The organism is Achromobacter deleyi (genome assembly GCF_902859705.1).
Classification (GTDB): Bacteria; Pseudomonadota; Gammaproteobacteria; order Burkholderiales; family Burkholderiaceae_B; genus Achromobacter; species Achromobacter deleyi.
Genome location: NZ_CADIJO010000002.1, coordinates 55616 through 113286 on the forward strand (window position 1 = coordinate 55616; position 57671 = coordinate 113286).

Genomic DNA, 57671 nt, shown 5'->3' on the forward strand with positions numbered 1-57671 from the left:
CGCAGAAGGTGCCGGTGGTGGGCGCGGTCATCGTCACCACGCCGCAAGACGTGGCGCTGCTCGATGCGCGCAAGGGCCTGCGCATGTTCCAGAAGGTCGACGTGCCGATCCTGGGCGTGGTCGAGAACATGGCGATCCACATCTGCTCGCAGTGCGGCCACGCCGAACACATCTTCGGCGAAGGCGGCGGACGCCGCATGGCCGAACAGTACGACACCCCCTGGCTGGGCAGCCTGCCCCTGACGCTGGCGATCCGCGAGCAGACCGACGCGGGCACGCCCACGGTGGTGGCCGACCCCGCCAGCGAAGCCGCGGCCCTGTACCGCGGCATCGCCCGGAAACTCGCGGCGGGCGTCGCGGCGCTTCCCCGCGACATGGCCGGGAAATTCCCGTCCATCGTCGTGCAGCAGCCGACCTGACGCATGCGGTGGGCGGCCCGGGCCTTTCTGGCTGGACTTTGCATGGTGGGGGGCGAGGCCGCGGCCAAGCGTCCCGAGATCATCGTGGACCCCGGTGGCGTGCCGCCGGCCGCGTTGCAGTCGATCACCGAGGCCGTGGATGCCATCGCGCGCCTGGCCGAAGACCAGGACGGCGGTGAAATCAACCGCCTGCGGCGGCGCGCGCGCGACGCGACGCTGGCCGCGCTGGCCACGCAGGGCTACTTCAGCCCCACCGTCACGCTCGAAGCCGGCACCGACATCGGCGGCGAAACCTGGGACATCGGCATCGTTCCGGGCAAGCGCACCATGGTGTCGTCGGTCGACCTGACCTTCACCGGCCGCATCACCCGCCCGGAATACGCCGCCCGCGTGCAGAAGCTGCGCGACGACTGGCTGCTCAAGGTCGGCCAGCCGTTCATCAACAGCGACTGGAACAAGGCCAAGTCGGCGCTGCTGGACGAGGTCTCGGTGCGCGACTTCATGTTGGCGCGCATGACCACGTCCGAAGCCGAAGTGCAGGCCGACACCGCGTCGGCCGCGCTGCGCGTCACCATCGACAGTGGCCCGCAAGTGCGCATGGGCGAACTCAGCACCGAAGGGCTCGAGCGCGTGCCGGACAAGCTCATCACGCGCTACGTGCGGTATTCGCCGGGGTCGCCCTACGACCAGAACCGGCTGGATGAATGGCAGCAGGACCTGCAATCCACGGCGTTTTTCCGCGGCGCCTTCGTGGCCTTGCGCCAGCCCGGCGGCGCCCAGAAGCCCGCCGAACCCGCGTCGGACCGGGCCCGTGCGCCGGGCGCGGCCAACGCGGCCGAATCCGCGCCGGCCGGCGATCCCGTGGTGTCCGGCGCGATGCCACCGCCGCCCGCCACCTACGATTCCAATGGCGAAGTGACCCTGCCCGTGCAGGTGCGGGTGGTCGAGGCGCCGCCCAAGCGCTTTTCCGTTTCGCTGGGGGTGGACGACGAGGCCGGCGTGCGGCTGGAATCGCTGTACCGCCAGAACGTGGTGTTCGGCCAGCCCGTCACGATGGAATCGGGCTTCAGCGTCGACCGGCTGCAGCAACGCGTCTACACCGACATCTACCTGCCGCCCACCGAGCGCGGCTACAAGGATTCGATCGGCGTGCTGGCGCAGCATTCCGACATCCAGGGCCTGGACGTGACCCGCTACGCCCTGGGCGCCACCCGCAGCCAGGAACGCAAGGGCGCCGGCGACAGCCGCGTTACCTACGAAACCCGCTGGGGCCTCTTGCTGGCGCAAGACCACGTCAAGATCGACGGCGGCGACGAATACACCTTGCCCACCCTGACCGCCACCGGCGAGTGGCTGCGGCGCGACGTCGACAACAAATACGACCCGCGCGAAGGCAACCTGATCGCGCTGGGCGGTGGCGTGGGCGTCACGCTGGATACCGGTGAACCCTATACCCGCGCCCGCTTCCGCGCCCAGAAGTGGTGGCCCATCGGCAAGCTGGACGTGCTGACCATCCGCGGCGAAGTCGGCCGTGTCTGGGCCAATGGCAACGTGCAGGTGCCGGATGACTTCGGTTTTCGCACGGGCGGCGCGCGCTCCATCCGCGGCTACAAGTACCAGAGCATCGGCTTGAAGCGCGACAACGCCACGGTGGGCGCGCCGTCGCTGGTGGTCGGCAGCATCGAATACGACCACTACTTCAATGAGCGTTGGGGCATGGGCGTGTTCGTCGATGCCGGCGACGCGGCCCAGTCCTTCAGCGACATGTCGATGTCGGTGGGCTACGGCGTGGGCGCTCGCGTGCGCACGCCGGCCGGCCCGCTGTTCCTGGATGTGGCCTACGGCCAGCGCGAGCGCGACCTGCGCCTGCACTTCTCGCTGGGGATCGCGTTTTGACGGCGCTGCGCAGATTCCTGCGCCATGTGCTGGTCTGGTGGTTGCCGGGCCTGGCCATGCTGGCCGTGCTGGCTTGCAGTTTCGTGTTCTGGCTGCTGGCCTCGCAGACGGGGTCGCGGCTGCTGCTCACCACCGCGGCGCAGCAGCTGGACGGCCAGGCGCTGGAGGTGCGTGGTTCGATCCTGCGCGGCCTGGACGTCGGCCGGCTGGATCTGGAATTTGGCGGCACCCGCATCGGCATCAGCGATCTGCGCCTGGATGTGCATTGGCGTGCGCTGGGCGACCGGCTGCTGCACGTGCGCGAGATCTCGGCGCGCACGGTCGACGTGGCGCTGACGTCCAGCGCCGACGCGCCCGCCGAACCGCCGTCCGATGAACCCTTCACCCTGCCATCGCTGCCGGTGACCATTGCGGTGGACCGCCTGGCGCTTGGCGAATTCCAGCTGCTGCAAGACGGCCAGCCGCTGCCGGTGACGCTGGGCGACCTGACCGCCACCTTCGCGGCCGGCCCCAACGGCGCGCAACTGCGCATCGCCAACCTGCGGGTCGGACACGAGGTCGGACAGGCCCAGGTCAGCGGCCAGGCTGAATTGCTGGGGCTGGCGGACCCGTGGCCCTTCGCCGCGCGCCTGGACGTGGCGGCGCGAGGCACGGGGCCGGATTCGCCGTTGTGCCAGGCCGATCAACTGAGCGGCAAGTTCGTGCCGGTCGGTAAAGCGCCCGCGGCCAAGGCTTCGGCGGATGCGCCCAAGGCGCAAGGCGCCGCCAAACCCGCGTCGGGCGCCGCGAAGAAAGCACAGGGCGGCGCTGCCAAGGCCCAGGCTGACGGCGCGGGCAAGGATAAAAACGAAGGCAAGGCCGCCGCCATCGAATTGGCCGGCCCGCCTGCGCCGGCCTGCCAGGTGGTGCTGCGCGCCGATGCCGCGGGGTCGCTCGACAGCATTCAGGCCAAGCTCGATGGCACCGGCGCCGGCCTGGCGCTGGATGTGGTGGCCGACCTGGCGCCGCGCACGCCCCTGGTGCTGCGCAGCGCTCGGGCCGACGCGCAGCTGCCGGACAAGTCGTCCCTGTCGGCGCGCCTGGACCTGCAAGCGGTGCCTGACCGCCCCGGCCGTGACCGCATTGCCGGTACGCTGGGCGCGCGGGGCCTGGACCTGTCGCACTGGCTGGGCGACGCGATTCCGCCGGCCGTGGTCAGCGCCAACGCGCAACTGAGCGCCGAACTTGAAAACCTGAGCCAGCTGCGCCAGGCCGCCATCGACCTGCGCTTCGAAGACGGCGCACGCTGGAACAAGCAGCCGTTGACCGGCACGGTGAAGGCGCAGGTGGACATCGCCGCACCGCCGGGCCAATCCGCCGCAACCCCCGCGGCGGCAGCGAACGCCGCCGCGCAACCCGCCGCCAATCCGGCTGCGCCAGCCACGGACGCCGCCAACTCCGCTGCCGCAGCCAACCCCGCCACGCCCGTCGACGACCTGCTCGCCGGCCTGCGCATTCACGGCCTGGACATCGACCTCAAGCTCGGCGCCAACCGCATCCGGGCGCAGGGCGAAGTCGGCGCCGCCGACGGCGCCCTGACGCTGGACGCCCAGGCGCCGCAGCTGGACGCCTTCTGGCCCGGCTTGCCGGGCGGGGCCGACCTGAAGGGCAAGCTGACCGGCACGGCGGCCGCGCACAAGGGCGAATTCACTGCGGGCTACAACCCGCCCAAGCCGCGCCCCGGCGTGCTGGGGCAGTCGCGGGCCCAGGCGGCCATCACGTTTGCGGGGGGCTGGGGCAAGGGGCCGGCGGGCGATGCCGACGCCGCCCTGACCGGCTGGCGCGGTACGTTCTCGCGTCTGTCGGCCGACACTGCCGGGTTCACGGTCGCCACCGAGCGCCCCGTGACGTTGTCATACCTGCCGTCGGCGGTGGCGCCGCAATGGCAGTGGCAGGTGGGCCAGACCGCGCTGGCCCTGTCGCTGCCCGGCAAGGAAAAACTGGTCATCGCCCACAAGGGTTCGCGCGGCGACGCCAAGCGCTGGGAAACCGCCGGGCAGTCCGACAACCTCATCATCACGGCCGCCATGGCGCGCCAGGTCATCGCCGCGGTCGATCCCGAGGCGGCGGCCAAGTTGAACAAGGGCCCCAAGCGCGTCAACGCGATGGTGGCCGAGGGCCAGCGCCGCATTGCGCTGGACGTGCTGTGGGACCTGAAGTTCGACGGCCGGCTGGCCGGCCGCGCCCGCATCGCGCGGCGCGATGGCGACCTGCTGATCCCGGGCGACCCGCCCATTCCGCTGGGCGTGAAGGCGCTGGTGCTGGACCTGACCGCCACGCCCACCGCGGCCAACGCCAGCCGCCTGGACGCCAAGCTGGATCTGGCCACCGAAAAAATGGGCAAGATATCCGGCAACGGCAACGCGGTGCTGCTGGTCAACGCCCAGGGCGGCATGGCGCTGGACCCGCGCCAGCCCATCCGCGCCAAGCTGGATGCCGACATCACCGACCTGGCCTGGGTGGGCCTTTTCATCGGCGACTCGATGGAAATCGGCGGCCAGGTCAAGGCCAACCTCGAGGCCCAGGGCACGCTGGCCGGCAAATGGAGCGCCACGGGCGCGATCCGGGGCGACAAGCTGCGCGTGGTGCGGATCGACGACGGCGTGCGCCTGATCGAAGGCAAGCTGTCGGCGCGCCTGGACGGCGACAAGCTGGTGCTGGACAGCCTGCGCTTTCCGGCGTCGCTGCGGGTCATGCCGGCTGAATGGCGCACCAAGGAATGGATCACCACCAACCCCGAGGCCAAGGATGGCTATGCCGAAGCCCGGGGCCAATGGAACCTGATTGACGGCGGCGGCAACGTGCGCCTGACCCTGTACCGTTTCCCGGCGCTGCAGCGGTCCGACCGCTACGCCATGGTGTCCGGCACGGTGGACCTGACTGCGCAGATGCCGCGCATCGACATCGTCGGCGACCTGAAGGCGGATGCCGGCTGGTTCAGCCTGGAAATCCTGCAGGGCGTGCCGTCGCTGGATGACGACGTCAAGGTGCGGCGCGCGGGCGACGACCCGGGCACCGTTTCCACGCCGCTACAGACCAGCATGAACCTGAAGTTCGACATGGGGCCGCGTTTCTACATCACCGGCATGGGGCTGGACGCCGGCTTGCTCGGGTCGATCCAGATTCTTCTCAACGACGGCCGCCTGACCGGCGTGGGCGCGCTGCGCACCCGCGGCGGCGGCATCGAGGCCTATGGCCAGAAGCTGCGGCTGCGCCGCGGCACGCTGACCTTCCAGGGTAGGCTGGACAATCCGCTGCTCGATATCGAGGCCCTGCGCACGGGCGAGCAGGTCGAGGCCGGCGTGAAGGTCGTGGGCACCGCCCAGCGTCCGCGTATCGACCTGGTGTCCTACCCGGACGTCAGCGACGTCGAAAAGCTCTCGTGGCTGCTGCTGGGCCGCGGTCCGGACGAAAGCGGCAGCGACGCCGCGCTGCTGCTGTCGGTGGGCACGGCCCTGTTGGGCGGCGGCCAGCCGTTCTACAAGCAGTTCGGACTGGACGACGTCAGCGTGCGTACCGGCAACCTGGGCAGCTCCGGCAGCATCCTGCCCGACCGCACCGTGGCGGGCGACGTCAACCGCGACAGCGACAGCCAGCTGGCAACCCAATTTCTGGTGGCCAGCAAGTCGTTCGCCAACGGCATCACCCTGAGCGTCGAGCAGGCGCTGGCCGGCAGCGACACCGTCGGACGGGCCAGTTATCGGCTGGCGCGGGGCCTGTCGCTGGACCTGAAGGGCGGCTCGGTCAACGGCATTGCGCTGGTCTACCGCACCTTCTTTGGCGATTGACGGGGCGCCGCCCCGGCCCTTTGGGGGACGGGGCGGCGCGCTCGGGATAAAATGAGGCCCATTCAATCCCAAGCACTCTGCCACCATGAGCATCAAAAGCGACCGCTGGATCCGCCGCCAGGCCGAAGCCGGCATGATCGAACCCTTTGAAGCGGGTCAGGTCCGCACGGCCAATGGCGGGCGCATCGTCAGCTACGGCACCAGCAGCTACGGCTACGACGTGCGCTGCGCCGACGAATTCAAGATCTTCACCAACATCAACTCCACCATCGTCGATCCGAAGAATTTCGACGAAGGCTCGTTCGTGGATTTCAAGGGCGACGTCTGCATCATTCCGCCCAACTCGTTCGCATTGGCCCGCACGGTGGAATACTTCCGCATTCCGCGCAGCGTCCTGACCATCTGCCTGGGCAAGAGCACCTACGCGCGCTGCGGCATCATCGTCAACGTGACCCCGCTGGAACCCGAATGGGAAGGCCACGTGACGCTGGAATTCTCCAACACCACGCCGCTGCCGGCCAAGATCTACGCCGGTGAAGGCTGCGCCCAGATGCTGTTCCTGGAAAGCGACGAAGTCTGCGAGACCTCGTACCGCGACCGCGGCGGCAAATACCAGGGCCAGACCGGCGTCACCCTGCCGCGCACCTGATCGGCGCGCTCCGCCGCCACCCGGGGCCTTGCCGGCCCCGGTCGCGGGCGGTGCATCAGGCCCCGCGCCCCGGCGCAGGGCGCAGATAATCGATATCCCACTCGCTTTCTTGCACCTGCACGAAGCCGTGCCGGCGGTAGAAGCGATTCGAGTCGCTGCCGCGCAGCGCACCCACGCGCACCGGCAGGCCCCGGCTGTCGGCATCGCGCAGCAAGCGGTCCAGCACCTGGCCGCCCACCCCCAACCCTTGCACGGCCGGCACCACATACAGGTGGTCCAGACGCAGCCCGTCGCCGTCCGGGCGCAGGGCATAGAAGCCCACGCGTGCGCCGTCCCGCTCGATGATCCAGGTATGTTCAGGCCGGAACGTGCTGCGCAGCCGCGCCCGCGCCCGCTCGGGATCGAAGCGGCCCAGCCGTTCCAGGCTGTCCCGCATGGCTTCGATGCGGATGGCCAGCAGGGCTTCGAAATCGGCCTCGGTGACCGGCAGGTCGCGCAGCGCGGCGGGCGCGAGCGCGTCGTAGCCGCGGCCCAGGAACTGCAGGATGCAGATGCCGTGGCCGAACGGATCGCCCAGGTGCGCAATGCGGCCCCACGCGTGCGACACGGCGGCATCTTCCAGCCGCGCGCCCGCCGTCACCGCCCGCTGCACCGCGCCATCGACATCGTCGACCACCACGTCCAGGTGCACCGGCGTCCAGTGGCGGGCGTAGTTGCGCGGCTGGCGCACGCTGCCCGCGGCCGGGGTGCCGGTGGCCTTTTCCAGCAGGTAGACGGGGGCCGTGGCGCCCAGCATTTCGGCAGCCTGGGGGCCCAGGCGTCGGTGCAGGACCAGCCCGAAGGCGTCCTGGTAGAAGGCAATGGCTTGCTCGAGATCGGGAACGTCGATATTGACCAGGATACGCATGGGGTTTTCCGGGAAAGCGCGTCGCGAAAACATAGCATGGCGCCGGCCCCGCGCGGCAGGCCTCGCGCGAGATCGTTGCTGCGCTAAAGAACCCCGGGCCGCGACCGTAAAAAGGGATATGTGTTTGCCGATTTGGCGACGTCATCTCAGCAAGCGTGAGCAAGGCCCTATCCGTGCGTTACCCCCATATTCCCTGGCTGCCCCTGTTGTTCTATCCTGCGCTGCCGGTATTCGCGGCGGCCGGGCTGTTGCTATGGCAGCAGTGGCCCCCGGCCCTGACGCAGATCGTGCCGTTCGTGCCCTGGGTCATGGCGCTGGTGGGCGGGGCCATCTGCCTGATGTACCAGCGGTCGCAGACCTTGGCGCTGATGCTCAGCGTGCTGGGGGCGGTGGCCGTCTGGCCCGCCCTGGCCAGCCAGGCGCCCTGGGCGCTGGGGCCGGCGCTGGTGTGGTGGTCGCTGGCCTACAGCATCAATGCGCTCTGGGCCGAGCGGTCCAGCCTGCTGCTGGACATGGCTGCCCGCATCGGCCTGATGGCCGTGGGCGCGGCCGTCATCGCGCTGGCGGGCAAGGACGGCGTGGCAGAGTGGTTCGGTGCGCTGGCGGTGCAGGGCATGCTGGCCCGGCTGGGCCTGCCCGTGCAGGCCTTGGCCGCGCTGCTCGTGACCGGCCTGACGCTGACCTTGCTGCTGCTGCGCTATGGCCGCCCGCAACAGGCCGGCCAATGGCTGGGCTTTGTCTGCATGGCGTGGGCGTTGCCGCGCGGCGGCCAGCATCCGCTGGAGCTGGCCGTGATGGCGTCGGCCGCGCTGACCGCATTGTCGATTTCGCTGGCGCACGAAGGCTTCCACATGGCCTTTCGCGACGAACTGACCGGCCTGCCCGGACGCCGCGCGCTCAACGAGCGGCTGCAACGCATGGGCCGCGTCTACACGCTGGCGATGGCCGACGTGGACCACTTCAAGGCCTTCAACGACACCCACGGCCACGACGTGGGCGACCAGGTGCTGCGCATGGTCGCCTCGCAATTGCGCCGGGTGGCGGGCGGCGGCTATGCCTACCGCTACGGCGGCGAGGAATTCACGCTGGTGTTTCCGGGCAAGACGGCGGCCGAGGCCATGCCGCATCTGGAAACCGTGCGCCGCGCGATCGAGGCCTACCAGATGCGCCTGCGCGACAAGCCGGCGCGGCCCAAGGCGGACCAGGTCGGCCAGCGCCGCCGCGGCGCGCGCGGCGGCCGCAATTCGCGTCCGCTGCGGGTCACGGTCAGCATCGGGGTGGCCGAACGCGGCGACGCGCTGCGCGCGCCGGACGCCGTCATCAAGGCGGCCGACCAGGCGCTGTACAAGGCCAAGGACGGCGGCCGCAACCAGGTCTGGGCCTACGGCGCCAGGCGCCGCTCGGGCTGAACGGCCGGGGGCGCTACTTGCCGGCCAGCGGCAGCGCCATCAGCAGCTCGTCGTAGAGCTCGCCGTTGACGCACAGGGCCTCGCATTCGTGGCCGTATTCCTCGAACCCCAGCGTGGCATACAGGTTATAGGCGGCCGCATTGTTGGCGGTGACGCTCAATTGCACCTGGCGCACGCCGCGCATGCCGGCGGCATGGTCGATCGCCGCGCGCATCAGCAGCCGGCCCAGGCCCTGGCCGCGGAAGGCGGGCGCCACGTACATGCTCCAGATATGCGCCTTGTGCCGCATCTTCAGCTTGCGCTGGCGTGCCACGCCCACCATGCCGGCCAGCGCGTCATGCACGAACACGCCGAACATGGCGCTGTCGTCCGCGGGGGCGATCCAGCCGCGGATGTCTTCCAGTGTCAGCGTGTGTTCCTCTTCGTAACTTGATCCGAATGCTTCCGGGGTTTCCTGCAAAGCATCCAGGCGCAACTGCCGCAGGGACAGGGCGTCTGCGGGGGTAAGACGTCGGACAAGTGGGGCGCTGGAAGGCATGCGGGCAAGTGTTGGGAATAGGGAACGGTTCGGGGGTTACTGGCCAGTATAGGCGGGTGGGCTGCCTATAATGGGACTAACGCCGCTTGCAGTTTTCACAAAGGAGCCAATGATGTTCGGTTTCCTCAAGATAAACCAGGACGCCAAGCGCGACGAAGTCCAGGAAGAGTTCGTGGCGCGCGTGGCCAATGCCGCGAAAGACTTCGTCCAGGCCGCCGGGTCCGCCGGGGCCACGCTCGACTACTCCCCCTCCAGCATCCACGCGCTCGACGCGGCGCTCGAAGCCGCGCACGTCGGCACCTTGCCCCTGACCCCCATGCAGACCGTCGGCGCCGCCGCCTACTTGTACGAAGTGGCGCGCCGCGCCCACGGCGGCCTGTACGAGGTCTGCGACGACGAAGACCCGGTCGTGCTGGTCTGCGGCGAGCCCGACGCCGAGGTCTGCTTCGGCGCCATCGCCAAGGTCGAACGGCGCATCCGCTACGGCGACGCCGAGGCCATCCCGCCGTACTTCGACGCCTTCACCGCCGCGCTACGGGCCGGCGAAGCGCGCACCATCCGCTAGCTGCCGCCGCCCTGGGCGGGCCCGGGAACGGGCCTGCCGCGGGCCCCATCGGGGCCCGTGTGCGGCCATCTTCGGGAAAACCATAGGGCTTGAGGAAAATCCGCCCTACAATTCCGCCATTCCCGCCACCCTGGCGGGGCCTCCGCGCCGCCTGTCATCAGACGGTTTTTCACTAGAAGTACACTCGCGTCCGCCATAACGGTCCGATTCGCTTGCCCCAGGAGCGCCTGCATGAAATTTCGCTTCCCTATTTTCATCATCGACGAGGACTACCGTTCCGAGAACGCGTCCGGTTTGGGTATTCGTGCCTTGTCTGAAGCGATCGAGGCCGAGGGCGTCGAGGTGATCGGGGTGACCAGTTATGGCGACTTGAGTTCGTTCGCCCAGCAGCAAAGCCGCGCCAGCGCCTTCATCCTGTCGATCGACGATGAAGAGTTCGACGTGGATTCGCCCGAGGACGTGGCCAGCGCGATCAAGAACCTGCGCATGTTCATCGGCGAACTGCGTTTCCGCAACGCCGACATTCCCATCTACCTGTACGGCGAAACGCGTACCTCGGAACACATTCCGAACGACATCCTGCGCGAACTGCACGGCTTCATCCACATGTTCGAGGACACGCCCGAATTCGTGGCGCGCCACATCATCCGTGAAGCCCGCAGCTACGTGGACAGCTTGCCGCCGCCGTTCTTTCGCGAACTGGTCAAGTACGCGCAGGACGGTTCCTATTCCTGGCACTGCCCCGGCCACTCCGGCGGCGTGGCGTTCCTGAAGAGCCCGGTGGGCCGGATGTTCCACCAGTTCTTCGGTGAGAACATGCTGCGCGCCGACGTCTGCAACGCCGTGGACGAACTGGGCCAGCTGCTGGACCACACCGGCCCGGTCGCCGAATCGGAACTGAACGCCGCGCGCATCTTCCACGCCGACCACTGCTATTTCGTGACCAACGGCACGTCCACCTCGAACAAGGTGGTGTGGCATGCCAACGTGGCCGCGGGTGACGTGGTCGTGGTGGACCGCAACTGCCACAAGTCGATCCTGCACGCCATCACGATGACGGGCGCGATCCCGGTGTTCCTGCGCCCCACGCGCAACCACCTGGGCATCATCGGCCCGATCCCGCTGGAAGAATTCCACCCGGACAACATCCGCAAGAAGATCGAGGCCAACCCCTTCGCGCGCGAAGCGGTGAACAAGAACCCGCGCATCCTGACGCTGACGCAAAGCACGTACGACGGCGTCATCTACAACGTGGAAATGATCAAAGAGCAGCTCGGCAGCTACGTCGACACGCTGCACTTCGATGAAGCCTGGCTGCCGCACGCCGCGTTCCACGAGTTCTACAAGGACATGCACGCCATCGGCCAGGACCGCCCGCGCAGCCAGGATGCGATGGTGTTCGCCACCCACTCCACGCACAAGCTGCTGGCCGGCATTTCGCAGGCCTCGCAGATCATCGTGCAGGAATCCGAGACCCGCAAACTGGACCGCAACGTCTTCAACGAGGCGTACCTGATGCACACGTCGACCTCGCCGCAGTACGCGATCATCGCGTCGTGCGACGTGGCCGCCGCCATGATGGAACCCCCGGGAGGCACCGCGCTGGTCGAGGAAAGCATCCGCGAAGCGCTGGACTTCCGCCGCGCCATGCGCAAGGTGGAATCCGAGTTCGGCAAGAACGATTGGTGGTTCAAGGTCTGGGGCCCGAACCGCCTGGTGTCCGAAGGCATCGGCAACCGCGACGAGTGGGTGCTGGAAGCCAACGACCACTGGCACGGCTTCGGTGAAATGGCCGAAGGCTTCAACATGCTGGACCCGATCAAGGCCACGGTCATCACCCCGGGGCTGGACATGTCGGGCAGCTTCGGCGAAACCGGCATCCCCGCCGCGCTGGTGTCCAAGTACCTGACCGAGCACGGCGTGGTGGTCGAAAAGACCGGCCTGTACTCGTTCTTCATCCTGTTCACCATCGGCATCACCAAGGGCCGCTGGAACACGCTCTTGACCGCCTTGCAGCAGTTCAAGGACGACTACGACCGCAACCAGCCGCTGTGGCGCATCCTGCCGGATTTCTGCAAGGTGCATCGCCGCTACGAGCGCATGGGCCTGCGCGATCTGTGCCAGCAGATCCACGAAGCCTACCGCGAGCGTGACGTGGCCCGCCTGACCACCGAGATGTACCTGAGCGACATGGTGCCGGCGTTGAAGCCGTCCGACGCCTTTGCCCGCATGGCGCACCGCGAGGTCGAGCGCGTCGATATCGACCAGCTCGAAGGCCGCGTCACGGGCGTGCTGCTGACGCCTTACCCCCCGGGCATTCCGCTGCTGATTCCGGGCGAACGCTTCAACCGCACCATCGTCCAGTACCTGCAGTTCGCGCGCGAGTTCAACGAGCGCTTCCCGGGCTTCGAAACCTACATCCACGGCCTGGCCGACGAAGTGGGTCCGGACGGCGAGAAGCGTTATTACGTCGACTGCCTGATCGAAGACTGATAAGGGCCGACTGTTCCGATGTTCGATGTTGCCGTTCTCGGCGCCGGCGCCGCTGGCATGATGTGTGCAGCGGTCGCCGGCCAGCGTGGCTTGCGCGTGGTGCTGGTCGACCATGCCGAGCGCCTGGCCGAGAAGATCCGCATTTCCGGCGGCGGCCGCTGCAACTTCACCAACATCGGGGCAGGCCCGGCCAACTTTCTGTCCGACAATCCGCATTTCTGCCGGTCGGCCCTGTCGGGCTATACGCCGCAGGACTTCCTGGCGCTGCTCAAGCGCCACCACATCGCCTGGCACGAGAAGCATCGCGGCCAGCTGTTCTGTGATGATTCCAGCGAATCCATCATCGAGATGCTGCGCGCCGAATGCGACGCGGGCGGCGTGAAGTGGCGCATGGGCTGCCAGGTGGCCGAAGTGGCCCATGGCGAAACCGGCTTTGAACTACGCACCAGTCAAGGCCCTATCCGGGCCGCCAAGCTGGTGGTGGCCACCGGCGGCATGGCGATCCCGCAACTGGGCGCCACCGACTTCGGCCTGAAGCTGGCGCGCCAGTTCGGCCTGAAGGTGGTCGAGCCGCGCCCCGCGCTGGTGCCGCTGACTTTCGACGCGGCCCAGTGGCAGCCCCTGGCGGAACTGTCCGGCGTGGCGCTGGAAGTCAATCTGCACACGGGGCAGGGCAAGGGCCGCGGCGAATTCCTCGAAGACCTGCTGTTCACGCACCGCGGCCTGTCGGGCCCGGCGATCCTGCAGATCTCCAGTTTCTGGAAACCGGGCGAACCCATCGTCATCGACCTGGCGCCGGGGCGCGACCTGGCCGACGAATTGCTGACGTCCAAGTCCGGCAACCGCCAGCAATTGCAGACGGTGCTGGCCGGCCTGTGGCCCAAGCGCCTGGCCGATCGCTGGCTGCACCTGGCCGAGCAGGGCGGCAAGCCCGGCCTGGCGGCACTGCGCCTGGCCGATGCGCCCGACAAGACCCTGCGCGCCCTGGCGCAGGACATCCACCAGTGGACGCTGGTGCCCAGCGGCACCGCCGGCTACAAGAAGGCCGAAGTCATGCGCGGCGGCGTCGACACCCGCGGACTGGACCAGAAGTCCATGCAGGCCAAGACCACTCCCGGGCTGTACTTCGTGGGCGAAGCCGTGGACGTCACCGGCTGGCTGGGTGGCTACAACTTCCAGTGGGCCTGGGCCTCGGGCGTGGCCTGCGGCAAGGCGCTGTAGGGCCGGCGCCCGCGTCGGCGGGCCGCCATGTCTCTTTCATTCTCGGACGATTTCCCGATGGCCATGCGCCAGGCGGCGCCTAGGCGCGGCCGCGCCGTGCGGCCGGCGGCGCCGCATAGCCCGCTTCTATGACAGCCATTGCAACGCAACCATTGTGATATCAAATAAAAATACATATCATTTATGTTTTCGATAATCAATCTGGCCCCGCATTCCGCGGCGCCGGTCTGACGGAGACATCTCATGGCCTACACCCTGCCGACCCTGTCCTACGCCTATGACGCGCTCGAACCCCATATCGACGCCATGACGATGGAAATCCACTACAGCAAGCACCACCAGACCTACGTCACCAGCCTGAACGCGGCCCTGGACGGCGCCGGCATCGCCACGGACGAGCCGGTCGAAGCGCTGGTGGCCCGCCTGGACCAGTTGCCCGAGGCGATCCGCGGCGCGGTGCGCAACCATGGCGGCGGCCATGCCAACCACAGCCTGTTCTGGTCCGTCATGTCGCCGCAGGGCGGCGGCGAGCCCGAGGGCGAGCTGGCCCGCGCGATCGATGCCGAGCTGGGTGGCCTGGCCGCGTTCCGCGAAGCCTTCACCAAGGCGGCGCTGACCCGCTTCGGCAGCGGCTGGGCCTGGCTGTCCGTCACGCCGGCCGGCAAGCTGGTGGTGGAAAGCAGCGCCAACCAGGACAGCCCGCTGATGCAGGGCAATACCCCCATCCTGGGCCTGGACGTGTGGGAACACGCCTACTACCTGAAGTACCAGAACCGCCGGCCGGAGTACATCGGCGCCTTCTACAATGTCGTCAATTGGCCCGAGGTGGCGCGTCGCTACGCCGCCGCCATCGGCTGATCCGGCTTTGCGCGGGGGGCAGCGTTCCATGAACACATTCAGCCGTCATCGCATCCGGCCCGCGGCCACCAGCGTCAGCGTCTGGACGCTGGCGGTGCTGGTCGCCTGCCTGGGCCTGCATCAGCTGTGGGTCTACTTCGACGCGAACGCGCCGCATGTGGCGGACGCGCTGCTGGGCGGCATGGTCGCCGCCGGCGCCACTGCGGCCGGCACGCTGCCCATCCTTTTCGCGCGCACCATTCCCCAGAAAATGCAGGACAGCATGTTCGGCTTCGGCGCGGGCGTGATGCTGGCGGCCAGCGCGTTCTCGCTGGTGGCCCCGGGCATCGCGGCGGCCGAGTCACAGGGCGCCGGCCCCTGGGGCGCCGGGCTGACCGTCGGCGCGGCCATCCTGCTGGGCGCGGCCGCGCTGCTGCTGATGGATCGGCTGCTGCCGCATGAACACTTCATCAAGGGCCGCGAGGGCATCGAGGCGCACCGGCTGCGCCGTACCTGGCTGTTCGTCTTCGCCATCACCCTGCACAACCTGCCTGAGGGCCTGGCCATCGGCGTGGGCTACGCGGGCAACGATCCGGTGCGCGGCACCGCGCTGGCCACCGGCATCGCCATCCAGGACATTCCCGAAGGGCTGGTGGTGGCCGTGGCGTTGATCGCAGCCGGCTACAAGCGCTCGTTCGCGGTTGCGCTGGGTATGCTGTCCGGCCTGGTCGAGCCGATCGGCGCCGTGCTGGGCGCGGCGGTCGTGGGCTGGTCGGCGGCCATGTTGCCCTGGGGCCTGGGGTTCGCGGCGGGCGCGATGCTGTTCGTGATCAGCCACGAGATCATTCCCGAATCGCACCGCAAGGGGCACGAGGTCTACGCCACCTGCGGGCTGATGCTGGGCTTTGTGCTGATGATGCTGCTGGATACTGCGCTGGGCTAGGGGCCGGGAAGGGGTTGCACGCCGGGGTTGCGAGCCGGGGTTGCCGGCCGCGCGGCGCTGGGCGAAGCGCGCGTTTCGCGGTATGCTTTCGCCGCTGTCACGCATGTTGCGGGAGAGAGCGGCTGCCAAGTGCGGCGGCCGCCGCCGAAGGCGCAATTCGCCCGGAATCGCTCAGGTATCCCATACCGCACATGTTTGCCCTGTCCCGGTTTTCGCCGTGCGGACGGGCAAAACAGTACTCTGGAGAGACCTGGCGCCGCTGCCCAATCAGGGACATAGCGCGCAGCCCAGGCGCCGAAGGTGCAAACCCGCCATGCGGGGCAACTCTCAGGCAAAAGGACAGAGGGGCGGAAGATTCAGCCGTTGCGCGGGGGCACATCGCCCGTCCGCCAGCGGCATTCCGTAACCCTGGCACCGCTGCCGCTCCGGAGTACCCGCGCATGTCCGCAACCCTCAAACGCACCCCGCTGGCCGACGAACACATCGCCTCTGGCGCCCGCATGGTCGACTTCGGCGGCTGGGACATGCCCCTGGCCTACGGCTCGCAACTGGAAGAACACCACGCGGTGCGCCAGGATGCCGGCATGTTCGACGTCTCGCACATGCTCAACGCCGACGTCACCGGCCCGGATGCCTTCGCCTTCCTGCAGTACCTGGTGGCCAACGACGTGGCCAAGCTGACGGTGCCGGGCAAGGCGCTCTATACCTGCATGCTGAACCCGCAGGGCGGCGTCATCGACGACCTGATCGTCTACTTCTTCGCCGCCGACCAATGGCGCGTGGTGGTCAATGCCGGCACGGCCGACAAGGACATGGCCTGGATGCAGCGCGTCAAGCAGGCCGGCAAGTTCGACGTCACCATCACGCCGCGCCGCGACCTGGCCATGATCGCCGTGCAGGGTCCCAATGCCCGCGCCAAGGTCTGGGCCGCGCGCCCCGCCTGGCAGGCCGCCAGCGAGCCGCTGACCCCGTTCGTGGCCGCCCGCATCGGCGACGACACCCTGGTGGCCCGTACCGGCTACACCGGCGAAGACGGTTTTGAAATCGTACTGCCCGCTTCCGAGGCCGTGCAGCTGTGGCGCGACCTGGTCGCCCAGGGCGTGCGTCCGGCGGGCCTGGGCGCGCGCGACACGCTGCGCCTGGAAGCCGGCATGAACCTGTATGGCCAGGACATGGACGAACTGACCCAGCCGGGCGAAGCCGCCCTGACCTGGACGGTGTCCCTGAAAAACCCCGAGCGCCGCTTCATCGGCCGCGATGCGCTGGAACAATTCGCCACGCCCGCCGCCTTCGTCGGCCTGAAGCTGCAGGAACGCGGCGTCATGCGCGCCCACATGGCCGTGCGCACCGCGCAAGGCACGGGCGAGCTCACCAGCGGCACCATGTCGCCCACGCTGGGCGTGTCCATCGGCTTTGCCCGCCTGCCGCAAGGCGTGGCCGTGGGCGACACGGTCGAGGTCGACATCCGCGGCAAGTGGGTGCCCGCCCTGGTCTGCAAACTGCCGTTTGTCCGTAACGGCAAAGCCGTCGAACACTCGTAAACTCGAAGCTTCGCGCCGCAGGCCCCCCGTGGCGGGCGGGCCGCCGGCGCGAGGCGCGCAACACCATTCTTCTACCCGAATCCCTCAGGAGTTCCCATGAGTCTGCCCACCGATCGCAAGTACACCCAGTCCCATGAATGGGTCAAAGCCGAAGGCGACGTGTTTGTCGTCGGCATCACCGATACCGCCCAGGACCAACTGGGCGACCTGGTCTTCGTCGGCGACGTCAAGGTCGGCGCCAAGCTGAACGCGGGCGAAACCGCCGGCGTGGTCGAGTCGGTCAAGGCCGCCTCCGACATCTACGCCCCGGTCGCGGGCGAGATCGTTGCGTTCAACGACGAACTCGAAAGCAACCCCAACCTGATCAACGAATCGGCCTTCACCGCCTGGATCTTCAAGATCAAGCCGGTCAACGCCGCCGATGCCGACAAGCTGCTGGACGCTGCCGGCTACGAAGCCGTCGCCAACGGCTAAGCCTGTCCGGACGGGCGGCGGCGCCTGGCGCCGCGCCCGTCCGCAAGATGCATCACCGTTCGTCCCCCGACGACACCTGCTACCCCGAGATCCCTCCATGTCGCGCGCCCTAGACACCCACACCGACTTCATACCCCGCCACATCGGCCCCTCCGACGCCGACCAGGCCGCCATGCTCGCCGTGATCGGCAGCGCCAGCCTGGACGCCCTGATCGAAGAAGTCGTGCCGCCCAAGATCCGCAGCCAGGCCCCGCTGGCGCTGCCGCCCTCGCGCAGCGAATCCGACGTGCTGGCCGAACTGAAGCAGATCGCCGGCCGCAACAAGGTCTTTCGCAACTACATCGGCCAGGGTTACTACGGCACGCAGACCCCCAATGTGGTCCTGCGCAACATTCTCGAGAATCCCGCCTGGTACACGGCCTACACGCCCTACCAGCCCGAGATCTCGCAGGGCCGCCTCGAGGCCCTGCTGAACTACCAGACCATGGTCGCCGACCTGACCGGGCTGGACATCTCCAACGCCTCGCTGCTGGACGAAAGCACCGCCGCCGCCGAAGCCATGACGCTGGCCCGCCGCGGCGCCAAGTCGCAGAGCCCGGTGTTCTTCATCTCGCGCCACGTGCACCCCCAGACCATCGAAGTCGTGCGCACGCGCGCCGAAGGCCTGGACATCGAAATCGCCATTGGCGACGAAGCCGAGGGCCTGCCGGAATGCTTCGGCGTGCTGCTGCAATACCCGCACAGCACCGGTTCGGTGTCCGACTACCGCAAGCTGGCTGACGCCGCCCACGCCCAAGGCGCCGTGGTGGCCGTCGCCACCGATCTGCTGGCTCTGGCGCTGTTGGCCGCGCCGGGTGAGTGGGGCGCCGACATCGCCGTCGGTTCGGCCCAGCGCTTTGGCGTGCCGTTCGGCTTTGGCGGCCCGCACGCCGGTTTCATGGCCTGCAAGGACGCCTTCAAGCGCAACATGGCCGGCCGCCTGGTCGGTGTGTCCAAGGACGCCCAGGGCAACCCGGCGATGCGCCTGGCGCTGCAAACGCGCGAACAGCACATCCGCCGCGAGAAGGCCACGTCCAACATCTGCACGGCCCAGGTGCTGCTGGCCGTCATGGCCGGCATGTACGCCGTGTGGCACGGCCCGGCCGGCATCCGCCGCATCGCCCATCGCGTGCAGCGCTACACCGCGATCCTGCGCGCCGAACTCGGCAAGCTGGGCATCAAGGTCGCCAACGACACCTTCTTTGACACGCTGCTGCTGGAAACCGGCGCCGCCACCCCGGCCATCCTGACGGCCGCCGAGTGCGAGCACATCAACCTGCGCCGCGTCGACGGCGCCCGCCTGGCCGTCTCGCTGGACGAGACCGTCACCGCCGCCGACCTGCAAGCGCTGGTCAACGTGTTCGCCGCCGGCCTGGAACGCGATGACGTCGAACTCGACGTCGACGCGCTCGACGCCGTGGCCGCCAGCGGCATTCCCGCCGCCGTGGCCCGCGAAAGTGCCATCCTGAAGCACCCGGTGTTCTCCAGCGTGCAGTCTGAAACCGACATGCTGCGCTACCTGCGCAAGCTGGCCGACAAGGACCTGGCGCTGGACCGCACGATGATCCCGCTGGGTTCGTGCACCATGAAGCTGAACGCCACCGCCGAGATGATCCCCATCACCTGGCCCGAATTCGCGCTGGTCCACCCGTTCGCGCCCGGCTCGCAAAGCCAGGGCTACAACGAGCTGATCACTCGCCTGTCGGCCGCGCTGTGCGAAATCACCGGCTACGACAACATCAGCCTGCAGCCCAACTCGGGCGCGCAAGGCGAGTACGCCGGCCTGTTGGCCATCCGTGGCTACCACCAGGCCAACGGCCAGCACCAGCGCAACGTCTGCCTGATCCCGTCGTCGGCGCACGGTACCAACCCGGCCTCGGCCCAACTGGCCGGCATGGAAGTCGTGGTCGTGGCCTCGGATGCCAACGGCAACGTCGACCTGACCGACCTGCGCGCCAAGATCGAACAGGTCGGCGACAAGCTGGCCGCGCTGATGATCACCTACCCGTCCACGCATGGCGTGTTCGAGGAAGCCGTGACCGAAATCTGCGACCTGGTGCATCAGGCCGGCGGCCAGGTCTACCTGGACGGCGCCAACATGAACGCCATGGTCGGCGTGGCGCAGCCGGGCAAGTTCGGTTCCGACGTGTCGCACCTGAACCTGCACAAGACCTTCTGCATCCCGCACGGCGGTGGCGGCCCGGGCGTGGGTCCGGTCGCGGTGCGCGCGCACCTGGCGCCGTACCTGCCGGGCGTGGTCAACGAACAGGGCAAGCTGCCCGGTGAAGCGAAGGTCGGCCCGGTTTCGGCCGCGCCGTTCGGTTCGGCCGGCATCCTGCCGATCCCGTTCGTGTACATCGCGCTGATGGGCGCCGACGGCCTGCGCCGCGCCACCGAAGTGGCCATCCTGAACGCCAACTACATCGCCACCCGCCTGCGCGATCACTACCCGGTGCTGTACGCGGGCCGTAACGGCCGCGTGGCGCACGAGTGCATCCTGGACGTGCGTCCGCTCAAGGAAACCAGCGGTATCAGCGCCGAAGACATCGCCAAGCGCCTGATGGACTACGGCTTCCATGCCCCCACCATGAGCTTCCCGGTGGCTGGCACGCTGATGGTCGAACCGACGGAATCCGAAGGCGTGGCCGAGCTGGATCGCTTCATCGAAGCCATGATCTCGATCCGCGAGGAAATCGCCCAGGTCGAGCGCGGCGAACGTGATCGCGAGGACAACGTCCTGAAGAACGCGCCGCACACCGCGCAGATGCTGCTGGCCGAAGAATGGCTGCACGACTACCCGCGCCAGCAGGCCGCCTACCCGGTGGCCTCCCTGCGCGACGCCAAGTACTGGCCGCCGGTGGCCCGTGTGGACAACGCCTATGGCGACCGCAACCTGGTCTGCGCCTGCCTGCCGATCGAAGCCTACGCGTAACGCGTCAGCGCTTGGGCCTGCCGCAAGGCGGGTCCGGCCGTGGTGCAACAGCCCCTGCTTGAAAAAGCAGGGGCTTTTTTACGGGAGGCCTGTATTGCGTCGCCCGGATGCAAAAAGGGCCGCACGTTGCGTGCGGCCCTTGGCTTGTCGTATCCGCCGCCGCACCTGGGGGCGGGCGGCTGGGAGCAAGTGGCTTACTTCGCCGGTGCGGCCGTCAAGGTCTTGGCGAAGTCTTCGGTGATGCTGAAGTACGTGTTGATCAGGATCTGCAGGTTGTTCTTGCCGATCCCGCCTTCCGCGTTCATGTCCATCTGCAGCACGGCCTGGTTCTTGTCGTCCAGGTAGGCACGGGTCCAGCGGTATTCGCGGTTCCAGGCGTTGATGGCTTTCAGCGAGGCGGGCTTCTTGGTGGCGTACGTGGCGGTCACGACCAGGTCGTAGCACTTCTCGGTGAAGTCATTGCACAGGAATTCCATGCGCAGGTCGGTGGCGCCGGTGCTGCCGGCGTCCAGGATCAGCACAGGGCCTTCGTCGCCGTCGGTCTTGCGCGTGGTGTAGCCCATGTCGTCGAGCATGCTGACGACCATGTCGACGTTGAATTCCTGCAGCGTCTCGCCGGCGGTGGCCGACGCGGTGTCGCCGTCCATCGACGTGGCGCCGACGGCGGGCTCGGACTCTTCTTCGTCGTCGTCCGTCATGCTCGGGTTCATGCCCACGGAGCCCAACAGGCCCGCGAACAGTTCGTCGGCGGGGATCTTCTTGCCGTTCAGGTCGCCCATGCCGTCGGCAAAGTGGAACTTGCCGACGATGTTGTCGCCTTCGTTCTTGCCCACGTTGAACATCTCGGCCATGCCGGACATGCTGCGCACGTTGTCGGCGGCTTCCTCGGCAGCCTTGTCGGCGGCCAGGCCTTCCTTCTTGACGGCGTACTGCACCATCAGGTCTTGCACCATCGGCTTGGAGATCACCAGGGTGGCGTCGATCTGCTTGATGGCCTTGACGATGATTTCCTGCGGCGTCAGGTCCTTGGCGTTCGGCGGGTTGGCCAGGTCCAGCGAGAACGTCAGCTTGCTTTCGCCCTTGGCGGTCTTCCAGCTGATCGGATCGATGCTGAACGACGGGTTGCCCGACAGCAGCTTGCCGGCGTTGTCCAGCAGCACCTGGAACTGTTCATCGTTCAGGCCTTCGTCGCGCGTATCGGCCATGTACTGGCGGATCAGCTGGTTGTAGGTGTCCGACAGCTGCTTGACCGCAGCGCCGTCCAGCTTGGCCAGCTTGATCACGGCCTGGGCATTGCCCAGCGCCACGTCGTTCACGATGATGTCGCCGCTTTGGTAGGCGGCCTGCACGTTGATGGTCTTGTCGTCTTCGGCGACCTTGACGGTGTAGCCGAAGTTGTCCAGGCTGAGCTTGACGTCGGCGTCAGGCTTGACGACCTCGGTGCGCTTGATCTTGAAGCCCGAATCGCCGACGGACAGGCCGAACTTGCCCATGCGGCTGTCGACGTCGATCGACAGGCCCGACAGCAGCAGCTTGATCGGGTCGTTGCCCTTGGTGCCGTCCACGGCCAGCGTGTCGGTCTGCGCGTGGGCGGTGACGCCCTGCAGGCTGCGGTCGAAGGCGCCGGTGATGGTCATGCCGCTGAAGTCGACCGAGTTGCCTTCGTGGGTGATCTTGACCGGCGCGATCTTCGAGGTCGACGCGGTGTTGCCGCCGAAGCTGACCACGGCGTCCGTGATCAGGGGCGAGACGTCTTTGGTCAACTCGAACACGGGCTTGACGTTGTCCGTCTTGGCCAGTTCGGCGTGGAAGAACGCCAGCTTGGGGGCGATGGCGCCGCGCGCCAGGGCGCTCTTGGGGAAGGGGCCGTGTTCGATCTTGGCATCGAATTCGACCATGCCGTCAGGCATTTCCTGCGGGCTCTTGTCGTTCTTGACGAACGACAGGCCATAGCGGGCCTGGGTCGAGAATAGGCCGCGCTCGTATTTGATCTGGTCGATGCGCAGACCGAACAAAGGCGTGATCTTGGCCAGCTTTTCGTTGGTTTCGGCCAGGTGGCGCTGGGCGCTTTCTTCAATGCGCTTGCCGGTGTACCACGTGGCGCCAACCCAGCTTCCCGCTCCCACTATGACCACGGCTAAGGTGATCGCTACGCTCTTTTTCATCGTTTTGCTTTGTCGTTGATTATCGAGTCTGATCCGACCGCGGCCGTACGCCGTGAAACAGGCGGGCGGCGGCGATGTTGGATTCATCGCCCTGTAAGGACCGGGGCGAGTATAACGAGGCAAATCGCGTGCGGAGAGTGCGCCCAGTTACCGAAGATTTCAAAATGAAAGCCGGCGCCCTCGGGCGCCGGCCATATTGTCGACAAAACCGGTTTCAGAGCGGATCGAGCGGGTAGATGGGGCGCCGCACGTGCTTGAATTCCAGCTGGCCGTAGTCGGACGTGGTCACGCCCACCCCGGTGCATTCGATGACCTCGGTGGCCATGTCGGAAAAGCCTGCACGCCAGTGCACCCGGCTTTTCAGCACCACGTAGCGCTTTTGCAGCGGGTCGATGCCGGCCGACAGCAGGCAATTGATGTCGAAGGGCTCCTGGTGGCGCGAGACCACCACGATCTCGACCCGGCCCGTATCGATCACCACGGTCAGGCCGGTGTCGTTGCGCACGCCGCGATACATGGGGCCGCGGTTCAGGTAGACGCCGTCGAACACCAGCTTGACCCGTCCCGTGACCGTCAGCGGTTCGCTCGGCTGCTTGATGGCGGGCATCGGCACCTTGCCGCCCAGCGCCAGGGTGATCGTGCTGCCCACGCCGGCCGCGGCCGCCTCGCGGGCCGCCTGCGGGTCGCAGATCGCGTAGAAGACGACGTTGTCCAGTTCCTGGCGCAACACTTCGGCCAATACAGCGGTGGTGTCCATGGTGCCGCCCGAACCGGTGTTGTCGAAGTGGTCCAGCAGTACGACCGGGCCGTGTTCGATCGCCTTGGCGCGGGTGATGGTGGGGGCCAGCGGTTCAGGGTGGAAGACCCACTTGGCGCGGTCGTTCCAGGCGCGTTCCAGCAGTTCGTCGCGGTATTGCTCGGCCTGGCCCAGGTTGCCGTCCGTACAGACCACGGCGCTCAGGCCGGCTTCGCGGATGTCCGCGTGCGGAAAGCCCACAAACACCGAGGCGGCCAGCACGCCGCCGGCCTCGAGCTGCTTGCAGCGTTCCTGCAGCGACTTGTTGGGTTCGGCATGGGTGCCCTGGCACATCACGTGCGGCAGCATCGGCTTGCTGGCCCAGGTCATGACCGGCTTGATCTCGCCCTTGAGCGTGCGCACGATGACGTTGGCGGCGCGCACGCCGGCCTCGCGGATATCGACGTGTGGGTAAGTATGAAAGCCGCTGATGACGGTGGCGTGGTCGACGATGTCGGCATAGATGTTGGCGTGCATGTCCAGCGTCACGGCCACGGGCGTCTTGGGGTCGATCTCGCGCAACCGGCGCAAGAGGTCGCCTTCGGCGTCTTGCACGCCTTCGGCCACCATGGCGCCGTGCAGGTCCAGCAGGATGGCGTCGAAGCCGCCGCGCTTGACCTGGTCCAGCACCAGCTTGCACAGCGCTTCGTGCGTGTCGCTGCTGGCCGGCCCGCTGGGCCAGGATTCGGCGGCTACCGGCACCACGATCTCGGCGCCGACGCGCCGCGCCACTTCGATGTAGCCGCCCAGGCCGCTATCAGTGTTTTCGTAGGCGCGGATGGCGCGCTCGCCTTCGAGGATGTCAGGGGCGCCGCGGAAAAAACGCGACAGCGGGGTCGGCACGGGCGAAAAGGTGTTCGTCTCGTGCTTGATCATTGCCAGAAGCCAACGCATGGGGAGTCCTGTGGGTTGCCAAAGGGGAAAGACCGGAAAGCGGGCGGGCCGGCGGGAAGGCCGGCCCGGCAGGGAATCAGGCTGTGCCGGGCGGCTGGGGCCACGGGTGCTGCGCCGGGCGCATGCGTTCCCAGGCGTGTGCCACGCGCAGCACGCCCAGGTCGTCAAAGCGCGCGCCCGCAATCTGCAGGCCGATGGGCAGGCCGGCGCGGGTGTAGCCGCAATTGACCGACGCGGCCGGTTGCTCGCTCATGTTGTAGGGCAGGGTGTAGCCAATATGGTGCATGGTGGTGGCCACTTCGTTGGTGGGCGCGGCCCATTCGGCGTTGTAGGCCACCACGGGGGCTACGGGCGACAGCACGTAGTCGTAGGGGGCGCATGCGGCCACGGTCTTGGCGCGCACATTCAGGGTGTCGTAGTAGCTGCGGAACACGGCTTCGCCGGATTGGCCGCCGCCGCTTTCGGCCCACGTGCGGATGAACGGCAGGATCTTGGCGCGGCGCGCCTCGGGCAGCGCGCCCAGGTCGATGGCCGAGCGGGTGCGCCAGAAGCGGTCGACGCCGTCCAGCATGTCGGGCGTCATCCAGGGATTCATGGGCGTGACGATGGCGCCGGCGGCCTCGAACAGGCGGGCAGCCGCCTCGACGGCCTGGCGGATTTCCGGGTCCAGCGGCAGGCCGCAACCGGCGTCCAGCAACAGGCCGATGCGCAGCCCGCGTACATCCTGGGTCAGGTTGAGCCAATCGAAATCCTGGAACGGCAGGCTCATGTGGTCGCGCACGTCGGGCTGCGACAGCACGCCCATCATCAGCGCGGCGTCGGTGATGGTGCGGGTCATGGGGCCGGCGCAGCGGCCCATGAACGGCGGGTCGATGGGAATGCGGCCCAGGCTGGGCTTGAGCGTGGCGATGCCGCACCAGGCGGCCGGCAGGCGCACCGAGCCGCCGATGTCCGTGCCGATGTGCAGCGGACCATAGCCGGCGGCGGCCGCCGCGCCCGCCCCGGCGCTGGAGCCGCCGGGGTTCTTGGTGACGTCCCAGGGGTTGCGCGTCAGTTCGTGAAAGCTCGACAGGCCCGATGACAGCATGCCGTAGTCGGGCATGGTGGTCTTGCCCAGCACGACCGCGCCGGCTTCGCGCATGCGGGCCGCGGGCGGGGCGTCCGCCGTGGCGGGCGTCAAATCCGTGGCGGCGGTGCCCAGCGGCACCGGCACGCCGCGGGTGGCGATGTTTTCCTTGATGGTGGCGGGCACGCCATCCAGCGTGTAGCCGCCGCAGACCTGGGGCTCGCCCTTCATCCAGCGCGCTTCCGAGGCGCGGGCCTGGGTCAACGCCTGTTCCGGGTCCAACGCGTAGGTAGCGCGGATGTGCGGTTCCCAGCGCTCGATATGGTCAAGCACCGAACGCGTCGCCTCGACGGGCGACAGCGTCTTGTTGCGGTAGGCCGAGAGCAGTTCCTGGGCCGAGAGTTCGTGCGGTTGCGGCATGGCGGATTCCAGTGGATGAGGGCGCGTCAGGCGGTGGCGGCGGGCGTCTGGCCGGCCGCGACGGGCCGGAAATTGCGGAAGTCCCAGTCGCGTCCGGGCGCCGCGTCGATCAGGGCGCGGGTGTATTCGTGGCGGGGGTCGGTCAACACCGTTTCGGCGGTGCCGGTCTCGACGACCTTGCCGCGCTGCATGACCATGATGGTGTCGCAGATCTGCGCGGCCACGCGCAGGTCGTGCGTAATGAAGAGCACGCCCACGCCGGTGCGCTGCCGCACCTGTTCGAGCAGCTCCAGCACCTGCGCCTGCACGGACACGTCCAGCGCGGACACGGCTTCGTCGGCCACCAGGATTTCCGGGTCCATCACCAGCGCGCGCGCGATGCAGATGCGCTGGCGCTGGCCGCCCGAGAACTGGTGCGGATAGCGCCGCATCGCGTCGGGGCTCAGGCCGACCACGGTCAACGTTTCGCCCGCGCGCTTGAGGGCCTCTTCGCGCGGCATGCCGAAATTGAGCAGGCCTTCAATGATGGATTCGCCCACGGTGCGGCGCGGGTTCAGCGACCGATACGGGTCCTGGAACACGATCTGGATGCGGCGGCGCACCGGGCGCAGCGCGGCGCCGGACAAGGTGCTGAGGTCTTCGCCGCCCATCATCATGTGGCCGGCGGTGGGCTCGATCAGGCGCACGATGCAGCGCGCCACGGTGGACTTTCCCGAGCCGGATTCGCCGACGATGCCCAGAATCTCGCCCTTGCGCAGGGTCAGGTTGACGTCCGTGGCCGCGATGACGTTCTGCGGCGCGCGGCGCGACAGCAGCGCGCGCTTGCCGCCATAGGTGCGTCCCAGTCCCTTGACGTGCAGCACCGGCTGGCCGGCGGGCGCGTCGCGCCGCGCCGGCACCAGGCTGGGCACGGACGACACCAGGCGCCGCGTGTACGACTGCTTGGGTTCGGCCAGGATCTCGTGGCGCGTGCCGCTTTCGATCAGGTCGCCGCGGTTCATCACCACGATGCGGTCGGCAATTTCGGCCACCACGCCGAAGTCGTGCGTGATGAACAGCACGGCGGTCTTGTGCTTGACCTGCAGTTCCTTGATGAGCAGCAGGATCTGCTTCTGCGTGGTGACGTCCAGCGCCGTGGTGGGTTCGTCGGCGATCAGCAGCTTGGGCTCGAGGATCAGCGCCATGGCGATCACGATGCGCTGGCGCTGGCCGCCCGACAGCTGGTGCGGGTAGGCGTCGAAAATGCGTTCGACATCGGGCAGGTGCACCGAACGGAACATCTCCAGCACCTTGGCGCGGCGTTCGGCGGCCGACATGCGGCGATGCAGGCGCAGCACTTCGTCGACCTGCTTGCCCACCGTGTGCACAGGGTTCAGCGCGGTCATGGGCTCCTGGAACACCATGGCCATGCGGGTGGCGCGCAGTTCGCGCAGGCGGCGCGGCGTGGCGGTGGCGACGTCTTCGCCTTCGACGCGGATGGAACCCGCGCTGATGCGCAGCACGCCCGGCGGCAACAGGCCCATGACGGCCAGCGAGGTCACTGATTTGCCCGAGCCGGATTCGCCGACCACGCAGACGGTTTCGCCGGCATGCACGTCCAGGCTCAGGTTGCGCACGACCCGGTTGCCGGCGCCGGCGACTTCCACCGACAGGTTGCGGATGGCCAGGACGGCGGACGAGGTATCGCCCGCGGGGGGAGTAGGAGAGTAGGTCATCGGCATCAGATCCTGCGCACCATTTTCGGGTCAAGCGCATCGCGCAGCGCGTCGCCCAGGATGTTCACGCTGAGCACGGTCAGCGACAGGAACAGGCCCGGGAACAGGATCAGGCCCGGCAGCATGCGGAAATACATGCGGCCTTCGGACATGATGTTGCCCCAGGAGGCGATCTCGGGCGGAATGCCCGCGCCCAGGAAGCTCAGGATGGCTTCGGTCAGCATGGCCGAGGCGAACACGTAGGTGCCCTGCACGGTCAGGGGCGCCACGGTGCTGGGCACCATGTGGCGCCACAGCAGCAGCGGCAACGGCGTGCCCAGGGCCAGCGCGGCCTCGACATAGGGTTCGCCGCGCACGGTCAGGATCTGGCCGCGCACCAGCCGCACTACCCGCGGGATTTCCGGGATGGTGATGGCGATCAGTACGGTCATCAGGCTGGCGCCGGTGGCCGACACCAGGGCGATCGCCAGCAGGATGCCGGGAATCGCCATGATGGCGTCCATGGTGCGCATGATGAAGCCGTCCAGCGACCGGAACCAGCCCGCGATCACGCCGATCACCAGGCCGATGGCCACGCTGACGACGGCGGCGCCCAGGCCCGCGATGAGCGAGATGCGGGCGCCGTAGGCCACGCGCGACCAGACGTCGCGGCCAAAGGCATCAGTGCCGAACAGGTAGTCGGTGAAGGGCTGCTTCAGGCGTGCGCCCGGGTTGATCTGGGTCGGGTCCACGGTGCCCAGCAGCGGGGCGAACAGGGCGATGGCGACGATCAGCGCCAGCACCACCAGGGCCAGCATGACTGGCCAGCTGCGCAGCCCCTGGCGGATCTGGCGCCAGGCAGTGACGTGGGGATTGCCGCCTCCGGGGAGGTCGGCGGCCGCTTGCGCGGCGGCGTCGGTTGGCGTTTGCATGGCGTGGCCTCAGTATCGGATACGGGGGTCGAACACCGTGTAGGCGCAATCGACAACCAGATTGATGAACACGTAGACGAACGCGAAGAACAGCGTCAGCCCCTGGATCACGGGGTAGTCGCGCGCCAGCACGGCCTCGACCACCAGCCGGCCCAGGCCGGGAATGTTGAAGACCGATTCGGTCACGACCACGCCGCTGATCAAGAGCGCGATGCCCAGGCCCACCACCGTGGCGATGGGCACGGCCGCATTGCGCAGCGCATGGCCCAGCAGCACGCCGGTTTCGGTCAGGCCCTTGGAGCGCGCCGTGCGGATGAAGTCTTCGCCCATGACCTCGATGACGCTGGTGCGCGTGATGCGCGCGATCAGCGCGATGTACACGGTGGACAGCGCCAGCGACGGCAGGATCAGCCGGTGCAGGAACGGCCAGAAGCCGTTGGCCAGCGGCGCGTAGCCCTGCACGTTGAACCAGCCCAGCTTGATGGCGAAGGTCCAGATCAGCAGGTAGCCGGTGACGAACACCGGCACCGAGAACCCCAGTACCGAAAAGCCCATCACCGCGCGGTCCAGCAGCCGGCCCTGGCGCCAGGCCGCCAGCACGCCCAGCGGAATCGCCACGATCAGGGTGAAGATCAGTGTCAGCACCGCCAGGCTGAGCGACGGTTCGAGCCGTTGGCTGATGAGCTTGGTGACCGGCACGCCGGACATCAGCGAGGTACCCAGGTCGCCCTGCAACAGCCGGCCGCCCCAGATGAAGAATTGTTGGACCACCGGTTTGTCCAGCCCCATCGTCTGACGTATCTGTTCGACACGTTCAGGCGTGGCGCCGTCGCCGGCCATGATGATGGCCGGATCGCCCGAGCCCGCACGCAATATCGCAAAGACCACCACCGCGACCATCACCAGTACGGGGATGGTCGCGAGGAGCCGGCGTGAAACGAATGCCAGCATGTAATTCCCCCAGAATCCGGGCCTGCCCGAAGGCAGGCCCTAATCGCTCCTCAAGGAGCTTTTTTCACATTCCAGAACGCGAACACCGGTGCATGCACCAGGCCGGACAGCTTGGCCGAGTACACGGTGGGCACGGACATCTGGCCCAGCGGCACGTACAGGCCTTCGTCGATGCCGATGCGCTGCAGCTCGTCGGCGATCTTCTTCTGCTCGGCCGGGTCGGAAGTCAGCGCGAACTTGGTGCGCAGTTCCTCGACCTGGGGGAAGTCGGGCCAGCCGAACCAGGCGTTGTCGCCGTTGGCTGCGGCGGGGGCCGAGCGCACCGGGTCCATCACGTCGGTGGCGTACCAGTTGGTGTTGTGGATGTTCCAGCCGCCTTCGGCCGGCGCGGCCTTCGAGGCGCGGCGGGTGGCCACGCTCTGCCAGTCCATCGCCGCCAGGTTGACGTTGAAGCCGGCCTTGCGCAGGGCCTGGGCCATCACCACCGGCTGGGCCGACAGCGTGCCCACGTCGGTGGCGTGCATCACCAGGATGGGGGTGTTGTCGTAGCCAGCTTCCTTCAGCAGGGCCTTGGCCTTCTCGATGTTCGAGGGCACCACGACGTCCTTGCCGATGTCGGATTCCAGCGGCGTGCCGCAGCCCCACAGCGATGCGCAGGTCTTCCAGTACTTGGGATTGCCCACCAGCGCCTTCATCACGTCTTCCTGGCCGATGGCATACATGGCGGCCTGGCGGATCTTCTTGTTGTTGAAGGGCGGGTACTTGAAGTTGAAGCGGTACATCGTGAAGTAGCCGACCGGGCTGAGCGATTCTTCCTTCAGGTCCTTGTTGCCTTCGATCATCGGCAACAGGTCATAGGGGAATTGCTCGACGAAGTCGATTTCGCCGCCCAACAGCGCATTGGCGGTGGTCAGGGCGTCGGGCATGACGTCCCATTCGACCTTGTCCACGTTCACGACCTTGCCGCCGGCCAGGCCGCTGGCGGGTTCCTTGCGCGGCACGTAGTCGGTGTTCTTGGCGTAGACGGTCTTCACGCCCGGCTTGAACTCGATGACCTTGAACGGGCCCGAGCCGGTCATGTCGGTGATGGGCTGGCCGATGGCGAGGTCGGCGATGCGCTTGGGCATCATGAACGGCGCCGTGCCGGTGGGCTTGGACAGGGCGCGCAGCGCCAGGTCCGTGGGTTCTTTCATGACGATACGGAAGCTGTTGTCGTCGATGACTTCGATCTTGTCCGTGAACTTGAGCAGGGTGCGGCCCATGCCGTCGCCCGCGGCCCAGCGCTTGATGGACGCCACGCAGTCTTCGGCCGTCACCGGCTTGCCGTCATGCCATTTCTGGCCGGGGCGCAGCGTCATGGTGTAGGTCTTGCCGTCGGCCGAGACATCCCACTTTTCCAGCATCTGCGGCTGGATCTTGTTGTCGGCGTCGGTGGCCAGCAAGGTGTCGTAGATCATGTAGCCGTGCCACGTCGTGATGTACGCGGTGGTGGCGTGCGGGTCGGTCAGGCGCAAAGGCGAGTGCATCACCGACTTGATGACGGTCTCGGCGTAGGCGCCGTGAGCCATCAGCAGGGTGGCGCTGGCCAATGCGGCCGCGCGGACAAACTTGAGCATGAAAATCCCCTTGAAGTTAGGGCCTGTCAACACTAAAAGGAGCCTCGCACAGGCCGGTAATCGGCCACCAGGCTAGGCGCACTCGCCGCCGCGTGGCTCTGCCACGCAAGGTGAGTGCAACGACGCCTGGTGGCCGATTACCGGCCTGCCCGAAGGGTGAGTACCAAAATGAGCGCCTCTCAGCGTTGCGAATGCTCGCCGTGGTGCCTACACGACTGCGCTTCGCGCCTTGATAGCCGCTCATTTTGGTACTCATGCGAGGCTCCTTTTAGTGTTGACAGGCCCTGGTGAGCGGCGCTGTGCCGCTACGTCGTTAACGCGCCGCGCCAGGGGCGCGGCGTGCGAGGGTCAGGCTGTAGCGGGTCCGGCGAAGACCGGGCCGCAAGGCGCCATTCTGATGCCCGGACGCAGCCGTGTCCATGGTTGTTTAGCCGCATCCATCAGCATCGAGCCCGGTGCCGCGCACACCAGAATCGTGTGCGCAATGGGCGTGAAATCGGCGCGGAAATGCGCCGAGCTTTTCACCGCCAGGATCGCCGCGCGGCGCGGGTCCACCCCGGCGAAGCGAAACATTTCCTGGTCGGCCATCTGCACCTTGCTGGACGCCACCACGATGCGCACGCCGCCGATCCGCAGGCAGGCGCTGGGGCCCAGATCCATGTGGAAACCGCGGTAGAACGCGCCGTGCGTATCGAAGCGCCCATCCGAAGTTTTCTCTACGATGAACTCGGCGTCCAGAGGGTCATCATCAGGAATACCCGAATGTCCACCCAATGAAATTCGGATGGTCTTGCCGACACCGGCGCGATGCGCGGCCAGGGCAGCCTCGGGGTCGACGATCAGGCCGATGGCGGCATCGTGCACGTTGTGGCGGATCAGCGCGCGCAGCAGGCCGGTGGTGTCGGAACTGCCCCCGGCGCCGGGGTTGTCCTGCGCATCGGCGATGACGATCGGCGCGCTGGCGTCCTGCGCCAGCCGCAAGGCCGTGGTGACGGCGTCGTCCGGGGTGTAGAGGGTGCCGCCGAAATCGCGCTCGGCATCAAGCACCGCGCGGGTCAGCGCATCGGCGGCCGCGTCGGCCTCGTCTTGCGTCGCGCCGTAGGCCCAGACGGCGGGCAGGCAGTCGGGAAAATCGGCCGCCGGAAAGCCGGTGGCAAACGACACGCTCTGCGCGCCACGCGTTTCGAGCTCGCCCACCAACTGGTACAGGCTGCGGGACGGCTCGATGTCGGTGGACTGCCAGCACAGCGGAATCAGATAGGGCAACTGCCTGAGCGCCACGCGGCTGCGCGGCGCGCCGGCCAGACGCTGCGCCAGCAAGGCGGCGGCGCGCTGGCCCGTTTCGGCCATGTCGATGTGCGGATAGGTGCGATAGCAGACTAGCGCGTCTGCATGTTGCACCATGGCCCGCGTGACGTTGGCGTGCAGGTCCAGGCTGGCCACCACCGGCACGTCGGGCCCTACCAGGGCGCGTACGCGCTTGAGCAGTTCGCCTTCGCCATCGTCCAGGTGCTCGGTGACCATCGCGCCGTGCAGGTCCAGGTAGACGCCATCGAGCGGCATGGCCTGCGACAAGCCCTGCAGGATCAGCGCGCTGATGCGTTCGAATGCGTCTTCGGTGACCAGGCCGGAAGGGCTGGCCGCGGCCCAGGTGGCGGGCAGCAGCGTGTGGCTGCCCATGGCCTCGATGAAGCCGGCCACTGGAATGTTGGCGCCAGCCACCGCCTGGAACATCGCCGGGCCGCTGACCAGCTTGGGCCAGCCGCCGCCCTTGTCGGCGAAGTCTTCCCACGTTGCGCGCGACGGCGCGAACGTATTGGTTTCATGCTGAAAGCCGCCTATCCCGATGCGCATCAGGATTCCCCTTGTTGTGTCTTTCGGCAAGCCCCGGCCGCCGCGGCCGGGGCGGTGTGGACGCGCGTGGCGCGTTTACTTGGCCACGGGCATGGTGAATTCCGCGCCCTTGGCGATGCTGTCCGGCCAGCGCTGCATCACGCTCTTGTAGCGCGAATAGAAGCGGATGCCTTCTTCGCCGTAGGCGTGGTGGTCGCCGAACAGCGACCGCTTCCAGCCGCCGAACGAATGCCAGGCCATGGGCACCGGGATCGGCACGTTGATGCCGACCATGCCGACCTTGATCTGGCGCGCGAACGCGCGTGCCACGCCGCCGTCGGACGTGAAGCAGGCCACACCGTTGCCGAATTCATGGGCATTGATGAGTTCCACCGCCGACGCGAAATCAGGCACGCGCACGATGCATAGCACCGGTCCGAAGATTTCTTCGCGGTAGATGTTCATGGCCGGCTTGACGTTGTCGAACAGCGTGCCGCCCAGGAAGAAGCCCTTTTCGTTGCCCGGCACCTTCAGGCCGCGGCCGTCGACCAGCATGTCGGCGCCGGCGGCAACGCCGTCCTCGATGTAGCCGATGACCTTGTTGCGGTGCTGGGCCGTGACCAGCGGACCCATCTCGGCGTCGCCGTTCATGCCGTCCTTGACCACCAGGGCCTTGACGCGCGGGATCAGGCGCTCGACCACCTTGTCGGCGACGTCACCCACTGCCACGGCCACCGAGATGGCCATGCAGCGTTCGCCGGCCGAGCCGTAGGCCGCGCCCATCAGGGCGTCGGTGACCTGGTCCAGGTCGGCATCGGGCATCACCACCAGGTGGTTCTTGGCACCGCCCAGGGCCTGCACGCGCTTGCCGCGGCGGGTGCCTTCGGCGTAGATGTATTCGGCGATGGGGGTCGAGCCGACGAAGGACAGGGCCTCGACGTCAGGGTGCGAGATCAATGCGTCCACGGCCTGCTTGTCGCCATGCACCACGTTGAAGACGCCGGGGGGCAGGCCGGCTTCGGTCAGCAGCTCGGCCAGGCGCAGCGACGCCGACGGGTCGCGCTCGGACGGCTTGAGCACGAAGGTGTTGCCGCAGGCGATGGCTACCGGGAACATCCAGCACGGCACCATCATGGGGAAGTTGAACGGCGTGATGCCGGCCACCACGCCCAAGGCCTGGCGCATGCTCCAGTTGTCGATGCCGCCGCCGATCTGGTCGGAATACTGGCCCTTGAGCAACTGCGGAATGCCGCAGGCGAACTCCACGATCTCGATGCCGCGCATGACTTCGCCCTTGGCGTCCGAAAACACCTTGCCGTGTTCGCGGGTGATCAGCTCGGCCAGCTCGTCCTGGTGCTTGTCCAGCAGCGCCTTGAAGTTGAACAGCACGCGCGAACGCTTGAGCGCGGGCGTCTCGGACCAGGCCGGGAAGGCGGCCTTGGCCGAGGCCACGGCCAGCGCCACTTCGTCGGTGGATGCCAGCGGAACCGAGGTGGTCACTTCGCCGGTGGCCGGATTGAAGCCGTCGGCGTAGCGGTTGCTGCGGCCGTCGTAGTGCTGGCCGTTGATGTAGTGGGGAATCTTCTTCATGGGAAAGGCTCGGAACGGGTTCTTTGAAAATGCCGGAGGGCGGCCCAGGGCCGCCCGCGAGTGTGTGTCAGTGCGCGCGGGGCTGGCCCGCGCGCGGGTGGGGGCAAAGGCCCCGTCGGCGCCGCGTGGGCGCAGCGGCGGGGCGCCCCGTCATGCAACTTCCTTGAGCACCTTGCCGATCTGCTCGAACAGCTGCCCGATCTGGGCTTCTTCGATGATCAGCGGGGGCGAGACGGCGATGATGTCACCGGTGTAGCGCACCATCAGGCCGCTGTCGAAGCATTTCTGGAACACTTCGGCGGCGCGGGCGCCGGGGGCACCTGCGCGCGGCGCCAGTTCGATGCCGGACACCAGGCCCAGGTTGCGTACGTCGATGACGTGCGGTGCGCCCTTCAGGCTGTGGGCCGCCTGCTCGAACGCGCCCGACAGCTTGCGGGCACGGCTGAACAGGTCTTCGCGGCGGTAGATGTCCAGCGTCGCCAGGATGGCGGCGGCGGCCAGCGGGTGGGCCGAATAGGTATAGCCGTGGAAGAACTCGATGCCGCCGGCCGGGCCGTTGACGATGGCGTCGTGCACTTCGCGGCGCACGGCGACGGCGCCCGCGGGCACGGCGGCGTTGCTCACGCCCTTGGCCATGGCGATCAGGTCGGGCGTGACGCCGAAGAATTCGGACGCGGTGGCGGCGCCCAGGCGGCCGTAGGCGGTGATGACTTCGTCAAAAATCAGCAGGATGCCGTGCTTGGTCGTAATTTCGCGCAGTTTTTCCAGGTAGCCCTTGGGCGGGATCAGCACCCCGGTGGAGCCGGCCATGGGCTCGACGATCACGGCGGCGATGGTGGACGCATCGTGCAGCGCGATGATGCGTTCGAGTTCGTCGGCCAGGTGGGCGCCCCAGGCGGGCTGGCCCTTGGAATAGGCGTTCTGCTCCAGGTTGTGGGTGTGGGGCAGGTGGTCCACGGCGGGCAGCAGCGCGCCGGAGAAGGTCTTGCGGTTGGTCGAGATGCCGCCGACCGAGATGCCGCCAAAGCCCACGCCGTGGTAGCCGCGTTCGCGGCCGATCAGGCGGGTACGCTGGCCTTCGCCGCGGGCGCGGTGATAGGCCAGGGCGATCTTCAGGGAGGTGTCGACGGACTCGGACCCCGAGTTGGTGAAGAAGACGCGGTCCAGGCCCTGCGGCATGAAGCTGGCCACGGCGGTGGCGGCTTCGAAGGCCAGCGGGTGGCCCAGCTGGAAGCCCGGGGCGTAGTCCATGATGCCGGCCTGGCGGGAAATCGCGTCGACGATTTCCTGGCGGCCGTGGCCGGCGTTCACGCACCACAGGCCGGCCGTGCCGTCCAGGATCTGGCGACCGTCGGCCGACGTGTAGTACATGCCTTTCGCTGCCGCCAGCATGCGGGGATGCGCCTTGAACTGTTTGTTGGCAGTGAAGGGCATCCAGAGATGGGACAGGTCGGGCAACTCGGCGGGGGCGTTCATGGCGGCTCCAGGGGGTGACAGGCCCGGCTTTGCTTGCGTCGCGTGCAGGCAGCCGGCGGATGCGAATGATTCTGGTACGTCCCGCGCGGATTGAAAATATACAATCCGCGCAAAGCGGGCTAACTGTATAGTTGCAAGCATGACAACTGTACAGTTAGCTTTCCTGCCGTGATCGATTTCCAGCCCGTGCGCGCCCGCGGCCAGGCCCCCACGCTGGTGGACCAGCTGGTGGCGGCCATTCTGCAAGCCATCGAGGCCCAACTGCTGCGTCCGGGTATGTCCCTACCCTCGGTGCGCGAGTTCGCGCGCCAGCACGCCGTCAGCACTTTCACGGTCGCCAGCGCCTACAGCCGCCTGGTGTCGCTGGGCTGGCTGGCCGCAAGACCAGGCGCCGGCTATCGGGTGGCCCAGCCGGATGCCCCGGCGCGCCGGGGCGAGCCGCAATCCTGGGAGCCGCCCCGCTTGAATGCAAGCTGGCTGCTGTCGGACATCTTCGCGGACCACTCCATCCCCATCAAATCGGGTTGCGGCTGGCTGCCCGGCGAATGGCTGAATGAAGAGGGGTTGCACGTGGCGCTGCGCCACATGGGCCGGGTGCCGGCCATGCGCATTGCCCACTACGGCCATCCGTACGGCTACGCGCCGCTGCGCGAAACCATCGCCGCCACCCTCAGCGCGCAGGGCATGGAGGTCGAGGTCTCCCAGGTGCTCTTGACCCAGGGCGTGACCCACGGGTTGGATATGGTGATCCGCACCCTGCTGCGGCCGGGCGACACCGTACTGGTCGAGCAGCCGGCCTACGCCAATCTCTTGCAGATGCTGCGCCTGGCCGGCCTGCGGGTGGTGCCGGTGGCGCGTACCCTGGACGGCCTGGATTGCGATGCGCTGGAGCGCGCGGCCTCGCAACACCGGCCGCGGGCGCTGTTCGTCAACACCGCGCTGCAGAATCCGTCCGGGGCCAGCATCAGCATGGCCAACGCCTTTCGCATCCTGCAACTGGCCGAGCGCCATGGACTCTGGGTGGTGGAAGACGACATCTCGCGGGAACTCGCGCCGGGCGTCACACCCATGCTGGCGGCGCTGGATGGCGGGCGCCGGGTGGTCTACCTGGGCGGCTATTCCAAGGTCATCAGCCCGTCGGTGCGGGTGGGCTACGTGGTGGCGCACCGCGACCTGACCCGCGACATCGCCCGCACCAAGATGGCGGTCGGCCTGACGTCGCCCGAGATCATGGAGCGCATCGTCCATCAGGTCATCCGCGAAGGCCGCTACCGGGCGCACATCGAGCGCACCCGCGAACGCCTGGCCCAGGCCCATGCCAACGTGGCGGGCCAGATGGCGCAGCATGGCTTCGAGGTCTATGCGCGGCCCCAGGCCGGCCTGTTCCTGTGGGCGAAGGTGGCCGGCCAGTGGCGCGAACGCGGCGCCAACGGCCTGGCCGAGTTGGCCCTGAAAGACGGCATCTGGCTCGCGCCGGGTTCCTATTTCGAGGCCGACGAGGCCGATACGCCCTGGGTGCGCTTCAACGTGGCGTATTCCGAGGCATCGGCGCTGTGGCGCTTCATGCGCAATGCGGGCGCGGCCTAGGGCCGTGCGGGGTCAGCCGCGCTCGTACGTGACGAAGTCGTAGTCGTAGCCATTCTCGGCGGGTTGCGCGTCGCGCGCCGTTTCCTTCCACTGAAAGCCCGGCAGCAGCGGAAAGAAGGCGTCGCCCTCGACCTCGGCATGGACTTCGGTGGCCAGGATGCGGTGGGCCAGCGGCAATGCCTGCGTGTAGATCTGCGCACCACCGATCACGAAGGCCTCGGCGCTGTCGCCGCAGGCGGCGATGGCCGCCTCCAGCGAGGGCACGAGCGTGGCGCCGGCGGCGCTGAAGTCCGGATTGCGGCTGACCACGATATTGGTGCGCCCGGGCAGGGGGCGGCCCAGCGATTCCCACGTCTTGCGCCCCATGATGATGGGGTGTCCCAGCGTGCTGCGCTTGAAATGCGCCAGATCGCCCGGCAATTTCCAGGGCAGGGCGTTGTCGCGCCCGATGGCGCGGTTGGTGGAATAGGCGACGATCAGGGTAAGGCTGGCGGACATGCGGTCGGGATGCTTGGGGAAGTCGGCCGGCAGGGCCGGCGGGAAGGCCCCAAGCGTAGCAAATTCAGCCCGCCGCGTGTTCCAGGAATTCGCTGGCCGGCATCGGCTTGCCCAGCAGGAAGCCCTGCAGCGAGTCGCAGCCCAGCCCGGTCAGGAATTTCTGCTGCGCCGCCGTTTCCACGCCTTCGGCCACGATGCGCAGGTTCAGTTGCTGGGCCAGCGCGACGATGGCCGAGACAATGGCGGCATCCTCGTTGTCGTTTTCCAGCTGGTTGACGAAGCCGCGGTCGATCTTCAATTCGGTGGCCGGCAGCCGCTTCAGATAGAGCAGGCTGGAATAGCCGGTGCCGAAGTCGTCGATGGAAATGGTCACGCCCAAGCCCGACAGCCGCTTGAGCACGGTCAGGCTGGCCTCGGCGTCGCGCATGGCGGTGGATTCGGTCACTTCCAGCGTCAGGCAGGACGGCGGCACGTCGTGCCGGGCCAGCGCGCTGCGCACCGTCTCGACCAGCCCGGCGTGGGCGAACTGCAGCGCCGAGATGTTCACGGCGATGGTCCAGTGGCCCTGGCCCGCGTTGATCCACTCGCGCATCTGGCGGCAGGCTTCGTTGATGACCCATTCGCCGATCGACAGGATCAGCCCGGTCTTTTCCGCCGTGGGAATGAACTGATCCGGGCCCACCAGGCCGCGGGTGGGGTGGTTCCAGCGCAGCAGCGCCTCGGCGCCCATGATGGGGCCGGCGGGCGCTTCGTACTTGGGCTGGTAGTGCAGCACGAACTGGTCGCGCTCCTGCGCCAGGCGCAGGTCGTGCAGCAGCTCGATCTGCTCGTGCGCGTCGGCGTTCATGGACGGCTCGAAGAAGCTGTAGCCGGTGCCGCCCAGGCGCTTGGCGTGGTACATCGCGGCGTCCGCGTTGGTCAGCAGCGCGTGCGTGTCTTCGCCGTCATTCGGGTAGATGGCGATGCCCACGCTGGACGTCACCAGCACTTCGTGGCCGTACACCATCACCGGGCGCGCGATGGCCTCGATCAGGCGGTCCGCCACATTGGCGGCGTCGGTGGGTTCCACCACCTCGCTCAGCACGATGAATTCGTCGCCGCCCAGGCGCGCCACGGTGTCCTGCGTGCGCAGCGTCTGGCGAATGCGCTGGGCCAGGTCGATCAGCAGGGCGTCGCCGGTATGGTGGCCATAGGCGTCGTTGACCGCCTTGAAGCCGTCCAGATCGAAGAACAGCACGGCGAAATAGCCCTTGCGGCGGCTGGCGCTTTCAATGGCCTGTTCCAGCCGGTCTTCGAGCAGGATGCGGTTGGGCAGCTTGGTCAGGGTGTCGTGCAACGCCAGCTGCACCAGTTCTTCGTTGGCCTCGGCCAGCGACGAGGCCAGGGCGGACGTGCGCGCTTCCAGGCGGTTGTCCAGCACGGCGACCACCAGGGCGATGGCCAGCACGCTCAGGGTCACGGCGGTCACGGCAATGGCCAGCCAGCCCGCCGAAATGCCGCTGTTGGCGGCCATGCAGATGCTGCCTTCCGGGAAGCCGGCCGCTTCCATGCCGGTGTAGTGCATGCCGACAATGGCCATGCCCATGACCACGGCCGCCAGCGGCCGCGACAGCGCCACCCGCGGGCCGTCCTGGCGCAGGCGGTAGGTGATCCAGAGCGCGGCGCCCGAGGCCGCCACGGCGATGCCGATGGACAGCGCGAACCAGGCCGGGTTGTAGGAGATGCCGGGCATCATCTGCATCGCAGCCATGCCGATATAGTGCATCGCCGCGATGCCCGCGCCCATCAGCAGCGCGCCCGCGATCAACCGCGGCCAGGGCAGCTCGTCCTTGCAGACGATCCACAGCGCGAAGGCCGAGCAGCCGATCGCGATCACCAGCGACAGCAGGGTCAGCGGCAGGTCGTAGCCCATGGGGATGGGCAGGCTGAACGCCAGCATGCCGACGAAATGCATGGCCCAGATGCCGATGCCCATGGCCAATGCGCCGCCGGCCAACCAGTAACGCGCCGCCGGCAGTCCGTTCGCGGCCCGCACGCGGTTGGCCATGCCCAGCGCCGTATACGACGCCAGGATGGCGACCCCTAGGGATACGAGGACGAGCGAAGGGTTATATGTTCCAACGAGCATTTTTGGGGTCCTGTCCTGAGCGCATACAGCCGCCGCGCCGGCCTCAATTCAAATCAATTAGTAGTCAACAGTTGCATTCGGGCCGCAAGGGGGTCCTGCTGTCGACGCTGGCGATTCACGTACTCTCTTTTCTGGATAGGGGGTGCGGCGCTGCGGTGCAGGCGGCCGGGAAGGCCGGGCGGGGTGCCCGGTTTCGCGGCGAGCGGCAGGCACGGCGCGGCATGGGCCGTTCAGAAGCAACGGCGCGCGAGGCTTGCTGGACGCGCGTCCGAGGCTAAGGGATGGGTTATACCGAAAACGCGCTTCCAGAAGCTCACCAATCTTCACCTGCGTGTCCCGGCATGGCGGACGGCCGCCAGGCGGCCGAACCGCCATGGCCTCAAACGGCCATGGGCGCGGTGAGTGGCGCGTGGTGGGTGTAGCCCGCCAGCGAGAAATCGCCCGGCTCGACCTTCTCGAGCCACTCGGGCTCGTAGCGGCCGGTCTGGGCAAAATCGGGAATGCGGTCGGACAGCACGAGCTGGGGCGCTTCATACGGCGTACGCGTCAGCTGTTCGCGCAGCATCGGCAGGTGGTTCTCGTAGATGTGGGCGTCGCCAATGAAATACGTGAACCAGCGCGGCTTGTAACCCGTCAGCCGGCCCACCAGGTGCAGCAGCGCCGCGCCTTCGGTCAGGTTGAACGGCGTGCCCAGCCCGACATCGTTCGAGCGGATGTACAGGCACAGGGAAATTTCGCGGGTGGTCGCGTTGGGCAGGAATTGATAGAGCAGGTGGCAGGGCGGCAGCGCCATTTCCTCGATCTGCGCCCAGTTCCAGCCGTGGAACAGGATGCGGCGGTCGCCCGGGCGCTCGTGGATGGCGTCCAGACATTGGCGCAACTGGTCGACGGCTTTATAGAGCAGCACCTTGGGGGCGCCGTCTTCCTGCAGGTCGGCCACCTTCGTGTAACCGCGGCCCAGCGCGTCGGCGATCTGTTCCTGGCGGTGGGCGTCCAGCACCTTGTAGGCCGGCCACTGGCGCCATTGCACGCCATAGACCGGGCCCAGGTCGTCGGGGCCTTCGCGGTACGGGTTGGCCAGCCACTGGCTGTTCTCGTTGGCGTTCTGGTCCCAGACCTTGCACCCCAGTTCGCGGAATTCGGCGGCGCTGCGCGAGGCGCGCAGGAAGCCGACCATCTCGCCGATGGCCGACTTGAAGGCCAGCTTCTTGGTGGTCACGGCGGGAAAGCCCTGCTGCAGGTCAAAGCGCAGCGAGGCGCCCGGCATGCTCAGGGTGCGTATGCCCGTCCGATTTTCCTGCCACGCGCCGGTGTCCAGGATGGATTGAACGAGGTCCAGGTATTGTTTCATGGGTACAGAATGAGTAAGGGCTGAAAGGGCGCGGTCGCGTCAGGCCGTGGCGGGGGCTTCCTGGGTGTCGACGATGTCCACCGAGAAAGTCAGTTCGGCGGTCTTTTCCAGCATGGCCGAGGCCGAGCAGTATTTCTCGTGCGACAGCTGCACCGCGCGCTCGACGGCCGCGCGCGGCAGGTTGCGGCCGGTGACGGTGAAGGCGAAATGGATGCGAGTGAACACCTTGGGGTCGACATCGGCGCGGTCGGCCTGCAGCTTGACGCTGCAGCCGGTCACGGCGTGGCGGCCGCGCTTGAGGATCAGTACCACGTCGTAGGCGGTGCAGCCGCCGGTGCCGGCCAGCAGCATTTCCATCGGGCGGGGGGCCAGGTTGTGGCCGCCGCCGTCCACCGCGCCATCCATGACGGCAACGTGGCCGCTGCCGGTGCTGGCGGTAAAGAGCATGCCATTGGGGCCGCCCCAGTCGATCGTGCATTCCATGTGTCGGTGTCCTTGTGCGGGTGCTTGAGCGCAGTCAATGGCTGATGATACCCGTTGCGTACAATTCCAGGCACGAGAGCCCCGCCCCGCATCAGGGGTGTGCGCGCCCCAATTCCAGGAGTTGTCCATGTCCACCGCCCTGTTCCAATCCGGCCCCGCTTCTTTCCTGCGTCGCACCAGTCCGCTGGACGCCCTGTTGGCCGAAGCCGACCGCGCGCTGCGCGTGCTGTCCGGCAGCGCCAGCGCCGGCCGGCCGAATCCGGCCACCGCTGACGAGGCGCCCGACACGCTGTCGGCACAGGAAAAGCGCCACGCGGCAGGACTGATGCGGGTCAACCACGTCGGCGAGGTCTGCGCCCAGGCGCTGTACCGGGGGCAGGCGGCGGCATGCCGCGAGCCCGGCCCGCGCGCCTTGCTGCTGGAAGCGGCCGGCGAAGAGGTCGACCACCTGGTCTGGTGCAACCAGCGGCTGGCCGAGCTGGGCAGCCGGCCCAGCCTGCTGAACCCGGTCTGGTACGCCGGCTCGTTTGCGCTGGGCGTGCTGGCCAGCTACGCCGGCGTGCCGCGCAACCTGGGTTTCATGGCCGAGACCGAACGGCAGGTCGAGGCCCACCTGGACGGCCACCTGCGCACCTTGCCGGAGCAGGACGCCCGCTCGCGCCAGATCGTGCAGAAGATGAAGGAAGACGAGGCCCAGCATCGCGCCAGCGCCGAGGCCGCCGGCGGCGTGCCGCTGCCCGGTCCGGTCAAGACGGCCATGCGGGCCATGTCCAAGGTCATGACCACGACGGCGTACTGGATCTGAACGCGCGCTGCCCCGGGGTGGGGAGCAAAAATGTTGCAATGCGCAAAAATTGCCGCATATTGGTGCCGGATGCACCTTTCTGGTGCCAATCATAGGGCGGGATTACCCGGCAGGGTCTAGGGTAAGTCCGCAAGGGGTTAACCCGTTCGGCAAAAACCCGCCATGTCGCAAGGTCATTGCTGGCTGCGGCTTTCCAGGCATGCGCCGCGCAGCGTGCGGCAAAAATGCAACGCGGAATGTCGCGCTGCCGCGAGCCTAAAAAAATTCTTGCATCGCACAAAAAAACCCGATACTATGCATCTCATCGGATGTTGAAACGCAGTCGGTGCGGTGCCAAGGCAAGCGAAACCCGCAAGCCAGACCCCGACAGCGTAGCGAGCGAAACCTTCAGGCCGCTCCCAACATGCCACGGTTGTCTCCTCCACCCTCCTCCTTTGGTGGATTTAGCCCGAGATCTTACGATCTCGGGCTTTTTTTTATCCTGAAATAATGTGTCCCTATTTATCGGGGATACTGTGCGGATTGCTGACCCGAGGGTGGGGGCCGCCCGGGTCGGTTTCCCTGTGAAGATATTGGCGTTTTCCCTTGCAGATTTCGCGTGCGCCCAGACGGAAAGCTCTACAATTAATCCATGAAATCCGTATTTCCGCGGGTGTTACGTTCTGTCCCGGTGCATTGCACTTCCTTATTCCTCCCATATATGGGCGTTACACCTGCCGCCGATAATGGCGGGCCTGTCTCGATAGACCAACCAAAGGTGACCTTGTGACCTGGCTGTACATATGCGTGGTCGCGTTCATGGTGGGCGGAATCATCGTGGCGTCGGAGCGCTGGCATGGCGCCTTCACCGGCGACACCGACCTCAACAAACCGCAAGCGAACCACTCGCGCGCCACGCCCCGCGTCGGCGGCCTGGCCGTGCTGGCCGGCACGCTCCTGGGCCTGTTGGTGCTCGGGCCCGACAATATGACCCTGACGTGGTTGTGGCCGGCCCTGTTCGTGTCGGCGCTGCCCGTGTTCGTGGCGGGCCTGCTCGAAGACATCACCAAGGATATCGGCGCCAGCAAGCGTCTGCTGGCGGCTTTCCTGTCTGCTGCCATTGCCTGGTGGCTGCTGGGCGGCGTCAGCCGCGTCGGCATGGCCCCGGTCGACTACGTCCTGTCGTATTGGCCTGTTTCCCTGCTGTTCACCATGTTCGCTGTGGGCGGCTGTACCCATGCCCTGAACATCGTCGACGGCATGAATGGCCTGGCCGGCATGGTGGCTACGCTGATGGCCGTGTCCATCAGCCTTGTCGCGCTGCAGGTCGGCGATGTGCCGATCTTCCTGATTGCCGCGGCGCTGGCGTCGGCCACGCTGGGCTTCCTGGTCTGGAATTTCCCGTTCGGCCGCGTCTTCCTGGGCGACGGCGGGGCGTATTTCCTGGGTTTCATGCTGGCCGAACTGGCCGTGCTGCTGGTGGTGCGCAACCCCTCGGTGTCGCCGTTCTACGCGCTGGCCGTGCTGTTCTACCCCGTCTTCGAAACCGGCTTTTCCATCTGGCGCCGCCGCTTCAAGCGTGGCGTGCCGGTGGACCAGCCCGATGCCTTGCACCTGCACCAACTGGTGTTCCGCCGCCTGGTCCGCGTGACCTTCAGTCGCGGCCGCCGCCATGCGGTGCCGGCGTTGTGCAACGCCCTGGCGTCGCCGTACATGTGGGTGCTGGCCCTGATCGGCCTGGTGCCCGCCACCATCTGGTGGGACAACGCCTGGGCGCTTGGCGCCAGCCTGGTGGTGTTCGCCAGCGTCTATATCTGGCTGTACGCGCGGCTGGTGTCCTGGCGCCGTCCGGGGTGGCTGTTGCTGCCTTCCGTCTTGCGGGCCGATTAAGTCTTGGGTGCCCCGGCGATATCCGCCGGGGGCCCGGTTATCCATCACCCCGACCATATTTAAAATGCCGTAATCGTTTTACGGTGAAGGGAGAGTTATGTTGCGTATTCAGGATGTGAAACTCGCGGTTGTCGGCCTGGGTTATGTCGGCCTGCCGCTGGCGGTCGAGTTCGGCAAGAAGCGCTCGGTCATCGGCTTCGATATCAACACCCGCCGGATCGACGCCCTGAAGGCGGGTCACGACCACACGCTGGAAGTCAGCGATGCCGAGCTGGCCGAAGCCAGCCACCTGAGCTACACCGCCGACCGCGCCGAGCTGGGCCAGGCCAACGTGTTCATCGTCACCGTGCCCACGCCGATCGACGAATACAAGCAGCCCGACCTGACCCCGCTGGTGAAGGCCAGCGAAACCATCGGCGCCGTGCTCAAGCGCGGCGACATCGTCATCTACGAATCCACCGTCTACCCCGGCGCCACCGAGGAAGACTGCGTGCCGGTGCTGGAACGCGTGTCGGGCCTGAAGTTCAACGTCGACTTCTACGCCGGCTACAGCCCCGAGCGCATCAACCCGGGCGACAAGGAACACCGCGTCAGCACCATCAAGAAGGTCACCTCGGGCTCGACGCCGGAAGTCGCCGAACTGGTGGACCAGCTGTACAAGCAGATCATCACCGCCGGCACGCACAAGGCGTCCAGCATCCGCGTGGCCGAAGCCGCCAAGGTGATCGAGAACACGCAGCGCGACGTCAACATCGCGCTGATCAACGAACTGGCCCTGATCTTCAACAAGATGGGCATCGATACCGAAGCCGTGCTGCAAGCCGCCGGCACCAAATGGAACTTCCTGCCGTTCCGTCCGGGCCTGGTGGGCGGCCACTGCATCGGCGTGGACCCGTACTACCTGACGCACAAGGCGCAGTCCATCGGCTACCACCCCGAGATCATCCTGGCGGGCCGCCGCCTGAACGATTCGATGGGCGGCTACGTGGTGTCGCAACTGGTCAAGTCCATGACCAAGCGCCGCATCCACGTGCAAGGCGCACGCGTGCTGGTGATGGGCCTGACCTTCAAGGAAAACTGCCCCGACCTGCGCAACACGCGCATCGTGGACATCGTCAAGGAACTGGGCGACTACAACGTCGATGTGGATGTGTACGACCCGTGGGTCGAACCCGAAGAGGCGGTGCACGAATACGGCATCACGCCGGTTGCCAAGCCTGAAGAGGGCAAGTACGACGCCGTGATCCTGGCAGTGGCGCACAACCAGTTCAAGGCCATGGGCGCCGAAGGCATCCGCAAACTGGGCAAGGCCGAGCACATCCTGTACGACCTGAAGTACGTGCTGTCGCCCGCCGAATCCGATCTGCGTCTGTAAGGGGAAACGGCCATGACGACCCGCTACGAAACCGTTACCCGTGAACTCTCCGCCGCGCCGCGCAAGTGGCTGGTGACCGGCTGCGCCGGCTTCATCGGCTCGAACCTGCTGGAAACGCTGCTCAAGCTGGGCCAGACCGTGGTCGGCCTGGACAACTTCGCCACCGGCCACCAGCGCAACCTGGACGAGGTGCGAGGCGCCGTGACGCCCGAGCAATGGAGCCGCTTCAGCTTCATCGAAGGCGACATCCGCGACCTGGAAGCCTGCCGCCGCGCCACCGCGGGCGTGGACTTCGTGCTGCACCAGGCGGCCCTGGGTTCGGTGCCGCGTTCGCTGAAAGACCCGATCACCACCAACGAGGTGAATATCGGCGGCTTCCTGAACATGCTGGTCGCCGCACGCGATGCCGAAGTGAAGTCCTTCGTCTACGCGGCTTCCAGCTCCACCTACGGCGACCACCCGGCGCTGCCCAAGGTCGAAGAGAACATCGGCAATCCGCTGTCGCCATACGCGGTCACCAAGTACGTCAACGAACTGTACGCCAGCGTGTTTGCGCGCTCGTATGGCTTCGAGACGGTGGGGCTGCGCTACTTCAACGTGTTCGGCAAGCGCCAGGACCCGGACGGCGCCTACGCCGCCGTGATCCCGAAATGGACCGCCGCCATGATCAAGGGCGACGCCGTCACCATCAACGGCGACGGCGAGACCAGCCGCGACTTCTGCTTCGTGGACAACGCCGTGCAGGCCAACATCCTGGCCGCCATGGCGCCGCCCGAGGCGCGCAACCAGGTCTACAACGTGGCCGTCAGCGGCCGCAGCACCCTGAACGACCTGTTCGGGTTCCTGGTGCAGGCGCTGGGCAAGCAAGACGTCGCCTATGGCAAGAAGCCGGTCTATGGCGACTTCCGCGCAGGCGACGTGCGCCATTCGCAGGCCGACGTCAGCAAGGGCAGCCGATTGCTGGGTTACCAGCCCACGCACACCGTGCTGCAGGGCCTGGAAGTGGCAATGCCCTGGTACACGCAATTCCTGCGTTGATTTGAAAGCACTCATCCGAAAACTCGGCACCATCCACCCGGACCACCAGCGCATCTTCAAAGGCGCGTTCCGGGTGGCGGTGTTCCTGCTGCTGGGCAAGGCCGCCGGCGCCATCAAGGAGATGGCGGTGGCGTACCGCTACGGCGTCAGCGACGCCGTCGACGCCTACCAATTCACGATGACCATGGCCACCTGGCTGCCGGTCACGATCGTGGGCGTGCTGTCGGTGGTGCTGATTCCGGTGCTGGTGCGCCTGCGCCGCGCCGAGGACGCCGAACGGGAACAATTCATCCGGGAACTGCAGGGCTGGGTAGCGGCCGCCGGCATCGCGCTGGCGCTCCTGACCTGGTTCGCCTGGCCGCATGTGCTGAGCAGCCTGGGGCAGGGCCTGTCCGCGCGCGTCGGCGGCATGACCGGCGACCTGCTGGTGGCCTTTGCGCCGGTTTCGGCCCTGTTGCTGGTGGCCGGCATCAGCGCCGCGCGGTTGCGGTCGCACGAACGCCACGTCAATACCTTGCTGGACAGTGTGCCCGCGGTCGCCACGTTGGCGTGGGTGATGCTGGCGGCCAGCGCCGACGGCGTCGGCCCGCTGCTGTGGGGCACGCTGGTGGGCTACGCGATCCAGACTGTGTGGCTGGCCTGGCTGGCCGCGCGCGCCGACGGCGGCTTCTGGGGTTCGCCCCGGTTGACGTGGCAGTCGCCGCACTGGCCCGAACTGATGAGCGCCGCGGGCGTGATGCTGATCGGCCAGGTGGCCATGAGTTTTGTCGGCCCGCTGGACCAATACGCAGCCGCCAACCTGGGCGCCAATGCCAACGCCACCCTGGGCTACGCCAGCCGATTGCTTTCGCTGGTGCTCGGTATCGGCGCGGTATCGGTGGGCCGCGCGGCCTTGCCGGTGCTGGCCGATGTGCAGGCGCGGGGCGATACGGCGCGTGCGCGTGCCATGGCGCTGAAATGGTCGATGCTGATGGTGCTGGCTGGCGCTGCCGCCGTGGCCGTGGGTTGGCTGCTGGCGCCGTGGGGCGTGTCGGTGCTGTTCCAGCGCGGCGCCTTCACCGCCGAGAATACCGAGGCCGTGGCGCACGTGCTGCGCTGGGGCCTGTTGCAATTGCCGTTCTATTTCGGCGTGCTGATCCTGGTGCAGCTGCTGGCCAGCCAGAACCGCTATCGCATCATGTCCGCCATCGCGGTGGGCAATTTTGCACTGAAGGCGGGGCTGAACGTGGTGCTGGCGCCCAAGATGGGCGCGGCCGGCATCATGCTGGCGACCAGCCTGATGTACCTGCTTTCCTATGCCTGCTACCTGGTGGTGGCCCTGCGCCGCGCTGAACCCCAAGAGGCCGACTGAATGCCCGTAGCCGACTCCGCCCGCGCGCAACGCGTGCTGCTGTTCATCCATTCGCTGCACGGCGGCGGCGCCGAACGCGTGGCCGCCGACCTGAGCGCGCATTGGGCTGACATGGGCCGCGAGGTGATGGTGGTGACGCAGGCCGGCACCGAAGGCGACGTCTACACCCTGCATCCCAAGGTGCGCCGCGAAGTGCTGCACACGGCGGGCGAGGGCGGCGGCTTGCGCGGCATCCTGAGCAATGTGCAGCGGGTGCGCGCGCTGCGCCGCGTGATCAAGGCGTTTCGCCCCGATATCGTGCTGGGCATGATGACGACGGCGTCGGTCCTGTCCGTGCTGGCCTCGACCGGGTTGTCCACGCGGGTCATCGCCACCGAACACACCCATCCGCCGTCGCAGGCCATGTCCGGTTTCTGGCAGCGCCTGCGCCGGTTTACGTACCCGCGCGCCGCGCGGGTCGTGGCCCTGACGCGCGGCACCGCCGACTGGCTGGCGCAGCACGTGCCGGGGTCGCGGCTGGCCGTCATCCCCAATCCGGTGCATTGGCCCCTGCCCAAGGGCGAGCCGATGCTCCCGCCACGGTCGGGCGATGGCCGCAAGCGCCTGTTGGCCGTGGGCCGGCTGCATGCGGACAAGGGCTTTGACCTGCTGGTGCAGGCCTATGCCCGGTTGGCGCCGTCGCATCCGGACTGGGATCTGGTTATCCTGGGCGAAGGCGACGAGCGGCGCGCGCTGGAAGCGCAAGTGCAAGGCGCCGGCCTGCAAGACCGCGTCAGCTTGCCCGGGCGGGCTGGCAACGTGGGCGACTGGTATCAAAGCGCCGATCTGTATGTGCTGACCTCGCGTTTCGAGGGGCTGTCCAACACGCTGCTCGAATCCATGGCCAGCGGCCTGGCCGCGGTGGCGTTCGATTGCGACACCGGCCCGCGCGAGATCGTGCGCGAAGGCGTGGACGGCGTGCTGGTGCGGCCCAATGGCGATGTGGATGCGCTCTGCCGCGCGCTGGATGCGGTCATGACCGACGAGGCGGGCCGCCAGCGCATGGCCCAGGCGGCCACGGCCGTGCGCGAGCGGTTTTCGGCCGAGCGGGTGCTGGGCCTATGGGAAGAACTTTTTGACGGCGTGCGTGGATCGGGCCGATAGGCCACGCGCCACGCCGTTGCTGCGGTGACCACGAGAACCTAGATCATGTGTGGAATTGTCGGAATTTGGGGCCCCCTGGGCGATAAGGCGCAAGTGCTGGCGGAAAGCTGCCGCCGCATCCGCCACCGCGGGCCGGACAGCAACGGCTTCTGGGAAGACACGGGCGCCGAGCTGGCGCTGGCGCATGTGCGCCTGGCGATCCAGGACCTGACCGAGGCCGGCCACCAGCCGATGGTGTCCGCCTGCGGCCGCTACGTCATGGTGTTCAACGGCGAGGTCTACAACCACCTGGACATGCGCCAGCAGCTGGAACAGTCCGGCCTGGCGCCGGCCTGGCGCGGCCACTCGGATACCGAGACGCTGCTGGCGGGCTTTACCGCCCTGGGCATTGAGGCCACCTTGCAGGCGTCGGTGGGCATGTTCGCCATCGCGCTGTGGGACCGGGCCTCGCGCAAGCTGATGCTGGCGCGCGACCGCATGGGTGAAAAGCCGCTGTACTACGGTTATTCCGGCGCCGAACTGGTGTTCGCCTCCGAGCTCAAGGGTCTGATGCCGATCCCGGGATTCGGCCGCGACCTGAACCGCAATGCGTTGGCCTCGTTCATGCGGCACAACTACATTCCGGCGCCGCAATCCATTTACGAGGGCATCGCCAAGCTGCCGCCGGGCACCTGGATCGAGTTTACCGCCGACGATACCCGCAGCCGCCGCATGCCGGAACCGCGCGTGTACTGGTCTGCGCGGGAAGCCGCTGACGCCGCGGCGCAATCGCGCTTGTCGTTCGGGTCCGATGCCGAAGCGACCGATGCGCTGGAAGGCGTGCTGTCCAAGGCCGTGGGCGGCCAGATGCTGTCGGACGTCAGCCTCGGTGCGTTCCTGTCGGGCGGCATCGACTCGTCGACCATCGTGTCGCTGATGCAGGCGCAGAGCTCGCAGCCGGTGCGCACCTTTGCCATCGGCTTTCACGAAAAGGGCTACGACGAGGCGCAGCACGCCAAAGCCGTGGCCATGCACCTGGGCACCGACCACACCGAACTGTATGTCACCGCCGACGATGCGCTGGCCGTGGTGCCGGGGCTGGCCGACATGTATGACGAACCGTTCGCCGATTCGTCGCAGATTCCGACGTCGCTGGTGACGCGCATGGCGCGCCAGCACGTGACCGTGGCCCTGTCGGGAGACGGCGGCGACGAATTGTTCGGCGGCTATTCGCGCTATTTCCGCGTCAACAACTGGTGGCAGAAGTTCGAGCGGATTCCTTCGCTGCTGCGCACGCCCGCGGGCGCGCTGCTCAGCGCGTCGACCCATCTGCCGGGCCGGGGCGCCTGGCGCGGCAAGGTCGGCAAGCTGGGCGAGCTGCTGCGCGCCGATACGCGCGGCGATTTCTATCGCCTGTTCGTGTCGTACTGGTCCGATCCGGCTCGCGTGGTCAAGGGCGGCGTCGAACCGGTCTCCGAGTTCGCGCAGGCGATGCGCGGTTCGACCTTCGAGTCCATGATGAAGCTGGACACGATCACGTATCTGCCGGACGACATCCTGGTCAAGGTGGACCGCGCCGCGATGGCGGTCAGCCTCGAGACGCGCGTGCCGCTGATCGATCACCGGGTCTACGAATTCGCCTGGAGCCTGCCGCACCAGTACAAGGTGCGCGGTGCCACCGGCAAGTGGCTGCTGCGCCAGGTGCTGTACCGCCACGTGCCGCAGGCGCTGGTGGACCGCCCCAAGCGCGGCTTTGCCGTGCCGCTGGCCGCCTGGCTGCGCGGTCCGCTGCGCGATTGGGCCGAGGCCCTGCTGGACCCGGCGCGCCTGCGCCAGGAAGGCTGGTTCGAGCCGGAACCCATCCTGCGCAAGTGGCGCGAGCATGTGTCCGGCCATCGCAATTGGGATAGCCATCTGTGGGGCGTGCTGATGATGCAGGCCTGGTTGGACCGCTACCGCTCAGGCGGTGAGCAAGGAGGAACGTTTGGGAGTCGCTGACGAATGAAGATACTGATGCTGGTCAGTTCCATGCACGCCGGGGGCGCCGAGCGCGTGGCCGCCACGCTGGTCAACGCCTGGGCCGAACGCGGAGACGATGTCACCCTGACGCCGACCTACTCGTCCAAGGGGACCTGCTTCTACCCGTTGTCGGACAAGGTCAAGCTGGAATGGCTGGCAGACCTGGCGGGCACCCGGGTGTCGGGTCCGTTGGCCGCATTCCGGCGCCTGTTGGCGCTGCGCCGGCATATCCGCGACTCCAGGCCGGATGTGGTGGTGTCTTTTCTGACCAACGTCAACGTTGCCGCCATCCTGGCCACGCGCGGGTTGCGCGCGCCGCTGATCGTCTGCGAGCGTACCAATCCGGTGGCCGAAACCACCACGGGCACGGTGTGGCGCCGGTTGCGTCGCCTGCTGTATCCGCGCGCCGACATGGTGACGGTGCAGGCGGCCGACACGGCCGGCCCGTTCTCGCGCCAGGTGCCGGGCATCAAGCGCCTGGCCGTGATTCCCAACCCCTTGCCCGCGCCGCTGCTGGATGCGCCGCTGGTGACGCAGACGGATGACGGTTCACCGCGCACGCTCCTGGCGATGGGGCGCCTGGTGACCGACAAGCAGTTCGATCTGTTGATCGATGTGTTCGCGCAGCTGGCGCCGGATTTCCCCGACTGGAACCTGCGCATCTGGGGCGAAGGCCCCGAGCGCGGCGCGCTCGAGCAGCAGGTGGCGCAACTGGGCCTGCAATCGCGCGTCGAACTGCCGGGCCGTACCGAAACGCCCTGGGACGAACTGGCTCGTGGCCAGGCCTTCGTGCTGAGTTCGCTGGTGGAAGGCTTTCCCAATGTGTTGCTGGAATCCATGGCGCTGGGCCTGCCCTGCGCCGCATTCGATTGCCCCAGCGGCCCGCGCGAAATGACCCGCGACGGCCAGGACGCCCTGCTGGTGCCTGCCGGCGACCGCGACGCGCTTCGCGAGGCGCTGCGGCGCCTGCTGAGCGATCCGGCGCTGCGCCAGCAGATGGGCGTGCGCGCCGCAGCCGCCGTGCGCCAGCGCTACGCGCTGGCCAGCGTGCTGTCGGAATGGGATGAGTTGTTCGAAGCTGTAAGGGAAGGGCGATGAGCCAAGCCGCATTGCGCGTCCTGCATGTGATCACCGGCCTGGGGCAGGGCGGTGCGGAATCCGTGCTGTGGCGCCTGGCCACGTATCCGGATCAGGCCGTCGAACACGTGGTGGTGTCGTTGACCGATGACGGTGTGTACGGCGAACGGTTGCGTGCGGCGGGCGTTGCCGTGCATACGCTGGGCATGCCGCGCGGCCGCATCACGCTGGGCGGCTTCATGGCGTTGCGCCGGCTGATCGCGCAAACGAAGCCGCAGGCCGTGCAGACCTGGATGTACCACGCCGACCTGATCGGCGGCGTGGCGGCCCGCCTGGCCGGCGTGCGCGCGATTGCCTGGGGCATCCGCAATTCTGGCGCGCATCTCGAGCGCAGCAGCCGTTCGGCACGCATGGTGTTGCGCGCGTGCGCGGCGCTGTCGGGTATCTTGCCGCGCGCCATCGTCTGCGCCGCGCAGAATGCCGCCGAACGCCATGCCGCCAAGGGCTACCGGCGCGATCGCATGGTGGTGATCTCCAATGGCTATGACCTGTCGCGCTACGCGCCGGACCCGGCAGCGCGCGAACGCGTGCGGGCCCAATGGGGCCTGGCGGGCGACGTGCCGGTGATCGGCTGCGTGGCCCGCTGGGACCCGCTGAAAGACCATGCCAACCTGCTGCGTGCCGTGGCCGCGCTGGTGCGCGATGGCCGCGATGCCGGCCTGCGCTGCGTGCTGGTGGGGCGTGGCATGACGGCGGACAACCCGGACTTGATGGCGCTGGTCGACAAGCTGAATCTACGCGACCGACTGGTGCTGGCCGGCCCCAGCGACGACGTACCCGCCGTGATGAACGGGCTGGACCTGCATGTGCTGTCCAGCTGCGCCGAGGGCTTTCCCAACGTGGTGGCCGAGGCCATGGCCTGCGGCATCTATTGCGTGGCGACGGATGTGGGCGACGCCGCCTACATCATCGGCGAGACCGGCGTGGTGGTGCCGCCCGAGCAGCCCGAGGCACTGGCGCGCGGCATCGAAACCGGCCTGCGTGAAGTGGCTTCACGCGGCCAGGGGCGTGCGGGCGAGGCCGGACGCGCCCGGGTGCTGGAAAACTTCGACCTGGCGCGCATGGTGCAAAGCTATATCGCGGTCTGGCGCCGCATTTCCGGAGCGCCGGCATGAGCGCCGCCCGTCGTTTGCTGTTCGTCGTCAACAACCCCGCGTTCTTCATGTCGCATCGGGTGCCGCTGGCGCTGGCCGCGCAGCGCGCCGGCTACGACGTGCACGTGGCCACGATGGATGGCCCCGCTGTGGCGGATATCCAGGCGCTGGGCATGACGCATCACGCCATTCCCATGACGCGCAGCGGCAAGCATCCGTTGCAGGAACTGGGCACGCTGATGGCGCTGCTGCGCCTGTTCCGCCGCTTGCGGCCGCAGGTGGTGCACCTGGTGACCATCAAGCCGGTCCTGTATGGCGGCATCGCCGCACGGCTGGCACGTGTGCCGGGCATGGTGGCGGCGATCTCCGGGCTGGGGTTCGTGTTCCTGTCCAATTCGCTCAAGATGCGGCTGGTGCGCGCCGTGGTGGCGCGGCTGTACCGCATCGCGCTGGGGCACTCCAACAGCCGCGTGATTTTCCAGAACGCCAGCGACCGCGACATGCTCAAGTCGCTGGGGGCGGTGCGTGACGAACAGGTGGTGCTGATCCGTGGCGCCGGGGTGGACCTGAACGACTACCGGGCGCAGCCCGAACCTGCTACCCCGCCCGTGGTGGCGACCATGGTGGCGCGGCTGCTGCGCGACAAGGGTGTGCAGGAATTCGTGCAGGCCGCCAGACTGCTGCGCGAGCGCGGCGTGCCGGTGACGATGCGCCTGGTGGGCGGCGTGGACGCTGGCAATCCGGCATCGGCCACCCAGGCCGAGGTGGATGCCTGGCAACGCGAGGGTTGTGTCGAGGCGCTGGGCGAGCGTTCGGATGTGCCGCAGCTGTATGCGGCCTCGCACATCGCGGTGCTGCCGTCGTATCGCGAGGGCCTGCCCAAATCGCTGATCGAGGCCGCCGCTTGCGGACGCGCCGTGGTGACCACCGATGTGCCCGGTTGCCGCGATGCGATCGATCCGGACAAGACGGGACTGCTCGTGCCGGTGCGCGACCCGCAGGCGCTGGCCGATGCCATCGCCCGCCTGGCCGGCGATCCGGCATTGCGGCAGGCCATGGGGGCGGCCGGCAGGGCCTTGGCCGAGCGCGAGTTCAACATCGAACGCGTCGCCCGAATCCATGTGGACCTGTACGACACGCTCAGCGCGTAGCGCACCCACGGGCCTGCGTGCGGCGCCGTCGGGCGCCGCCAGGCCCTGGCCCTAGCCGCCCAGCGCAGCGCCGTCGCGGCGCGGGTCTGCCGCGCCATCCAGCCCTTGCGGCGTCACGCGGATCGCGGCGGCGCCGCTTTTCATTTCGACCTGCTCGACCTTGTGGCCCTGGGCGGCCAGCTGTGCCGCCGATTCGAGCGGCACGCGGTCTTTTTCGACCTGGCTGCGGCCGGTGTTGCCCGCAACGTGCGGCAGCGCCAACGCGTCGGCCGGGCGCAGGCCCCAGGCCAGCGTGCCCACCACGGCCTGTGCGATGTAGTCGACGATGTAGCCGCCGCCGGCCGACCCCGTGACCAGCACCAGCTTGCCGTCGCGGTCGAATACCATGGTGGGCGCCATCGACGTGACCGGGCGCTTGTTGGGCGCCATGGCGTTGGGCGCATCCTTGCCGTGGCTTGATGAGAAGTTGGTCAGGGCGTTGTTCAGGAAGAAGCCATGCGGCATCAGCCAGGAACCGAAGTTCAGGTTGATGGTGGTGGTCATGGACAAGGCGTTGCCATGGGCATCGACGATGGCGACCTGGCTGGTCTCGGTGGTGCCGGGGGCTTCGGCGCCGGCCGGCGCCGGCACGCCCGCGAATACGCCGGGACGCGGATGCACGATCGCCTTGCCGGACAGCAGGGCGGCGCGCTGATCGACATAGGCAGGCGAGATCAGTTGGCGCACGGGCGCCTTCACTTGATCGGGGTCGCCTATGTAGGCCAGCCGGTCGGCGCGGGCGATACGAGCCGTATCGATGAGCAGATGGTCGGCCGCGGTCGAGCCGGGCGCCAGCGTGTCGATGCGGCGCTGCGACAGCATGCCCAGTTGCTGCAAGACCGAGACGCCGCCAAAGCTGGGGGGCGGAAAGGTGCAGACCTTCCAGGACAGGAACGGGCCGCAGATCGGCGTGCGTTCGGCCGGGCGATAGGCGGCCAGGTCCTGGGCCTGGATCAGGCTGGGATACTTGCCGGCGCCGGTCACGGCCAGGATATCGGCGGTGAGCGCACCCTGGTTGATGGCTTCGGGGTCGGCCGCGACCTTGCGCAGCGCATCGGCCAGCAGCGGGTTGCGTACCGTGGCGCCGACTGGCAGCAATTGCCCCTGGGCATCGTAGAACACGCCGCGAATGGCGGGGTTCTCGGCCAGTTGCGGCAGGCGCTGCAGGCTGTCGTGCAGGTAGGGCGACATCGGGAAGCCGTCTTCGGCGCTGTGGATGCCGGCCTGGAACAGGCTGGCCCAGGGCAGCTTGCCGTAGCGCTGGTGGGCCAGCGCCATGACACGCACGGTGCCGGGCACGCCCACCGGGCGGCCAAAGCGCGCCACGTCTTTCAGGGGCAGCGTGTCGCCGTTGACGTCGGTGCGCAGGCTGGCGGTGGTTCGCGCCGGCGCCGCGGCCAGGCCATCCAGCGCCGACAGGGTGGCGTTGCCCTGGTCCCACACCAGCATGAGCGAACCGCCGCCCAAGCCCGAGGATTGCGGCTCGACCACGGTCAGCACCATCTGCACGGCGATGGCCGCGTCGACCACGCTGCCACCGCGTTTCAGGGCATCCAGGCCCGCGGCGGCGGCCAGCGGATTGGCGGCGGCGACCATGCCCGGGGCGGTTTGCGCCTGGGCACTGACTGCGGCGGCGGTCAGCGCCAGGGCGGCGAGTAACCGGGAGGTGCTGCGGACTGGCAAAGGCATGGGACGCTCCGGAAAGGACGACGGGCCATTATTGGCCCGTCATTCCGTGCTGTCCATAGGGTTGCCCGCCAGGGCCGGCGTCAGTGGCGGCGCGAGATGGCGTCGATCCAGAAGCGGGTGGAGGGGTCCTGGGGGGCGGCCTGCGAAGCGGGGGCGTCCAGCTCGCGGATGATGTTCTTGGCCAGCGCCTTGCCGAATTCCACGCCCCACTGGTCAAAGGGGTTGATGCCCCAGATCACGCCCTGCGTGAAGACCTTGTGCTCGTACAGCGCCAGCAGGGCGCCCAGCGTATAGGCCTCGAGGCGGGGCAGCACGATCAGCGAAGACGGCCGCCCGCCCGGGTGCACCTTGTGCTGCGCCAGCACGCGCGCCTTGGCCGGATCTTTTTCCGTCTGCGAGGTTTCGGCCAGCGCATCGTCGAACGATTTGCCGCGCAGCAGCGCCGCGCGCTGGGCCAGGCAGTTGGCGAACAGCAGTTCGTGGTGGCGCGCGTAGTCGTGGTCGGGCTGTTCGCACAGGATGAAATCGACCGGCGCGCCGGTGGTCTCCTGGTGCAGCCACTGGAAGAAAGTGTGCTGGCAGTCGGTGCCCGACATGCCCCACACTGCCGGCCCGGTCGGAACGCCGGCCGGGCTGCCATCGGCCGTGGCGACCTTGCCCAGGGATTCCATTTCCAGCTGCTGCGCCCACGGCACGATGTGGTACAGCCGCGAGTCATACGGCGAAATGACCAGCGAGTCGTAGCCCAGCACGCTGCGGTTGACGACACCGGCCAACGCCAGCTGCAGGGGTGCGTTCTCGGCAAAGGGGGC

At 67.7% G+C, this 57671-nt stretch carries 42 protein-coding genes and 2 riboswitches (2 of these 44 running past the window's edge); of the genes, 24 read left to right on the forward strand and 18 right to left on the reverse strand.

The genetic code is table 11. The features are described 5' to 3' along the window. From apbC to dcd, 4 genes are all read left to right on the forward strand, one after another. On the forward strand, positions 1-419 hold the 3' end of the coding sequence (gene apbC / locus HV798_RS02805) for an iron-sulfur cluster carrier protein ApbC (RefSeq protein WP_025139380.1). The gene continues 670 nt to the left of window position 1, outside the view; only the last 419 of its 1089 coding nucleotides appear in the window; the start codon falls outside the window, past its left edge; the stop codon is at positions 417-419. A 3-nt stretch (positions 420-422) separates the two neighbouring features. Beyond that, positions 423-2315 (forward strand): autotransporter assembly complex protein TamA, encoded by a 1893-nt coding sequence (locus tag HV798_RS02810; protein WP_175191427.1) that lies wholly within the window; start codon positions 423-425, stop codon positions 2313-2315. Further along, positions 2312-6142 (forward strand): translocation/assembly module TamB domain-containing protein, encoded by a 3831-nt coding sequence (locus HV798_RS02815; protein WP_425486114.1) that lies wholly within the window; start codon positions 2312-2314, stop codon positions 6140-6142. The genes HV798_RS02810 and HV798_RS02815 overlap by 4 nt, the downstream gene beginning before the upstream one ends. Positions 6143-6227: 85 nt before the next feature. After that, on the forward strand, positions 6228-6791 hold the full coding sequence (gene dcd / locus HV798_RS02820; RefSeq protein ID WP_025139383.1) for a dCTP deaminase: 564 nt from the start codon (positions 6228-6230) through the stop codon (positions 6789-6791). A 55-nt stretch (positions 6792-6846) separates the two neighbouring features. Here dcd and HV798_RS02825 read toward each other — a convergent pair whose 3' ends face one another. Then, entirely contained in the window at positions 6847-7698 is an 852-nt protein-coding gene (locus tag HV798_RS02825) for a GNAT family N-acetyltransferase (RefSeq protein ID WP_175191426.1), read from the reverse strand. A gap of 173 nt (positions 7699-7871) precedes the next feature. On the opposite strand from HV798_RS02825, the gene HV798_RS02830 reads away from it, so the two are divergent. Then, a complete protein-coding gene (locus HV798_RS02830) occupies positions 7872-9107 on the forward strand; it encodes a GGDEF domain-containing protein (RefSeq protein ID WP_175191425.1) in 1236 nt (411 codons plus the stop codon). Between the two features lie 13 nt (positions 9108-9120). Here the strand turns inward: HV798_RS02830 and HV798_RS02835 are convergent, their stop codons facing one another. Then, positions 9121-9645, reverse strand: a complete 525-nt coding sequence (locus HV798_RS02835; protein WP_175191424.1) for a GNAT family N-acetyltransferase — start codon at positions 9643-9645, stop codon at positions 9121-9123. 112 nt (positions 9646-9757) lie between these two features. Between HV798_RS02835 and HV798_RS02840 the strand changes: the two genes are divergently transcribed. From HV798_RS02840 to gcvP, 8 genes are all read left to right on the forward strand, one after another. After that, positions 9758-10210, forward strand: a complete 453-nt coding sequence (locus HV798_RS02840; RefSeq protein ID WP_029954218.1) for a hypothetical protein — start codon at positions 9758-9760, stop codon at positions 10208-10210. 231 nt (positions 10211-10441) lie between these two features. After that, the gene (locus HV798_RS02845) at positions 10442-12703 is read left to right on the forward strand and encodes an arginine/lysine/ornithine decarboxylase (protein WP_025139385.1); all 2262 of its coding nucleotides are present in this window, start codon (positions 10442-10444) and stop codon (positions 12701-12703) included. Positions 12704-12721: 18 nt separating this feature from the next. Beyond that, positions 12722-13924, forward strand: coding sequence for a BaiN/RdsA family NAD(P)/FAD-dependent oxidoreductase (locus tag HV798_RS02850; protein ID WP_175191423.1), 1203 nt, complete (start codon positions 12722-12724; stop codon positions 13922-13924). Between the two features lie 243 nt (positions 13925-14167). Then, a complete protein-coding gene (locus HV798_RS02855; RefSeq protein WP_175191422.1) occupies positions 14168-14782 on the forward strand; it encodes a superoxide dismutase in 615 nt (204 codons plus the stop codon). A 28-nt stretch (positions 14783-14810) separates the two neighbouring features. After that, entirely contained in the window at positions 14811-15704 is an 894-nt protein-coding gene (locus tag HV798_RS02860) for a ZIP family metal transporter (RefSeq protein WP_025139388.1), read from the forward strand. A gap of 99 nt (positions 15705-15803) precedes the next feature. Continuing rightward, positions 15804-15902: riboswitch (glycine riboswitch) on the forward strand. A 32-nt stretch (positions 15903-15934) separates the two neighbouring features. Then, a riboswitch (glycine riboswitch) is annotated at positions 15935-16057 on the forward strand. An 87-nt stretch (positions 16058-16144) separates the two neighbouring features. Next, positions 16145-17245, forward strand: a complete 1101-nt coding sequence (gene gcvT, locus HV798_RS02865; protein ID WP_175191421.1) for a glycine cleavage system aminomethyltransferase GcvT — start codon at positions 16145-16147, stop codon at positions 17243-17245. A 96-nt stretch (positions 17246-17341) separates the two neighbouring features. Next, complete coding sequence (gcvH, locus tag HV798_RS02870) at positions 17342-17719, forward strand: glycine cleavage system protein GcvH (RefSeq protein WP_025139390.1); 378 nt, start codon at positions 17342-17344, stop codon at positions 17717-17719. Between the two features lie 97 nt (positions 17720-17816). Next, positions 17817-20690: an aminomethyl-transferring glycine dehydrogenase gene (gcvP, locus tag HV798_RS02875; RefSeq protein ID WP_175191420.1), complete on the forward strand. Its 2874-nt coding sequence runs from the start codon at positions 17817-17819 to the stop codon at positions 20688-20690. Between the two features lie 194 nt (positions 20691-20884). Here gcvP and HV798_RS02880 read toward each other — a convergent pair whose 3' ends face one another. The 10 genes from HV798_RS02880 to aptA all read right to left on the reverse strand — a co-directional run bounded on the left by HV798_RS02880 (position 20885) and on the right by aptA (position 36123). After that, positions 20885-22855 carry a DUF945 family protein gene (locus HV798_RS02880; protein WP_175191419.1) on the reverse strand — a complete coding sequence of 657 codons (1971 nt, stop codon included), beginning with the start codon at positions 22853-22855 and terminating at the stop codon, positions 20885-20887. Positions 22856-23069: 214 nt separating this feature from the next. After that, the gene (locus HV798_RS02885; RefSeq protein WP_175191418.1) at positions 23070-24545 is read right to left on the reverse strand and encodes a M81 family metallopeptidase; all 1476 of its coding nucleotides are present in this window, start codon (positions 24543-24545) and stop codon (positions 23070-23072) included. 76 nt (positions 24546-24621) lie between these two features. After that, a complete protein-coding gene (locus HV798_RS02890; RefSeq protein ID WP_175191417.1) occupies positions 24622-26031 on the reverse strand; it encodes an amidase in 1410 nt (469 codons plus the stop codon). A gap of 26 nt (positions 26032-26057) precedes the next feature. Beyond that, positions 26058-27746: an ABC transporter ATP-binding protein gene (locus HV798_RS02895; RefSeq protein ID WP_175191416.1), complete on the reverse strand. Its 1689-nt coding sequence runs from the start codon at positions 27744-27746 to the stop codon at positions 26058-26060. Between the two features lie 5 nt (positions 27747-27751). Next, complete coding sequence (locus HV798_RS02900; RefSeq protein WP_025139396.1) at positions 27752-28657, reverse strand: ABC transporter permease; 906 nt, start codon at positions 28655-28657, stop codon at positions 27752-27754. A gap of 9 nt (positions 28658-28666) precedes the next feature. Next, positions 28667-29608, reverse strand: coding sequence for an ABC transporter permease (locus tag HV798_RS02905; RefSeq protein WP_025139397.1), 942 nt, complete (start codon positions 29606-29608; stop codon positions 28667-28669). Positions 29609-29658: 50 nt separating this feature from the next. Then, positions 29659-31224 carry an ABC transporter substrate-binding protein gene (locus tag HV798_RS02910; RefSeq protein WP_175191415.1) on the reverse strand — a complete coding sequence of 522 codons (1566 nt, stop codon included), beginning with the start codon at positions 31222-31224 and terminating at the stop codon, positions 29659-29661. Between the two features lie 348 nt (positions 31225-31572). After that, on the reverse strand, positions 31573-33078 hold the full coding sequence (locus HV798_RS02915; protein ID WP_175191414.1) for a M81 family metallopeptidase: 1506 nt from the start codon (positions 33076-33078) through the stop codon (positions 31573-31575). Between the two features lie 75 nt (positions 33079-33153). Continuing rightward, positions 33154-34647: a CoA-acylating methylmalonate-semialdehyde dehydrogenase gene (locus HV798_RS02920; RefSeq protein ID WP_175191413.1), complete on the reverse strand. Its 1494-nt coding sequence runs from the start codon at positions 34645-34647 to the stop codon at positions 33154-33156. A 150-nt stretch (positions 34648-34797) separates the two neighbouring features. Next, on the reverse strand, positions 34798-36123 hold the full coding sequence (aptA, locus tag HV798_RS02925) for an omega-aminotransferase AptA (protein ID WP_175191412.1): 1326 nt from the start codon (positions 36121-36123) through the stop codon (positions 34798-34800). Positions 36124-36291: 168 nt separating this feature from the next. Between aptA and HV798_RS02930 the strand changes: the two genes are divergently transcribed. Continuing rightward, complete coding sequence (locus tag HV798_RS02930; RefSeq protein WP_025139402.1) at positions 36292-37710, forward strand: aminotransferase-like domain-containing protein; 1419 nt, start codon at positions 36292-36294, stop codon at positions 37708-37710. Between the two features lie 12 nt (positions 37711-37722). Here the strand turns inward: HV798_RS02930 and HV798_RS02935 are convergent, their stop codons facing one another. From HV798_RS02935 to HV798_RS02950, 4 genes are all read right to left on the reverse strand, one after another. Further along, positions 37723-38208 (reverse strand): dihydrofolate reductase, encoded by a 486-nt coding sequence (locus tag HV798_RS02935; protein ID WP_175191411.1) that lies wholly within the window; start codon positions 38206-38208, stop codon positions 37723-37725. A gap of 64 nt (positions 38209-38272) precedes the next feature. Further along, positions 38273-40336 (reverse strand): putative bifunctional diguanylate cyclase/phosphodiesterase, encoded by a 2064-nt coding sequence (locus HV798_RS02940; protein ID WP_025139404.1) that lies wholly within the window; start codon positions 40334-40336, stop codon positions 38273-38275. Between the two features lie 379 nt (positions 40337-40715). Beyond that, positions 40716-41687, reverse strand: a complete 972-nt coding sequence (locus HV798_RS02945; RefSeq protein WP_175191410.1) for a thymidylate synthase — start codon at positions 41685-41687, stop codon at positions 40716-40718. A gap of 39 nt (positions 41688-41726) precedes the next feature. Beyond that, positions 41727-42170 carry an OsmC family protein gene (locus tag HV798_RS02950; RefSeq protein ID WP_025139406.1) on the reverse strand — a complete coding sequence of 148 codons (444 nt, stop codon included), beginning with the start codon at positions 42168-42170 and terminating at the stop codon, positions 41727-41729. Positions 42171-42297: 127 nt separating this feature from the next. On the opposite strand from HV798_RS02950, the gene coq7 reads away from it, so the two are divergent. The 10 genes from coq7 (at position 42298) to HV798_RS03000 (ending at position 55131) form a co-directional block, all read left to right on the forward strand. Continuing rightward, complete coding sequence (gene coq7 / locus HV798_RS02955) at positions 42298-42975, forward strand: 2-polyprenyl-3-methyl-6-methoxy-1,4-benzoquinone monooxygenase (RefSeq protein ID WP_025139407.1); 678 nt, start codon at positions 42298-42300, stop codon at positions 42973-42975. A 765-nt stretch (positions 42976-43740) separates the two neighbouring features. Next, a complete protein-coding gene (locus HV798_RS02960) occupies positions 43741-44844 on the forward strand; it encodes an MraY family glycosyltransferase (protein WP_175191409.1) in 1104 nt (367 codons plus the stop codon). Positions 44845-44941: 97 nt separating this feature from the next. Further along, positions 44942-46219 (forward strand): Vi polysaccharide biosynthesis UDP-N-acetylglucosamine C-6 dehydrogenase TviB, encoded by a 1278-nt coding sequence (gene tviB / locus HV798_RS02965; RefSeq protein WP_175191408.1) that lies wholly within the window; start codon positions 44942-44944, stop codon positions 46217-46219. A 12-nt stretch (positions 46220-46231) separates the two neighbouring features. Further along, on the forward strand, positions 46232-47257 hold the full coding sequence (locus tag HV798_RS02970; protein WP_175191407.1) for an SDR family oxidoreductase: 1026 nt from the start codon (positions 46232-46234) through the stop codon (positions 47255-47257). A 1-nt stretch (position 47258) separates the two neighbouring features. After that, positions 47259-48608: a murein biosynthesis integral membrane protein MurJ gene (gene murJ / locus HV798_RS02975; protein WP_175191406.1), complete on the forward strand. Its 1350-nt coding sequence runs from the start codon at positions 47259-47261 to the stop codon at positions 48606-48608. Further along, positions 48609-49751, forward strand: a complete 1143-nt coding sequence (locus tag HV798_RS02980) for a glycosyltransferase family 4 protein (protein WP_175191405.1) — start codon at positions 48609-48611, stop codon at positions 49749-49751. Positions 49752-49796: 45 nt separating this feature from the next. Beyond that, positions 49797-51728 (forward strand): asparagine synthase (glutamine-hydrolyzing), encoded by a 1932-nt coding sequence (gene asnB, locus HV798_RS02985; protein WP_025139413.1) that lies wholly within the window; start codon positions 49797-49799, stop codon positions 51726-51728. A gap of 3 nt (positions 51729-51731) precedes the next feature. Continuing rightward, the gene (locus HV798_RS02990) at positions 51732-52847 is read left to right on the forward strand and encodes a glycosyltransferase family 4 protein (protein ID WP_175191404.1); all 1116 of its coding nucleotides are present in this window, start codon (positions 51732-51734) and stop codon (positions 52845-52847) included. After that, positions 52844-54001 carry a glycosyltransferase family 4 protein gene (locus HV798_RS02995; protein ID WP_175191403.1) on the forward strand — a complete coding sequence of 386 codons (1158 nt, stop codon included), beginning with the start codon at positions 52844-52846 and terminating at the stop codon, positions 53999-54001. The genes HV798_RS02990 and HV798_RS02995 overlap by 4 nt, the downstream gene beginning before the upstream one ends. After that, complete coding sequence (locus HV798_RS03000) at positions 53998-55131, forward strand: glycosyltransferase family 4 protein (protein WP_175191402.1); 1134 nt, start codon at positions 53998-54000, stop codon at positions 55129-55131. The genes HV798_RS02995 and HV798_RS03000 overlap by 4 nt, the downstream gene beginning before the upstream one ends. A 51-nt stretch (positions 55132-55182) precedes the next feature. Here the strand turns inward: HV798_RS03000 and HV798_RS03005 are convergent, their stop codons facing one another. Both HV798_RS03005 and pgi read right to left on the reverse strand, forming a co-directional pair. After that, positions 55183-56859, reverse strand: a complete 1677-nt coding sequence (locus tag HV798_RS03005; RefSeq protein ID WP_246288553.1) for a gamma-glutamyltransferase family protein — start codon at positions 56857-56859, stop codon at positions 55183-55185. An 80-nt stretch (positions 56860-56939) separates the two neighbouring features. Further along, on the reverse strand, positions 56940-57671 hold the 3' end of the coding sequence (pgi, locus tag HV798_RS03010; protein ID WP_175191401.1) for a glucose-6-phosphate isomerase. Its footprint extends 828 nt past the window's final position; only the last 732 of its 1560 coding nucleotides appear in the window; its start codon lies off the right edge, out of view; its stop codon occupies positions 56940-56942.

Excerpts from the sequence above, each read along its gene's own strand:
- HV798_RS02810 (WP_175191427.1), top strand. The coding sequence starts at position 423 with ATGCGGTGGGCGGCCCGGGCCTTTCTGGCTGGACTTTGCATGGTGGGG.
- dcd (WP_025139383.1), top strand. The coding sequence starts at position 6,228 with ATGAGCATCAAAAGCGACCGCTGGATCCGCCGCCAGGCCGAAGCCGGC.
- HV798_RS02825 (WP_175191426.1), bottom strand. The coding sequence starts at position 7,698 with ATGCGTATCCTGGTCAATATCGACGTTCCCGATCTCGAGCAAGCCATT.
- HV798_RS02835 (WP_175191424.1), bottom strand. The coding sequence starts at position 9,645 with ATGCCTTCCAGCGCCCCACTTGTCCGACGTCTTACCCCCGCAGACGCC.
- HV798_RS02840 (WP_029954218.1), top strand. The coding sequence starts at position 9,758 with ATGTTCGGTTTCCTCAAGATAAACCAGGACGCCAAGCGCGACGAAGTC.
- HV798_RS02845 (WP_025139385.1), top strand. The coding sequence starts at position 10,442 with ATGAAATTTCGCTTCCCTATTTTCATCATCGACGAGGACTACCGTTCC.
- HV798_RS02850 (WP_175191423.1), top strand. The coding sequence starts at position 12,722 with ATGTTCGATGTTGCCGTTCTCGGCGCCGGCGCCGCTGGCATGATGTGT.
- HV798_RS02855 (WP_175191422.1), top strand. The coding sequence starts at position 14,168 with ATGGCCTACACCCTGCCGACCCTGTCCTACGCCTATGACGCGCTCGAA.
- HV798_RS02860 (WP_025139388.1), top strand. The coding sequence starts at position 14,811 with ATGAACACATTCAGCCGTCATCGCATCCGGCCCGCGGCCACCAGCGTC.
- gcvT (WP_175191421.1), top strand. The coding sequence starts at position 16,145 with ATGTCCGCAACCCTCAAACGCACCCCGCTGGCCGACGAACACATCGCC.
- gcvH (WP_025139390.1), top strand. The coding sequence starts at position 17,342 with ATGAGTCTGCCCACCGATCGCAAGTACACCCAGTCCCATGAATGGGTC.
- gcvP (WP_175191420.1), top strand. The coding sequence starts at position 17,817 with ATGTCGCGCGCCCTAGACACCCACACCGACTTCATACCCCGCCACATC.
- HV798_RS02880 (WP_175191419.1), bottom strand. The coding sequence starts at position 22,855 with ATGAAAAAGAGCGTAGCGATCACCTTAGCCGTGGTCATAGTGGGAGCG.
- HV798_RS02885 (WP_175191418.1), bottom strand. The coding sequence starts at position 24,545 with ATGCGTTGGCTTCTGGCAATGATCAAGCACGAGACGAACACCTTTTCG.
- HV798_RS02890 (WP_175191417.1), bottom strand. The coding sequence starts at position 26,031 with ATGCCGCAACCGCACGAACTCTCGGCCCAGGAACTGCTCTCGGCCTAC.
- HV798_RS02895 (WP_175191416.1), bottom strand. The coding sequence starts at position 27,746 with ATGACCTACTCTCCTACTCCCCCCGCGGGCGATACCTCGTCCGCCGTC.
- HV798_RS02900 (WP_025139396.1), bottom strand. The coding sequence starts at position 28,657 with ATGCAAACGCCAACCGACGCCGCCGCGCAAGCGGCCGCCGACCTCCCC.
- HV798_RS02905 (WP_025139397.1), bottom strand. The coding sequence starts at position 29,608 with ATGCTGGCATTCGTTTCACGCCGGCTCCTCGCGACCATCCCCGTACTG.
- HV798_RS02910 (WP_175191415.1), bottom strand. The coding sequence starts at position 31,224 with ATGCTCAAGTTTGTCCGCGCGGCCGCATTGGCCAGCGCCACCCTGCTG.
- HV798_RS02915 (WP_175191414.1), bottom strand. The coding sequence starts at position 33,078 with ATGCGCATCGGGATAGGCGGCTTTCAGCATGAAACCAATACGTTCGCG.
- HV798_RS02920 (WP_175191413.1), bottom strand. The coding sequence starts at position 34,647 with ATGAAGAAGATTCCCCACTACATCAACGGCCAGCACTACGACGGCCGC.
- aptA (WP_175191412.1), bottom strand. The coding sequence starts at position 36,123 with ATGAACGCCCCCGCCGAGTTGCCCGACCTGTCCCATCTCTGGATGCCC.
- HV798_RS02935 (WP_175191411.1), bottom strand. The coding sequence starts at position 38,208 with ATGTCCGCCAGCCTTACCCTGATCGTCGCCTATTCCACCAACCGCGCC.
- HV798_RS02940 (WP_025139404.1), bottom strand. The coding sequence starts at position 40,336 with ATGCTCGTTGGAACATATAACCCTTCGCTCGTCCTCGTATCCCTAGGG.
- HV798_RS02945 (WP_175191410.1), bottom strand. The coding sequence starts at position 41,687 with ATGAAACAATACCTGGACCTCGTTCAATCCATCCTGGACACCGGCGCG.
- HV798_RS02950 (WP_025139406.1), bottom strand. The coding sequence starts at position 42,170 with ATGGAATGCACGATCGACTGGGGCGGCCCCAATGGCATGCTCTTTACC.
- coq7 (WP_025139407.1), top strand. The coding sequence starts at position 42,298 with ATGTCCACCGCCCTGTTCCAATCCGGCCCCGCTTCTTTCCTGCGTCGC.
- tviB (WP_175191408.1), top strand. The coding sequence starts at position 44,942 with ATGTTGCGTATTCAGGATGTGAAACTCGCGGTTGTCGGCCTGGGTTAT.
- HV798_RS02970 (WP_175191407.1), top strand. The coding sequence starts at position 46,232 with ATGACGACCCGCTACGAAACCGTTACCCGTGAACTCTCCGCCGCGCCG.
- HV798_RS02980 (WP_175191405.1), top strand. The coding sequence starts at position 48,609 with ATGCCCGTAGCCGACTCCGCCCGCGCGCAACGCGTGCTGCTGTTCATC.
- asnB (WP_025139413.1), top strand. The coding sequence starts at position 49,797 with ATGTGTGGAATTGTCGGAATTTGGGGCCCCCTGGGCGATAAGGCGCAA.
- HV798_RS02990 (WP_175191404.1), top strand. The coding sequence starts at position 51,732 with ATGAAGATACTGATGCTGGTCAGTTCCATGCACGCCGGGGGCGCCGAG.
- HV798_RS02995 (WP_175191403.1), top strand. The coding sequence starts at position 52,844 with ATGAGCCAAGCCGCATTGCGCGTCCTGCATGTGATCACCGGCCTGGGG.
- HV798_RS03000 (WP_175191402.1), top strand. The coding sequence starts at position 53,998 with ATGAGCGCCGCCCGTCGTTTGCTGTTCGTCGTCAACAACCCCGCGTTC.
- HV798_RS03005 (WP_246288553.1), bottom strand. The coding sequence starts at position 56,859 with ATGCCTTTGCCAGTCCGCAGCACCTCCCGGTTACTCGCCGCCCTGGCG.